At 61.4% G+C, this 57,671-nt stretch carries 44 protein-coding genes and 3 pseudogenes (2 of these 47 cut by a window edge); 13 read left to right on the top strand and 34 right to left on the bottom strand.

Annotated features, from left to right (window positions below; genetic code table 11):
- The 6 genes from aroK to hemE all read left to right on the top strand — a co-directional run.
- Positions 1-478: the 3' portion of a shikimate kinase AroK gene (gene aroK / locus ACA047_RS27295; protein ID WP_497354752.1), read on the top strand. 41 nt of this gene lie to the left of the window's left edge; 478 of the gene's 519 nt are visible here — the last part of the coding sequence; its start codon lies beyond the left edge, outside the window; its stop codon occupies positions 476-478.
- A 148-nt stretch (positions 479-626) separates the two neighbouring features.
- Positions 627-1,727 (top strand): 3-dehydroquinate synthase, encoded by a 1,101-nt coding sequence (aroB, locus tag ACA047_RS27290; RefSeq protein ID WP_497354750.1) that lies wholly within the window; start codon positions 627-629, stop codon positions 1,725-1,727.
- A gap of 10 nt (positions 1,728-1,737) precedes the next feature.
- A complete protein-coding gene (locus tag ACA047_RS27285) occupies positions 1,738-3,300 on the top strand; it encodes an AAA family ATPase (protein ID WP_497354748.1) in 1,563 nt (520 codons plus the stop codon).
- 350 nt (positions 3,301-3,650) lie between these two features.
- Positions 3,651-8,099, top strand: a complete 4,449-nt coding sequence (gene gltB, locus ACA047_RS27280; RefSeq protein ID WP_497354746.1) for a glutamate synthase large subunit — start codon at positions 3,651-3,653, stop codon at positions 8,097-8,099.
- A 33-nt stretch (positions 8,100-8,132) separates the two neighbouring features.
- Positions 8,133-9,551: an FAD-dependent oxidoreductase gene (locus ACA047_RS27275; RefSeq protein ID WP_497354744.1), complete on the top strand. Its 1,419-nt coding sequence runs from the start codon at positions 8,133-8,135 to the stop codon at positions 9,549-9,551.
- Between the two features lie 191 nt (positions 9,552-9,742).
- Positions 9,743-10,810 (top strand): uroporphyrinogen decarboxylase, encoded by a 1,068-nt coding sequence (hemE, locus tag ACA047_RS27270; RefSeq protein ID WP_497354742.1) that lies wholly within the window; start codon positions 9,743-9,745, stop codon positions 10,808-10,810.
- Positions 10,811-10,925: 115 nt separating this feature from the next.
- Here the strand turns inward: hemE and ACA047_RS27265 are convergent, their stop codons facing one another.
- Positions 10,926-12,200, bottom strand: a complete 1,275-nt coding sequence (locus tag ACA047_RS27265) for an MFS transporter (RefSeq protein WP_497354740.1) — start codon at positions 12,198-12,200, stop codon at positions 10,926-10,928.
- A gap of 119 nt (positions 12,201-12,319) precedes the next feature.
- On the opposite strand from ACA047_RS27265, the gene ACA047_RS27260 reads away from it, so the two are divergent.
- From ACA047_RS27260 to ACA047_RS27250, 3 genes and pseudogenes are all read left to right on the top strand, one after another.
- On the top strand, positions 12,320-13,216 hold the full coding sequence (locus ACA047_RS27260) for a LysR family transcriptional regulator (protein ID WP_497354738.1): 897 nt from the start codon (positions 12,320-12,322) through the stop codon (positions 13,214-13,216).
- Positions 13,217-13,288: 72 nt separating this feature from the next.
- Positions 13,289-13,594, top strand: a pseudogene (locus tag ACA047_RS27255) (type II toxin-antitoxin system RelE/ParE family toxin).
- Positions 13,591-13,886, top strand: a pseudogene (locus ACA047_RS27250) (addiction module antidote protein). Before ACA047_RS27255 ends, ACA047_RS27250 begins: the two co-directional pseudogenes overlap by 4 nt.
- A gap of 49 nt (positions 13,887-13,935) precedes the next feature.
- Here ACA047_RS27250 and ACA047_RS27245 read toward each other — a convergent pair.
- From ACA047_RS27245 to ACA047_RS27130, 24 genes are all read right to left on the bottom strand, one after another.
- On the bottom strand, positions 13,936-14,190 hold the full coding sequence (locus tag ACA047_RS27245; RefSeq protein WP_497354736.1) for a hypothetical protein: 255 nt from the start codon (positions 14,188-14,190) through the stop codon (positions 13,936-13,938).
- A gap of 210 nt (positions 14,191-14,400) precedes the next feature.
- Positions 14,401-15,096 carry a 7-cyano-7-deazaguanine synthase QueC gene (queC, locus tag ACA047_RS27240; RefSeq protein WP_497360566.1) on the bottom strand — a complete coding sequence of 232 codons (696 nt, stop codon included), beginning with the start codon at positions 15,094-15,096 and terminating at the stop codon, positions 14,401-14,403.
- Positions 15,097-15,212: 116 nt separating this feature from the next.
- On the bottom strand, positions 15,213-21,263 hold the full coding sequence (locus ACA047_RS27235) for a M3 family metallopeptidase (RefSeq protein WP_497354734.1): 6,051 nt from the start codon (positions 21,261-21,263) through the stop codon (positions 15,213-15,215).
- A gap of 171 nt (positions 21,264-21,434) precedes the next feature.
- Positions 21,435-21,881 (bottom strand): excinuclease, encoded by a 447-nt coding sequence (locus ACA047_RS27230; RefSeq protein ID WP_497354732.1) that lies wholly within the window; start codon positions 21,879-21,881, stop codon positions 21,435-21,437.
- 42 nt (positions 21,882-21,923) lie between these two features.
- Entirely contained in the window at positions 21,924-23,150 is a 1,227-nt protein-coding gene (locus ACA047_RS27225; protein WP_497354730.1) for a beta-ketoacyl-ACP synthase, read from the bottom strand.
- Positions 23,150-23,878, bottom strand: a complete 729-nt coding sequence (fabG, locus tag ACA047_RS27220) for a 3-oxoacyl-ACP reductase FabG (RefSeq protein WP_497354728.1) — start codon at positions 23,876-23,878, stop codon at positions 23,150-23,152. The genes ACA047_RS27225 and fabG overlap by 1 nt, the downstream gene beginning before the upstream one ends.
- Positions 23,875-24,342 (bottom strand): hotdog family protein, encoded by a 468-nt coding sequence (locus ACA047_RS27215; RefSeq protein WP_497354726.1) that lies wholly within the window; start codon positions 24,340-24,342, stop codon positions 23,875-23,877. The genes fabG and ACA047_RS27215 overlap by 4 nt, the downstream gene beginning before the upstream one ends.
- Positions 24,339-25,535, bottom strand: a complete 1,197-nt coding sequence (locus tag ACA047_RS27210; RefSeq protein WP_497354724.1) for a beta-ketoacyl-[acyl-carrier-protein] synthase family protein — start codon at positions 25,533-25,535, stop codon at positions 24,339-24,341. Before ACA047_RS27210 ends, ACA047_RS27215 begins: the two co-directional genes overlap by 4 nt.
- A complete protein-coding gene (locus ACA047_RS27205; protein ID WP_497354722.1) occupies positions 25,532-26,014 on the bottom strand; it encodes a DUF3261 domain-containing protein in 483 nt (160 codons plus the stop codon). The genes ACA047_RS27210 and ACA047_RS27205 overlap by 4 nt, the downstream gene beginning before the upstream one ends.
- Entirely contained in the window at positions 26,011-26,739 is a 729-nt protein-coding gene (locus tag ACA047_RS27200; RefSeq protein ID WP_497354720.1) for a class I SAM-dependent methyltransferase, read from the bottom strand. The genes ACA047_RS27205 and ACA047_RS27200 overlap by 4 nt, the downstream gene beginning before the upstream one ends.
- Positions 26,740-26,749: 10 nt before the next feature.
- Positions 26,750-27,997, bottom strand: coding sequence for an NAD(P)/FAD-dependent oxidoreductase (locus tag ACA047_RS27195; protein WP_497354718.1), 1,248 nt, complete (start codon positions 27,995-27,997; stop codon positions 26,750-26,752).
- On the bottom strand, positions 27,984-29,141 hold the full coding sequence (locus ACA047_RS27190) for a cation:proton antiporter (protein ID WP_497354716.1): 1,158 nt from the start codon (positions 29,139-29,141) through the stop codon (positions 27,984-27,986). Before ACA047_RS27190 ends, ACA047_RS27195 begins: the two co-directional genes overlap by 14 nt.
- Positions 29,138-31,477 carry an MMPL family transporter gene (locus tag ACA047_RS27185; RefSeq protein WP_497354714.1) on the bottom strand — a complete coding sequence of 780 codons (2,340 nt, stop codon included), beginning with the start codon at positions 31,475-31,477 and terminating at the stop codon, positions 29,138-29,140. The genes ACA047_RS27190 and ACA047_RS27185 overlap by 4 nt, the downstream gene beginning before the upstream one ends.
- On the bottom strand, positions 31,461-32,054 hold the full coding sequence (locus ACA047_RS27180) for a LolA family protein (RefSeq protein ID WP_497354712.1): 594 nt from the start codon (positions 32,052-32,054) through the stop codon (positions 31,461-31,463). The genes ACA047_RS27185 and ACA047_RS27180 overlap by 17 nt, the downstream gene beginning before the upstream one ends.
- Positions 32,051-32,476, bottom strand: coding sequence for an acyl-CoA thioesterase (locus tag ACA047_RS27175; protein WP_497354710.1), 426 nt, complete (start codon positions 32,474-32,476; stop codon positions 32,051-32,053). Before ACA047_RS27175 ends, ACA047_RS27180 begins: the two co-directional genes overlap by 4 nt.
- Positions 32,469-34,013, bottom strand: coding sequence for an HAL/PAL/TAL family ammonia-lyase (locus tag ACA047_RS27170; RefSeq protein WP_497354708.1), 1,545 nt, complete (start codon positions 34,011-34,013; stop codon positions 32,469-32,471). Before ACA047_RS27170 ends, ACA047_RS27175 begins: the two co-directional genes overlap by 8 nt.
- Positions 33,994-34,935 (bottom strand): lysophospholipid acyltransferase family protein, encoded by a 942-nt coding sequence (locus tag ACA047_RS27165; protein ID WP_497354706.1) that lies wholly within the window; start codon positions 34,933-34,935, stop codon positions 33,994-33,996. Before ACA047_RS27165 ends, ACA047_RS27170 begins: the two co-directional genes overlap by 20 nt.
- The gene (locus ACA047_RS27160) at positions 34,932-35,666 is read right to left on the bottom strand and encodes a glycosyltransferase family 2 protein (protein ID WP_497354704.1); all 735 of its coding nucleotides are present in this window, start codon (positions 35,664-35,666) and stop codon (positions 34,932-34,934) included. Before ACA047_RS27160 ends, ACA047_RS27165 begins: the two co-directional genes overlap by 4 nt.
- Before the next feature lie 39 nt (positions 35,667-35,705).
- Positions 35,706-37,385 (bottom strand): ApeI family dehydratase, encoded by a 1,680-nt coding sequence (locus tag ACA047_RS27155; protein ID WP_497354702.1) that lies wholly within the window; start codon positions 37,383-37,385, stop codon positions 35,706-35,708.
- Complete coding sequence (locus ACA047_RS27150; RefSeq protein WP_497354700.1) at positions 37,382-37,927, bottom strand: COG4648 family protein; 546 nt, start codon at positions 37,925-37,927, stop codon at positions 37,382-37,384. Before ACA047_RS27150 ends, ACA047_RS27155 begins: the two co-directional genes overlap by 4 nt.
- Positions 37,924-38,178, bottom strand: coding sequence for an acyl carrier protein (locus tag ACA047_RS27145; protein WP_497354698.1), 255 nt, complete (start codon positions 38,176-38,178; stop codon positions 37,924-37,926). Before ACA047_RS27145 ends, ACA047_RS27150 begins: the two co-directional genes overlap by 4 nt.
- A 9-nt stretch (positions 38,179-38,187) precedes the next feature.
- Positions 38,188-38,445 (bottom strand): phosphopantetheine-binding protein, encoded by a 258-nt coding sequence (locus ACA047_RS27140; RefSeq protein ID WP_058543719.1) that lies wholly within the window; start codon positions 38,443-38,445, stop codon positions 38,188-38,190.
- A complete protein-coding gene (locus tag ACA047_RS27135; protein ID WP_497354696.1) occupies positions 38,426-39,235 on the bottom strand; it encodes a lysophospholipid acyltransferase family protein in 810 nt (269 codons plus the stop codon). Before ACA047_RS27135 ends, ACA047_RS27140 begins: the two co-directional genes overlap by 20 nt.
- Entirely contained in the window at positions 39,211-39,930 is a 720-nt protein-coding gene (locus ACA047_RS27130) for a beta-ketoacyl synthase chain length factor (RefSeq protein WP_497354694.1), read from the bottom strand. The genes ACA047_RS27135 and ACA047_RS27130 overlap by 25 nt, the downstream gene beginning before the upstream one ends.
- Before the next feature lie 358 nt (positions 39,931-40,288).
- Between ACA047_RS27130 and ACA047_RS27125 the strand changes: the two genes are divergently transcribed.
- The gene (locus ACA047_RS27125) at positions 40,289-41,059 is read left to right on the top strand and encodes a ParA family protein (RefSeq protein ID WP_497354692.1); all 771 of its coding nucleotides are present in this window, start codon (positions 40,289-40,291) and stop codon (positions 41,057-41,059) included.
- Between the two features lie 117 nt (positions 41,060-41,176).
- Here ACA047_RS27125 and trxC read toward each other — a convergent pair whose 3' ends face one another.
- Together trxC and ycaC are read right to left on the bottom strand one after the other, a co-directional pair.
- Positions 41,177-41,599 carry a thioredoxin TrxC gene (trxC, locus tag ACA047_RS27120; protein WP_497354690.1) on the bottom strand — a complete coding sequence of 141 codons (423 nt, stop codon included), beginning with the start codon at positions 41,597-41,599 and terminating at the stop codon, positions 41,177-41,179.
- Positions 41,600-41,711: 112 nt separating this feature from the next.
- Positions 41,712-42,338, bottom strand: coding sequence for an isochorismate family cysteine hydrolase YcaC (gene ycaC / locus ACA047_RS27115; RefSeq protein ID WP_497354688.1), 627 nt, complete (start codon positions 42,336-42,338; stop codon positions 41,712-41,714).
- A 337-nt stretch (positions 42,339-42,675) separates the two neighbouring features.
- Here ycaC and ACA047_RS27110 point away from each other — a divergent pair, with 337 nt between their 5' ends.
- A complete protein-coding gene (locus ACA047_RS27110) occupies positions 42,676-43,077 on the top strand; it encodes a helix-turn-helix domain-containing protein (RefSeq protein ID WP_497354686.1) in 402 nt (133 codons plus the stop codon).
- Between the two features lie 54 nt (positions 43,078-43,131).
- Here the strand turns inward: ACA047_RS27110 and selO are convergent, their stop codons facing one another.
- From selO to ACA047_RS27085, 5 genes and pseudogenes are all read right to left on the bottom strand, one after another.
- Positions 43,132-44,595 carry a protein adenylyltransferase SelO gene (gene selO / locus ACA047_RS27105; RefSeq protein WP_497354684.1) on the bottom strand — a complete coding sequence of 488 codons (1,464 nt, stop codon included), beginning with the start codon at positions 44,593-44,595 and terminating at the stop codon, positions 43,132-43,134.
- Positions 44,596-44,632: 37 nt separating this feature from the next.
- Entirely contained in the window at positions 44,633-47,995 is a 3,363-nt protein-coding gene (gene mscK / locus ACA047_RS27100) for a mechanosensitive channel MscK (protein ID WP_497354682.1), read from the bottom strand.
- Positions 47,996-48,029: 34 nt separating this feature from the next.
- Complete coding sequence (locus ACA047_RS27095; RefSeq protein WP_497354680.1) at positions 48,030-49,772, bottom strand: potassium/proton antiporter; 1,743 nt, start codon at positions 49,770-49,772, stop codon at positions 48,030-48,032.
- A gap of 226 nt (positions 49,773-49,998) precedes the next feature.
- Positions 49,999-50,703: a methyl-accepting chemotaxis protein gene (locus ACA047_RS27090; protein WP_497360564.1), complete on the bottom strand. Its 705-nt coding sequence runs from the start codon at positions 50,701-50,703 to the stop codon at positions 49,999-50,001.
- A gap of 198 nt (positions 50,704-50,901) precedes the next feature.
- Positions 50,902-51,609 (bottom strand): annotated as a pseudogene (locus ACA047_RS27085) (MCP four helix bundle domain-containing protein); the annotation flags it as partial.
- A 271-nt stretch (positions 51,610-51,880) separates the two neighbouring features.
- On the opposite strand from ACA047_RS27085, the gene ACA047_RS27080 reads away from it, so the two are divergent.
- Positions 51,881-52,111, top strand: coding sequence for a hypothetical protein (locus ACA047_RS27080; protein ID WP_497354678.1), 231 nt, complete (start codon positions 51,881-51,883; stop codon positions 52,109-52,111).
- Positions 52,108-52,410, top strand: coding sequence for a cell division protein ZapA (locus tag ACA047_RS27075; protein WP_497354676.1), 303 nt, complete (start codon positions 52,108-52,110; stop codon positions 52,408-52,410). Before ACA047_RS27080 ends, ACA047_RS27075 begins: the two co-directional genes overlap by 4 nt.
- 114 nt (positions 52,411-52,524) lie before the next feature.
- On the opposite strand, the gene ACA047_RS27070 is transcribed toward ACA047_RS27075, so the two are convergent.
- Together ACA047_RS27070 and putA are read right to left on the bottom strand one after the other, a co-directional pair.
- A complete protein-coding gene (locus ACA047_RS27070; protein WP_497354674.1) occupies positions 52,525-54,327 on the bottom strand; it encodes an acyl-CoA dehydrogenase in 1,803 nt (600 codons plus the stop codon).
- Positions 54,328-54,532: 205 nt separating this feature from the next.
- Positions 54,533-57,671: the 3' portion of a trifunctional transcriptional regulator/proline dehydrogenase/L-glutamate gamma-semialdehyde dehydrogenase gene (putA, locus tag ACA047_RS27065; protein WP_497354672.1), read on the bottom strand. 815 nt of this gene lie beyond the right edge of the window; the window shows 3,139 of its 3,954 coding nt (coding positions 816-3,954); its start codon lies off the right edge, out of view — the gene reads right to left on this strand; it ends in the stop codon at positions 54,533-54,535.

Genomic DNA, 57,671 nt, shown 5'->3' with positions numbered 1-57,671 from the left:
AAGCACCATCGGCCGTTTGCTGGCCAAAGAGCTGCGCCTGCCATTCAAAGATTCCGACAAGGAAATTGAATTGCGCACGGGCGCCAATATCCCATGGATTTTCGATAAGGAAGGCGAACCGGGCTTTCGTGAGCGTGAGCAGGCGATGATCGCCGAGCTATGCGCATTCGAAGGCGTGGTGCTGGCCACTGGCGGCGGTGCGGTGATGCGCGAAGCCAATCGTCGGGCGCTGCATGCGGGCGGACGGGTGGTCTATCTGCATGCTTCCGTCGAACAGCAAGTCGGCCGGACAGCCCGGGATCGCAACCGGCCGCTGTTGCGCACCGCCGACCCGGCCAAGACCTTGCGGGACCTGCTGGAACTGCGGGATCCGCTGTACCGGGAGATCGCCGATCTGGTGGTGGAGACCGACGAACGGCCGCCACGGATGGTGGTGCTGGAAATACTTGATCGCCTGCAGCAACTGCCTCCCCGTTAATGCGCCGCGCGAAATGCGCTATCCTCGGCGTCCTGTCGTGGCCCGCCTGGGGCATGGCGGATGGCCATCGAATGGCGTCACAGCAAGCTCCGTGGACTTTCGTTAATTGCAGGCAGGACGCCTGATTCCATCTTCACTGTGGGGACACATGCAGACACTTAAGGTCGACCTGGGCGAGCGCAGCTACCCGATTCACATTGGCGAAGGCTTGCTGGACCAGCCCGAATTGTTGGCGCCGCATATCGCCGGGCGGCAAGTGGCGATCATCTCCAACGAAACCGTCGCGCCTTTGTATCTGGAACGTCTGACCCGCAGCCTCTCGGCCTTCTCGGTCATTTCAGTGGTGTTGCCCGACGGTGAAGCGTTCAAAAACTGGGAAACCCTGCAGCTTATTTTCGACGGCCTGCTGACCGCACGGCATGATCGGCGCACCACGGTGGTGGCCCTGGGCGGCGGCGTGATCGGTGACATGGCCGGTTTTGCCGCGGCCTGCTATCAGCGTGGCGTCGACTTCATCCAGATCCCTACTACGCTGCTGTCGCAGGTCGACTCTTCGGTGGGCGGCAAGACCGGGATCAACCATCCGTTGGGCAAGAACATGGTTGGCGCGTTCTACCAGCCCAATGTGGTGCTGATCGATACCGCTACCCTCAATACCCTGCCGGCCCGCGAACTGTCTGCGGGGCTGGCGGAAGTCATCAAGTACGGGCTGATCTGCGATGAGCCGTTTCTGGGTTGGCTCGAAGAAAACGTCGACCGCCTGCGGGCACTGGATCAGACGGCCCTGACCTACGCCATCGAACGTTCCTGCGCCGCCAAGGCCGCGGTGGTCGGCGCCGATGAGCGTGAATCGGGCGTACGCGCCACGCTCAACCTGGGCCACACCTTTGGCCATGCCATCGAAACCCACATGGGCTATGGTGTCTGGCTGCATGGGGAAGCGGTTGCAGCCGGTACGGTCATGGCCCTGGAGATGTCTGCGCGCCTGGGCTGGATCAGCAAGCAGGAGCGCGATCGCGGCATTCGTTTGTTTCAGCGCGCCGGGCTGCCGGTGGTTCCGCCTGAGGAAATGAGCGAGGCGGATTTTCTTGAACACATGGCAATCGACAAAAAAGTGATCGACGGTCGTCTGCGTCTGGTGCTGCTGCGCCGCATGGGCGAAGCAGTGGTGACCGACGATTATCCGAAAGAGGTTCTACAGGCCACGCTGGGAGCGGATTACCGCGCCCTGGCTCAGCTTAAAGGTTAATAAGATTCCGATGACTAGTTTGCATGCCGACGAGGCTTTCCTCGGCCATTTCCAGTTGAGTCATGACCCTTTCGCTCCGCGGGTCCCGGGCTTCAAATTCTTTCCCGCCCAGCGCAAGCCGGTTCTGGGCCAGTTGCACCACTTGGCGCGCTACAGCCAGTTGCTACTGGTTGTCACCGGCCCTCAGGGCAGCGGCAAGACCTTGCTGCGCCAGGCCTTGGTGGCCAGCACCAACAAGCAGTCGGTACAAAGCGTGGTGGTGTCCGCCCGCGGTGCCGGTGATGCAGCCGGTGTCTTGCGTCAGGTGGCTCAGGCGCTGAATGTTGCCCGGGCCGAAATCGGCGCGATTCTCGATCAGATCGTGCAACTGGCACTGACCGGGCAGGAAGTCTATCTGCTGGTGGACGATGCCGAGCAACTCGACGAGTCGGCCCTGGAAGCGCTGCTGGCCCTGGCTGCCGGTGCACCGGAAGGTCGCCCCCATGTGTTCCTGTTCGGCGAGTCGTCGCTGATTGCCGAGCTGGATCAACTGAGCCTTGAAGAAGAGCGCTTCCACGTCATCGAACTGGCACCCTACACCGAAGAAGAGACACGCGAATATCTGGCCCAGCGTCTTGAAGGCGCTGGCCGGGGTATCGAACTTTTCACCGCCGATCAGATCTCTGAGATTCACGAGAGCTCCGACGGTTGGCCTGGCAACATCAACCAGGTCGCTCGCGATGCTCTGATCGAAGTCATGATCGCCAGCCGCTCCGCGGTGAAGCGTCCAAGTATGGGGTTCAACATGCCGAAGAAACACGTATTGGCGATTTCCGCCGTGGTCGTGGTCGCGGTTGCCGCCGCCTGGCTGATGCCGGGTCGCACCAAGGCACCGACCACGGGCGCACCTGCCAACGAACAGGCGCAACTGCCCCTCGGTCAGGGTACGCCGCAACCCAACGGTGGTGCACCGGCGGTGGAATTTGCCGGTAACACCCAGCCGATGCCGCTGCCGCTTGTCGGCCAGTCGCAACCGGTCATGCGCGGTCCGCTGGCCGAAGCCGCCGGCGGCATCACCGAAGGCGATGACGGCGCGGCGCCACCGATCGACGACAGCAGCGACACGCCGCCGACCGTGACCACCACTGCGCCGCCCGTGGGTGTGCCGGCGGGTCCGGCACCAACGCCAGCGCCAGTGCCTGCTCACGCCGCCAAGCCGACCCCGGCGCCTACCCAGGTAGCCACCGCCAAGCCAGCTCCGGCTCCAGCGCCTGCTGCCAAACCTGCCACCACGGCCAAGGTCGCGGGCGGTAGCTGGTATGCCGCTCAGGCACCGGGCAATTACGTGGTGCAGATCCTCGGCACCAGCTCCGAAGCCACTGCGCAAAACTTCGTCAAGGAGCAGGGCGGCGAGTACCGTTATTTCAAGAAAGTGCTCAATGGCAAGCCGCTTTATGTCATCACCTACGGCAGCTTTGCCAATCGTGATGCAGCCGTTTCCGCCATCAAAGCCTTGCCAGCGAAGGTTCAGGCTGGTAAACCTTGGCCTCGTACTGTCGCCAGTGTCCAACAGGAACTGGCAGCAACTCGCTGAAGATTCGGCGGCCTTACCCAGGCCGCCTCTCCCGGCAACCTCAACATTTCCGTAAGGGCGAGCGACCATTCAGGCCGCGCGCCTTGTGGTGTCTGCGTCACAGTAGCGTTTGAGTCGTAGCGGTCGAACCCAAAAAAGTTTTGACTAGCACAGCATATAGCTTTAAACCTTTCACAAATGCGACATGGATTTGCGACAGTTCGTCGTCAAATTTGTGAGCCTCTGTGTCGGTGTGTACAATGACCTCCCTTTTGCCCCCGCAAAGCTGGCGTACGTTCGGCGCGGCATGCAACTGGTTGAATTGAAAAGAAATTTGCCTCGATAAGGGGCAGCCTGGTGAGAAAGTGTCTATGAAAGCAGGTCTGTACCAACCAGATGAATTCAAGGATAACTGCGGTTTCGGCCTGATAGCCCATATGCAGGGCGAGCCCAGCCATACCCTTTTGCAAACGGCCATTGAGGCCCTGACCTGCATGACCCACCGTGGTGGGATCAACGCCGACGGCAAGACCGGTGACGGTTGTGGCTTGCTGATCCAAAAGCCAGACGAGTTCCTGCGTGCCGTTGCCCAGGAAACGTTTGGCGTGACCCTGCCCAAGCAGTACGCCGTGGGCATGGTGTTCTTCAATCAGGACCCGGTGAAGGCACAAGCGGCTCGCGAGAACATGAACCGCGAGATCCTGGCCGCGGGCCTGCAACTGGTTGGCTGGCGCAAAGTGCCGATCGATACCAGCGTCCTCGGCCGCCTGGCCCTGGAGCGCCTGCCGCAGATCGAACAAGTGTTCATCGCCGGTGAAGGCCTGAGCGACCAGGACATGTCGATCAAGCTGTTCAGCTCCCGTCGTCGTTCGTCCGTGGCCAACGCTGCCGACACCGATCACTACATTTGCAGCTTTTCCCACAAGACGATCATTTATAAAGGCCTGATGATGCCGGCGGACCTCACCGCCTTCTATCCGGACCTGAGCGACGAGCGCCTGAAAACCGCGATCTGCGTGTTCCACCAGCGTTTCTCCACCAACACCCTGCCGAAATGGCCGCTGGCCCAGCCATTCCGCTTCCTCGCCCACAACGGCGAGATCAACACCATTACCGGCAACCGCAACTGGGCCTTGGCCCGTCGCACCAAGTTCGCCAACGATTTGATGCCGGACCTCGAAGATCTGGGGCCGTTGGTCAACCGCGTGGGTTCGGACTCCTCGAGCATGGACAACATGCTGGAACTGATGGTGACCGGTGGCATCGACCTGTTCCGTGGCGTGCGCATGCTGGTTCCGCCAGCCTGGCAGAACGTCGAGACCATGGACCCGGACCTGCGGGCATTCTACGAATACAACTCCATGCACATGGAGCCGTGGGATGGCCCGGCCGGTATCGTCATGACCGACGGTCGCTACGCCGTGTGCCTGCTGGACCGTAACGGTCTGCGCCCGGCGCGCTGGGTTACTACCACCAACGGTTTTATCACCCTGGCTTCGGAAATCGGCGTCTGGAACTACCAGCCCGAAGACGTCATCGCCAAGGGCCGTGTAGGCCCGGGCCAGATCTTTGCCGTGGACACCGAAACCGGTCAGATCCTCGACACCGACGCCATCGACAACCGCCTCAAGTCGCGTCATCCCTACAAGCAATGGTTGCGCAAGAATGCCCTGCGCATCCAGGCGACCATGGAAGACAACGACCACGGTTCGGCTTTCTACGACGTCGATCAGCTCAAGCAGTACATGAAGATGTACCAGGTGACGTTCGAGGAGCGTGACCAAGTGCTGCGTCCGCTGGGCGAGCAGGGCTACGAAGCGGTCGGCTCTATGGGCGACGACACGCCGATGGCCGTGCTTTCGCAACGCGTGCGCACGCCGTACGACTATTTCCGCCAGCAGTTCGCTCAGGTGACCAACCCGCCGATCGACCCGCTGCGCGAAGCGATCGTGATGTCCCTGGAAATCTGCCTGGGCGCCGAGCGCAACATCTTCCAGGAGTCGCCGGAGCACGCCTCGCGTGTGATCCTCAGCTCGCCGGTCATTTCCCCGGCCAAGTGGCGCTCGCTGACCAACCTCGACCGCCCGGGCTTCGCCCGCCAGGTCATCGACCTGAACTACGACGAAAGCGTTGGCCTGGAAGCCGCCATCCGCAACGTCGCCGATCAGGCTGAAGAAGCCGCACGCGCCGGTCGTACCCAGATCGTGCTGAGCGACCGTCACATTGCGCCGGGCAAGTTGCCGATCCACGCCTCGCTGGCCACCGGTGCGGTGCACCATCGCCTGACCGAAAAAGGCCTGCGCTGCGACTCCAACATCCTGGTGGAAACCGCCACTGCCCGCGACCCGCATCACTTTGCGGTGCTGATCGGCTTCGGTGCCTCGGCGGTGTATCCGTTCCTGGCCTACGAAGTGCTGGGCGACCTGATCCGTACTGGTGAAGTGCTGGGCGACCTCTATGAGGTGTTCAAGAACTACCGCAAGGGCATCACCAAGGGCCTGCTCAAGATCCTGTCGAAGATGGGCATCTCGACCATTGCTTCGTACCGTGGCGCGCAACTGTTCGAGGCCATCGGCCTGTCCGAAGAAGTTTGCGAACTGAGCTTCCGTGGTGTGCCTAGCCGCATCAAGGGTGCGCGCTTCGTCGACATCGAAGCCGAACAGAAAGCCCTGGCGGCCGAAGCCTGGAGCCCGCGCAAGCCGATCCAGCAGGGCGGCCTGCTGAAGTTCGTCCACGGTGGCGAATACCACGCCTACAACCCGGATGTGGTCAACACCCTGCAGGCCGCTGTGCAGCAGGGCGACTACAGCAAGTTCAAGGAATACACGTCGCTGGTGGACAACCGTCCGGTGTCGATGATCCGCGACCTGCTCAAGGTCAAGACCCTGGACACGCCGCTGGACATCAGCGAAGTGGAACCGCTGGAGTCGGTGCTCAAGCGCTTCGATTCCGCCGGTATTTCCCTGGGTGCGCTTTCCCCGGAAGCCCACGAAGCCCTGGCCGAAGCCATGAACCGCCTCGGTGCGCGTTCCAACTCCGGCGAAGGCGGCGAAGACCCGGCGCGCTACGGCACCATCAAGAGTTCAAAAATCAAGCAGGTTGCCACCGGCCGCTTCGGTGTGACGCCGGAGTACCTGGTCAACGCTGAAGTGTTGCAGATCAAGGTTGCCCAAGGCGCCAAGCCCGGCGAAGGCGGCCAGTTGCCCGGCGGCAAGGTCAACGGCCTGATCGCCAAGCTACGTTACGCAGTGCCCGGCGTGACCCTGATCTCGCCACCACCGCACCACGACATCTACTCGATCGAAGACTTGTCGCAACTGATCTTCGACCTCAAGCAGGTGAACCCGAAGGCGTTGGTCTCGGTGAAACTGGTAGCAGAAGCTGGCGTCGGTACCATCGCCGCTGGTGTGGCCAAGGCCTATGCCGACCTGATCACCATCTCTGGCTACGACGGTGGTACCGGTGCGTCGCCGCTGACCTCGATCAAGTACGCCGGTGCGCCGTGGGAACTGGGCCTGGCCGAAACTCACCAGACCCTGCGCGGCAACGACTTGCGCGGCAAGGTTCGGGTGCAGACCGACGGCGGCCTGAAAACCGGCCTGGACGTGATCAAGGCGGCCATCCTCGGCGCCGAGAGCTTCGGCTTCGGCACCGCGCCGATGATCGCCCTGGGCTGCAAATACCTGCGCATCTGCCACTTGAACAACTGCGCCACCGGCGTGGCGACCCAGAACGACAAGCTGCGCAAGGATCACTACATCGGTACCGTCGACATGGTGGTGAATTTCTTCACCTACGTGGCCGAAGAGACCCGTGAGTGGCTGGCGAAGCTGGGCGTGCGTTCGCTCGAAGAACTGATCGGTCGTACCGATCTGCTGGAAGTGCTCCAAGGCCAGACCGCCAAACAGCATCACCTGGACCTGACCCCGTTGCTGGGTAGCGATCTCATTCCGGCGGACAAGCCGCAGTTCTGCCAGGTAGAGCGCAACCCGCCGTTCGACAAGGGTGAGCTGGCCGAGAAGATGGTCGAAATGGCCGCTTCGGCGATCAACGACCTGAGCGGTGCCGAGTTCGAACTGGATATCTGCAACTGCGACCGTTCCATCGGCGCGCGGATCTCCGGCGAAATCGCCCGCAAGCACGGCAACCAGGGCATGGCCAAGGCGCCGGTCACCTTCCGCTTCAAGGGCACCGCTGGCCAGAGCTTCGGCGTCTGGAACGCCGGCGGCCTGGACATGTACCTGGAAGGCGACGCCAACGACTACGTGGGCAAGGGCATGACCGGTGGCAAACTGGTCATCGTTCCGCCCAAGGGCAGCGTCTACAAGACTCAGGACAGTGCCATTATCGGCAACACCTGCCTGTACGGCGCCACCGGCGGCAAGTTGTTCGCCGCGGGCACCGCGGGCGAGCGTTTCGCCGTGCGTAACTCCGGGGCCCACACTGTGGTGGAAGGCACCGGTGATCACTGCTGCGAGTACATGACCGGTGGTTTCGTCTGTGTATTGGGCAAGACCGGTTACAACTTCGGCTCTGGCATGACCGGCGGTTTCGCCTACGTGCTCGACCAGGACAACACCTTCGTTGACCGGGTCAACCACGAACTGGTGGAAATCCAGCGGATCAGCGGCGAGGCGATGGAAGCCTACCGCAGCCACCTGCAACGCGTACTGGATGAATACGTCGAGGAAACCAACAGCGAGTGGGGGCGTAACCTCGCCGAAAACCTCGATGACTATCTGCGTCGTTTCTGGCTGGTCAAGCCCAAGGCTGCCAATCTGAAGTCGTTGCTTTCCAGCACTCGTGCCAACCCGCAGTGATATGCGCCTGAAGAGTTTGATGAGGTTTTAACAATGGCTGAACGTCTGAATAACGACTTCCAGTTCATCGATGTCGGGCGCAAGGATCCGAAGAAGAAACTGTTGCGTCAACGCAAGAAAGAGTTCGTGGAGATCTACGAGCCTTTCAAACCCCAGCAGTCGGCCGACCAGGCCCACCGCTGCTTGGGTTGCGGTAACCCGTACTGCGAATGGAAGTGCCCGGTGCACAACTTCATTCCCAACTGGCTGAAACTGGTGGCCGAGGGCAACATCCTCCAGGCCGCCGAGTTGTCCCACCAGACCAACACCCTGCCGGAAGTCTGCGGTCGGGTGTGTCCGCAGGATCGTCTGTGTGAAGGTGCGTGCACCCTCAACGACGGTTTCGGCGCGGTGACCATCGGTTCGGTGGAGAAGTACATCACCGACACTGCGTTTGCCATGGGCTGGCGCCCGGACATGTCCAAGGTCAAGCCGACCGGCAAGCGCGTGGCGATTATCGGTGCGGGCCCGGCGGGCCTGGGCTGTGCCGACGTGCTGGTGCGTGGTGGCGTGACCCCGGTGGTGTTTGACCGCAACCCGGAAATCGGTGGTCTGCTGACCTTTGGTATCCCTGAGTTCAAGTTGGAAAAGACCGTGCTGAGCAATCGTCGCGAAGTCTTCACCGGCATGGGCATCGAGTTTCGCCTGAACACCGAAGTGGGCAAGGACGTGACCATGGAGCAACTGCTCGCAGAATACGATGCCGTATTCATGGGCATGGGCACCTACACCTACATGAAGGGCGGCTTTGCCGGCGAGGACCTGCCGGGCGTCTATGACGCGCTGGACTTCCTGATCGCCAACGTCAACCGCAACCTGGGCTTTGAAAAGTCGCCGGAAGACTTCGTCGACATGAAAGGCAAGAAGGTGGTGGTGCTCGGCGGTGGCGACACGGCGATGGACTGTAACCGTACCTCGATTCGCCAGGGTGCCAAGTCGGTCACGTGCGCTTACCGTCGTGACGAAGCCAACATGCCCGGCTCGCGCAAAGAGGTGAAGAACGCCAAGGAAGAAGGCGTGAAGTTCCTCTACAACCGCCAGCCGATTGCCATTGTCGGTGAAGACAAGGTCGAAGGCGTGAAAGTGGTCGAGACCCGTCTCGGCGAGCCGGACGCCCGTGGCCGCCGCAGCCCCGAGCCGATCCCGGGTTCCGAAGAAATCATCCCGGCCGATGCCGTGGTGATCGCGTTCGGCTTCCGCCCAAGCCCGGCGCCGTGGTTCGAGCAGTTCAGCATCCAGACCGACAGCCAGGGCCGCGTCGTGGCCCCGGAACAGGGCCAGTACAAGCACCAGACCAGCAACCCGAAGATCTTCGCCGGTGGCGACATGGTGCGCGGGTCTGACCTGGTGGTGACGGCGATCTTCGAAGGCCGCAATGCCGCCGAAGGGATTCTGGATTACCTGGGGGTCTGACCAAGCGACACAAAACCCTGTGGGGGCGAGCTTTGCTCCCACAAGAAACTGTTCCCACAGGTGTTTTGTGGTGTTGCGAAGACTGCTTTCCACCGCGACAAATTGCCCCGATAGATAAAAGGCACGGCTCTTGCCGTGCCTTTTGCGTCGCGCTCTGAGAAAATGCCCGCACTTTTTTTCCGGATGCCGACATGACTGCCCTGAAGAACGACCGTTTCCTTCGCGCCCTGCTCAAGCAACCCGTAGACGTCACCCCGGTGTGGATGATGCGTCAGGCCGGTCGCTACCTGCCGGAGTACCGCGCCAGTCGCGCCAAGGCCGGTGACTTCATGAGCCTGTGCATGAATCCCCAGTTCGCTTGCGAAGTCACGATGCAACCACTGGATCGCTACCCGCAGCTGGATGCGGCGATTCTGTTCTCCGACATCCTCACCATTCCCGACGCCATGGGTCAGGGCCTCTACTTCGAGACCGGCGAAGGCCCACGCTTCAAGAAAGTCGTCAGCACCCTGGCCGACATTGAAGCCTTGCCGATTCCCGACCCGCAGAAAGACCTGGGCTATGTCATGGACGCGGTCAGCACCATCCGCCGCGAGCTCAACGGGCGCGTGCCGTTGATCGGTTTCTCCGGCAGCCCTTGGACCCTGGCCACTTACATGGTCGAAGGCGGCTCGTCGAAAGATTTCCGCAAGACCAAGGCGATGCTCTACGACAACCCGCAAGCCATGCACCTGCTGCTGGACAAGCTGGCCCAGTCGGTCACGTCCTACCTCAACGGCCAGATCATGGCCGGTGCGCAAGCGGTACAGATTTTCGACACCTGGGGCGGCAACCTATCGGCGGCGGCGTATCAGGAGTTCTCCCTGGCCTACATGCGCAAGATCGTCAGCGGCCTGATCCGCGAACATGAAGGCCGCAAAGTGCCGGTCATCCTGTTCACCAAGAACGGCGGCCTGTGGCTGGAAAGCATCGCCGAGGCCGGCGCCGACGCCCTGGGCCTGGACTGGACCTGCGACATCGGCAACGCCCGCGAGCGTGTCGGCCATAAAGTCGCCTTGCAAGGCAACATGGACCCGACCGTCCTCTACGCAAAACCCGAAGCCATCCGCACCGAAGTCGGGCGCATCCTCGCCAGCTACGGCAAGGGCAGCGGCCACGTGTTCAACCTCGGCCATGGCATCACCCCGGAAGTCGATCCGGAACACGCCGGTGCGTTCCTGCGGGCGGTGCATGAGTTGTCGGCGCAATATCACGAGTAACTCTTTGCTTTTGTGGGAGCGAGCCTGCTCGCGATAGCGGTAGATCAGTCAGCAGACATGTTGAATGTGAAACCCTCATCGCGAGCTGGCTCGCCCCCACAGTTCAGCGCAGCCGTCAGGCTTTTACGCCCTCCAGCGGCTGCAACTTCGCCAGCTTCAATGCCACCATTAGCGCAATCATCAGCAATGCGCCAATGAACAGCCCAACGCCGTTCCATCCACCCAGGTGCCAGGCTACGCCGCCCGCGGTACCGGCAACACTCGATCCGACGTAATAGCTGAACAGATAAAGCGATGAAGCCTGGGCCTTGGCCTGGGTGGCACGGCGGCCAATCCAGCTGCTGGCGACCGAATGGGCGCCGAAGAAGCCGAAGGTGAACGCCAGCATGCCCAGGATCACCAGAGGCAGCGGCGTAGCCATGGTCAGGGCGAGGCCGGCCAGCATCAATGCGATGGTCGCCCACAGCACTTTGCGGCGCCCGAGTTTGTCGGCCAGTGCGCCGATTTTTGCCGAGCTGTAGATGCCCGACAGGTACACCACCGACAGCAACCCGACGAATGCCTGGTCCAGGTGATAGGGCGCGGCCAGCAGGCGATAGCCGATGTAATTGAACAGCGTCACAAACGCGCCCATCAACACAAAGGCTTCGAGAAACAGCAGCGGCAATCCGGCGTCGCGAAAGTGTATGGTGAAACCGTCCAGCAGGCTGCGCGGATGCAGCGAGCGGGGGCGGAAGTTGCGCGATTCGGGAAGGATTCTCCAGAACACCGCCGCTGCGATCAGGGCCAGGCCGCCGATCACCAGCATTGCCGTGTGCCAGCTGACAAAGTCGATCAAGACACCGGTGATCAGGCGCCCACACATACCGCCGATGGCATTGCCTGCGATGTACAAACCCATCGCCAGGCCAATGTGTCTGGGATGGATCTCTTCACCCAGGTAGGTCATCGCGACCGCCGCCACGCCGCTCAACGACAGCCCCACCAAGGCGCGCAGCACCAGCACGCTTTGCCAGGTCGGCATCATCGCGCTGGCAATCGTGCAGATCGCCGCCGCGAACAACGCCGCGACCATCACCGACTTGCGGCCGATACGGTCGGAAATCGGGCCGGTGATCAACAGGCCGATGGCGAGCAGGCCGGTCGCCACGGACAGGATCAAGCTGCTCTGGGCAGCGTTGATGGAAAACTCTTTGGACAGCAGCGGCATCATCGGCTGCACGCAGTACAGCAAGGCGAAGGTCGCGAAGCCACCGCTGAACAGCGCCAGCACCGTGCGCATGAACATCGGCGTGCCTTTTTCGATGTAGATGTCTTTCAGTTCGGCGATGGCATCATCTTGCGCACGAGACGGGATTTCATGGGCCAGTGGAGCGACAGCGGTTTTCACGATGGACCTCGCAGGAGCACGGCCAGGCAGGCAATGAAAAAAGCATATAGCCGGCCAATGTTTCTATCCAATATATTATTCGACCTGTTTAAGACGTTTTACGACCTATTGGATTACCCATGGAATTGCGTCACCTGCGTTACTTCATTGCCGTGGCCGAAGAACTGCATTTTGGCCGCGCCGCGTTGGCGCTGGGCATCTCTCAGCCGCCGTTGAGCCAGCAAATCCAGGCGCTGGAGCAAGAGATCGGCGCGCGGCTGTTCGAGCGTACCAATCGTCGGGTCGAACTGAGTGAGGCCGGACGCTTGTTCCTTGAAGAGGCGCGGCGGGTATTGGCCCAGGTCGACAAGGCCGCCGACGTGGCCCGCCGCGCCCAGTTGGGTGAACTGGGCGAGCTGAAAATTGGTTTCACTTCGTCGGCGCCCTTCAATTCCACCATCCCCCAGGCGATCTTCTCGTTCCGCCAACGCTTTCCCGCCGTGCACCTGAACCTGCGGGAAATGAGCAGCACCCAAGTGGCCGGAGCGCTGGTGGACGAGGCCATCGAGGTGGGCATCATGCGGCCGTTACCGCTGCCCGACTCCCTGATCGAAATCGAACTCAGCCGCGAACCGCTAGTGGCCGTGCTCAGCTCCAAACATCCACTGGCCCAGGACAGTGAAGAGGGTCTGTTTCTCTCGGCGTTGGCCCAGGAGCCGTTCGTGTTCTTCCCCCGCAGCTACGGCAGCGGCCTCTATGCACAACTCCTGAGCCTGGCCCGCGACGCCGGTTTCAGCCCGCACTTCGCCCAAGAAGCCGGCGAAGCCATGACCATCATCGGTTTGGTCGCGGCGGGGCTGGGCGTCTCGGTGCTGCCGGCGTCTTACCAGCGGATGCGTATTGATGGCGTGGTCTATCGACCACTGCTCGACCCCGCGGCGGTGTCGGCGGTGTGGCTGGTGCTGCGCAAGGACCAGCGCTCGCCGATGGCGAAGGCTTTTGTAGAGTTGTTGAACAGCAATACCGGAAATATTTGAGATCATCTCGCATCAATGGGGCCGACTTGATGTTGCTTGAGCAGGTGTAGCGCAAAGGCTACACCGTGCCGCATGACGGAGATTATTCGAAGCTCTACCTTTTCCGGCTGGCTCTCAAAGCTGGCTGATAGCCGTGCCAGGATGCGTATTCAGGTTTGAGTCGATCGTATGGCCGATGGGAATCTGGGAGACGTCAAAGCCATTGGGGAAGGATTGAGCGAAGCTCGTATCGATTACGGTCCGGGGTATCGAATTTACTTCATGCAGCAGGGCCGACAATTGATCATCCTTCTGTGTGGTGGTGATAAAAGCAGTCAAACTCGCGACATCAAACAAGCCAGGCTCATTGCGAAATCCTGGCAGGAGCAAAACCCATGACCGAACAATTCACTCGCTGGGACTCTGCCGAGTACCTCAAGACCGAAGAGGACATGGCTAATTATCTGGATGCATGCATGCATGCATGGAGGAGGCAGGAGACGATCCCGCATTCATCGCAAAAGCTCTGGGGACCATTGCACGCGCTCGCGGAATGACCCAGGTAGCTCGTGATGCCGGGCTATCCCGGGAAAATCTCTATCGCGCCTTGTCGGGGGAAGGAAATCCTGAGTTCGGCACTATTTTAAAAGTGGTCAAAGCGCTGGGGCTGAAACTGCATGCCAGTACCTGAACAGGTCAGCATTTTTGTGAAGGGGCGCCGAAAGGCGCCCTTTTCTTTTTCACGTTGCAAGCTGCGTCTGTAATCGTCGGCCGACGACATCCAGCAAATCGCAGCCCTCGCGTAATGAAATGACCAGCACGCGAGCCAGTTCACTGTAAGCCCCTTCCTCGAAGGCCAGGCTCTCCAGGAGCTGGGTGGTCGCGCGTATGCGCGAAGCGGCGCTTTCGTGCAGTACGTCCAGTGGCGCTTGAGTGTCGATCAGTAACGATGCGATGGTGCAGTCGTTGTCGGTGACAGGCATGTATCGATCCATGAAAAAAAGATCTCCGTGACTGAGAGCGCTCATACATTTTGTGTCTGTTGCTAAGCGCCAGCAGTTGGCTTCCAGGGTTATCTGGTTGGAAGCTGGATATACCTTATAATGAGGTCATTATTTAAGAAGTATATCGTTAAAGTACAGGTTGCGTGAGGTAGAGCGGATGAGCTACTGGTTAGTAGTTCATTTCACTCGATTCTATTATTTTTATAGGGCCAATTTGGCTTTTAAGTTGATGGTGATTTCAGTTCTATTTTCAAGGAATTCATTCAGCCCCCTAGCCCGAAGACTACAAGCATCACAACCCCCGCATCCACTCCCCTGTATGCCGTTGTAGCACGTCAGTGTTTGACTATTAATAAAATCTAACTGCTGATGATGATCGGCCAGTGCCCACGTTTCCGCTTTATTCAGCCACATAAGCGGCGTTTCAATGCGTAACTTATAATCCATGCCAGACTCAATGGCATTATTCATGGCTTTGACAAACTCATCACGGCAATCCGGATAGCCAGAAAAATCCGTTTCGCACACGCCGGTAATAACCGCTTCAGCGCGCACTTGATAAGCATAAATAGAGGCCAAGGTTAAAAACAGAATATTGCGGCCGGGTACGAAGGTATTTGGCAAACCGTTGCCTGCACTGCTTGCCAATGGAGCTGGAATGTTATCCCGAGTCAAACTGCTGACGGCTAATTCATTGAGCAGCGATGCATCCCAAACCTTATGCGCCGTCACCCCCAGCTTTTTGGCGAGTTGCCGCGCTACGTCGATTTCCGCACGATGGCGCTGGCCGTAATCAAAGGTAATGCAGTGAATTTCATCGTATTGCGGCAGCGCATGAATCAGGCAGGTGGTCGAATCCTGGCCGCCGCTGAACACGATCACGGCTTTTTTTGGCATTTCAGTCATATTGGAATGGTCCCGATGGGTCTTGAAAGACTGACCCTAGCTCGAAGTTCAAGCTCCGGTTGTGGGACATTTCCGAAATGATTGTCACCGTGTTCCTTTCCTCTCAGTCAACCTCCCCAGACAATCGTGCCTTGAGTGTGATAGTCATAAAAACCCTGGAGTGCCCAGGTATCACCCCGGCGTTCAAACGCGGCGCGCCATGCCCCCCTGCCACTGCCTGGGGTGAGTTGGGCCATGTCGTACCAGTAATATTTGTTGATTCTTTTTGTGGTGGTCCTGCCGGCGCGAATGTCCGCCATGATTTCGGTGATTTTCGTTCTGGCCACCTCGGGGAAGTTGTCGTATGACATCTGCATTTCAGCAAGCGGGGTGGTACTTACCGTAAATGTGTCTGTTGCGGTGGACGTGACGGGTGGAGCGCTTGGGTCAGTGGCCACGGGGGGGGCACCGGTCACCTTTTTAGATGGGAGTTTTGTAACGACGTCAATATCGGGCGCGTTATAGTTGGATAGATTTTTGCTGAAGTCTTTCACTGCGTCTTCGGTGATCAATATTGTGTTGCGCTGAGATTTGCCCTTGTTGACGATAATGTAGGGGATTTTATGGTTTCTGATTTCCGTCAATAATCCGGGTTTTCTTCTGCGTTCCATCTCATTTCTGAGTGCCGCCAGTATTTTCTTTTTACATTCATCACGGTGCTCGGGTGATTTTACATACGCTTCCTTGGCGGCGCGCCCTTGTCCCGGTAATAAAAATTCCAACTCGTCCAGGACGACGTTTTCGGCAATGTTTATCATCTCGATAAGGTCGTTCTGTATTTTGTCCAAGGCGACGTGTTTTCTCCCTTGTCCAGGCGCTGTCGCGATGAATACTGCGCCGGTAAAGTTATCGACTATCGACGCCATGTTGAGCTTGAAGTTGCCCGCGCCATCATAAAGCTCTGTTTTAAGTATCATAACTTTGTCGAATATGTTTATTCGTTGGTGGGGGGTGAGATGTATGTCGTCCACATTGGCCTCGATATCTTTCGTACAAGCGTCGACGGCTTCCCATACATTGTATTTATGCAGTAATTTTTGGTGCGGCGTTTGATCGTTGGATGAAGTGTTTCGTGGCGGGTACAGCGTCTTTATTCTCGAGCGATAAGTGTTCATATCGCTAATGCCTACGTCGTCCATGCTCTCACGCAGTATGCGTTCGGCCAGCACATTGGGCATCGAGTTGATAACGTCCGTTGCCTTCCCAGTCGTATTCGCAGAGGACCATCGCAGCACGCCTTCCAGCAAAGCATGCTTGTGCGGCGTTTCCAGGGCCCGACTGTATCGACCTAACCAAGAACCGCCCCCCAGTAGCCGTCTACGTTCTTCAAGCTGCCACTTGCCATTTTCCCAGGTCATCATTCGGTGGCTCGCACGGTCATTGGGCAGATAAATAATCCGTTCGCCGTCTTGTATCGTCGTTTTGTAGTAGTCCTTTTCCAACTTCAAATATTGGTAGCCACCGGCGTCCCTGTACAGGCCGCGGCCCTCGGGCACGAGCCCTTTACTGTCGAATTCTTTGAGGCGAAAAGGCTTGAGCTCCGGATCCGGCATGCGGGGAAGGCCCGCCAGCATCGGGCTTTGTTTGCTTCGATGCCGTCCAGCGCGAGTCATGATCAGGTCTTGCCCGGCCTCCGCCAGTACCTCACCCAACCCGCTGATGAAATCACCGATCCACTGGCTGCCGCTGCCGCCCTCATCCTTTATTGCCGACACCGCAACGCCGCCGGCCATCACGGGCAGGACCGCGCGCCCCAAGATCCCACCCAATCGGCCCACGGGGAATATCGACAGGGCACCCGTCAGCAGCGAGACCCCACGCCTGCGCCCTTCCTGCGCTGCCCCGCTGTCGCGCTCGGCGTTGGACACGGTCAGCGATTGCGCCGTGCTGATCCCATGGGTTATCTGGGTTTCATGCAGCGCTTGCAGCAAGTTGTCCTTGACGACAGGGGAGGCGATTTTCAACGCGAAATCATTCCGGGCCCGGTCCTTCGCCCACGCGAAGAAGGATTGCGTCACTCTTTTTATTTTCTGATCGCGTGTCAGGTCGTCCGGCGTCGGTGCCAGGCTATCGAGCTGCGCGGCTTGTTCGGTTAATGGCAGGTGTGAGATCAGCCAGCGGATCATCTGCGGCGTGGCCGTGAGCGCTTGGACCAAGGCAGGTTTGAGCCCCCGGACGCTTTGCGCATCCACGTCCCTGAACGTCTTGCCGTCCGGTGCCCCCGGCGTGTACAGCGTCAGCGAAGGCCGGCTCGCGAGTGCCCTCACCCCGAACGCCAATAGCTCTTTGAGCACGCTGTCGCCCCAGCGCAGTTGACGGACCACCACCTCGTGCCCGTTGACCTTGCGACGCCCCTGCGGCTCGGGGCTGTCCAGCGCCGCCAGTACCAGGTTCAGTCCGGTATCGAGCCGGTCGTGCCTGAAGTCGCCCGAAATATGGGCGGCCCATGCCTGTGCCCGTATCTGTTTGTCCTTAAGGAGCATCCATTCGGCCTGTCGTTTGCGGGCGGTGATTTGCAGCGCGGTCGGCAGCTTTGCACCCACGTCTGCCGTTTCAATGACGTCCTTGAATTGCTCATAGCTCATAGGCCCTTCCAGAAGAGGGTTGCGAACATTGCGTTCGTCCGGCGTCAGGTTGGACATCGCCCATTGCGTCATGGATTGGCGGTAGACCGCTGTCCCCTTCACCCCGCCTTGGGAGAGCCCTGAGTCAAACGGCGATGAGCCCGTCGGGGCGTGCGGGTCGATGATTTCCCGTTCGATACTCAGAAAGACCTGGTCTGGATCGGCCCGCAGGTGTTTGTGTTCAAGCTGGCGGGCAAGCAGCAGGCGGGTCCATTCCAGAAGGGCGTCGGGGGTAGCCAGCATGACCGGGTCCTGCGGCGGTGGCGACGCATCCGCCATGGCTTTGTGCAAGTCCTGCACTACGTTCCACCAAGTCAGGCGGTCGCCACGGGTGACGTGCGGATTGCCGCGCAGCCACTGGTCCAGTTTTTCCCGACTCAGCCGTAACTCGCGCTCGTCCATGACGCCCGCCAGGTCCAGCCGTTCGCCGACGTCCGCCGCCGCGTCCATCCTGGCCACCCAGGTGGTGATGTCCTCTTCACCTGCCGAGCCATTGAGTAAGACGTTTCTCACCGCTGTTTTTTGCGCCGTGCGCAGGTCGGCGACCAGGCCGGCCAGGAAGTTCTGCGCTATTGGCGCAGTGTTGACCTCATCTTCAGCGCTGCCGTCCTCCTTAAGGCCCGCTGTCAGCGCCGTCAGGTCGTCGTATATCTGCAGTGGATGACCCGGGCGGTACAGCACCGCGTCCCCCGGGCTGTGGATGTTGTCATGTCGCGTCAAGGCAACCACGCCCGACAGCGGCACGTTGAAGCCCCACCCTTGGGGGGTGAGACTCAGGCCATAAACCCCCGGACGGACATGCTCCGCCAACCCGACGCGGGACGCCGCGTCCGGTGCCGACAGCGCATAGTCTGTCACCGCCTTGTGCAGCCGCGGGCTCAACGTGGTGTCCAGCCTATGAAGATCGGCTTGCGTCTTGAGTTGTGTACTGAATTCATGGGCCAGCCAGTCGCTGACGTTGCGGTCCTGGCTGAAGCCGGCGGGTCTATCCCAGAAGTTGTCCAGGGCCTGTACCAGCATCGGTTCATATTGCATGGACGTGGTGTGCAGCAGCCATTTGATTTCGTTCTTCGCGTCTTGGCTATTCAGGGCCGCCGGTGCGGTCTCGACGTTGTCCTTATGACTGACGATGACAATGCTGCTCAAATCTCGAAAGAGTTCGCGGGTATTGATCTTGCCGGCGATGGCGCGCCAGAACAGCGCCTGCAGGGTGGTGGTATCGGCCCGCGTGGTGCGCTGCGAGGGGGGCATGGGTGCATTTCGTAGCATGCGCACTGACAGCGCTTCTACCATCATGTTGCCGGCCAACGCGGGAAAGGTTCTTCGGAACCAATAGTGCAGATGCAGCCTGGCGACTTCCGAGGGGCGTGCAAGGGCGTCGTTGAGCCGGATCATCTGTTGCTGTGAAGCCAGCAACCGGTTTGTCAGCAGGGCGCTTGGGGTAGTGGTGCTGTCGGCCGGCAGTGGCTCGTCGGCGTCAGGGGGCGACGCCAACCCGCCGGTGTAGACGGTGCCCAGAAATACTTCGAGCGATTCCACCAACGGGCGAGCGTCACCGTGAGTCAAAAACGCCTCACGAAAAGCCCGTCCGGTATCAGGGTCGAAAACGCCATTGCTGATAAATCTTTCAAACACGATGGTCGCCAGTACACCCGACCATTTTTGTGAATAGCCCCTGGCCGCATAACGTGAAGCCATACACTCACGGCTGTTGAACGGTCGTACAGTTTCCGGCCACTGCTGGTGTCCCACTTCAGCACTCAAGGTGTCAAAAACCTCCTGAACGCTACGCCCGTCGCCATGGGTGCGATGCACCTCAAAATCGAAAAGCATGGTGAGCAGTTCGTTTGCCGTCGCCCAACTGGGTTGGGTCTGACTATCAGTCATTAACTGCCCGAGCCCGTCGGTGGGGATCGTCTCGCCGGTTTGAAAGTGGCTCGACATCCAGATCAGGAATTGCTTGCTTGAACACCACTGTTCCAGCACCTGGCCGATGAACTCACGCGTGTCGTGCGCCAGCCCGTTGAGCCCGGAAATGTCTCGGTACGGCACTTGCGTTAAAAGCTGCTGTAAACAATGTCCAAATTCGCCCAGCAGCGTGCGCAATTGCTCATGGTCGAGCAGGCAGGGGCTGTTGCCGGTGCCAGGGCGGAGCTTGCCGCGAAGCACGGCGATCGGTAGCCGGGGTCGGCCTTCGGCGGTTACCCGGCGGTTGCGCAGCCCGAACGCCTCGGCCGTTGTGTCGTCCCCCTCACGTCGATACGGATCGATAAACAGATAACCGGTGGTTTGGTCATGTTCTCTGACCTCGAAGAGACGCACGTCTTCGTGCCAGCGATCAAAATTTGAACGCTCAAGCAGTTCGACGCCGAACAGCCGTTGGGTGAAGTGGCATAGGCGGCTCAGCACCGTATCCAACGGAAAATACGCACTCAGCTCTTTTTGGGAAAAACCTGTGTGTTGGCGGGCCTTTTCGGCCAGATATTCATAATCCCACGGCTCCATAGGGGTGACGCCTTGCTGCGCCGCCAGCTCCTTGAGTTGCTGTGCCTCCCGTGCAAAACCGCTGCGTTGTTCTGCGAGCACATTGCGTAAAAAGGCCAATACTTGTTCGCTGGACTCCGCCATCTGCTCCTCGAGGGCCAATTGGGCGAAGTTTTCGTAGCCCAGTAACCTGGCTTTTTGATGGCGAGCCTCCAGCAGCGACTTCAATACATCATCGTTATTGAATGGATCGGCGATCAGTCCCTGACCCGACGCTCGGGAGTAGTAGGCCACCCACATTTCTTTGCGCAAAGGACGGTGTTCGGCATGGCGCATCACGGCGCGAAACGGCTCTTCACTCAAGGTGAATAACCAGCCTTGCAGGTTTTTTGCCCGGGCCTGGTTCGCCATGGACCGTTTTACCGAGTCGGGAAGGCCCGCCAGCAGCGCCTCTTTTTCGATGTGTTTGCTCCAGGCGCGACCGGCTCGCTGCACACGTAACTTGAACTCGCGCTCCTGTCGATGGATGTCGCTGTTCAACCCAGCCAAGCGTTGTTGTTCGTTTTGAGGGAGCTGTATCCCGGACACTCGAAACTCACGCAGTATTTTTTCCAGGACCCTTCGACGAGGCTCATCAAACAGTGCCGCAATCTGGCTATTGGCAAGTTTCTGATACAACTCAAATAACTCATTGCTCCGTGCGAGCTGCGCCTTGTAAGCCGTTATCAGGCTGGTGCAGTGTTTCGCCGCGTTCGCCCACGCTTGCTGAGTCATCACGGGGCTGATGATGTCGATTACCTGGAGGGTGTCATCGAGCCGCGCCTTCACTTCGTCCATGCCCAGCACCAGGTCGTCCCACGTTGGGTCGGTTGTCTGGCTGGTGATGATCCCGGCGACTTTGAGGCGGCTGTCGGTGATGATTTTCTCAATGGCCGGCAGCAGATGCTCGGCGCGGATGGCCGAGAATGGCGGTAGGTCGTAAGGGGATATTAATGGGTTGGTCTCTAGCATGTTCTCTTCCTGAGAAAGCCTTCGGAAGAGACAACCTATTAAAGAAGAGCGAAGAGAGGGTGGTACATAGATACCGCACGCAGCGGTGGCAGGCGATGTATGAAAAGGACTCTGTCGTTAGGACTCCACAAACCCTGCGGGAGCGCGCTCGCTCCCACAGTTTTTTCGAGCCTATTGCACCTTCGCCAAATCCCCTTTCAACGCAACACCCGCCATGATCGCGCCGGCGTGGCATTCGTAGGTGGTGGGGTCCTTGCGTTCGTTGCTCTTGTAGAAGCTGACGATGTTGGTGACGGCGTTGGCGCCGGCGTTTTTGGCGGCCTGGTGCAGGCTGATCAGGGCCGATTGCAGCACCCATTCGCAGGCCACTTCATCGGACTTGTTGAAGGCATTGGTTTTCTTGTTGGTCACGGCACCGGGGCTGAGCACGGTGACGTTGCCGGCCGGTTTATTGCCTGCCAGGTAGAACTTCACACTGCCGTCGATTTTTCCGCTACGGATGGCTTCGGCGACGACTTTGTCGAAAGGCAGGAACAATGCGGTATCACGGGCCTGGCTGATGCTCGGTAGGGCGCTGAGCAGCAGGGCGGCGGTAACGGCGATTTTCTTCAACGGCATCATGGTCTCCTTGACCAGGGGTTATGGGTGTCTGGAATCAGCTCAGTGCCAGCGGCGGAAAATCAACGAGGTGTTGACCCCGCCGAAGGCAAAGTTGTTGTTCATCACGTATTCGTTACTCATGGAGCGGAATTCGTTGCGCAGGTAATCCAGCTGGCCGCACTGGGGGTCAACCTCGTCGAGGTTGAAGGTGTGCACATACAGGTCGCGGTTCATCATTTCGATGCTGAACCAGGACTCCAGCGCGCCGCAGGCACCCAGGGTGTGTCCAAGGAAGCTCTTCTGCGAACTGATGGGCATGCGTTCGCCAAACAGGCTGCTGGTGGCCAGGGTTTCGGCGATGTCGCCCTGTTCGGTGGCGGTGCCGTGGCCGTTGACGTAGCCGATGGCGGCAGGCGTGAGGCCTGCGTCTTCCAGGGCCAGTTCCATGGCCCGGCGCATGGTGAGTTGTTCGGGGCGGGTGGTGTGCTGGCCGTCGGCGTTGCTGCCAAAGCCTACAATCTCCGCATAAATCCGCGCGCCGCGAGCCAGGGCGTGCTCCAGTTCTTCGAGTACCAGCATGCCGGCGCCTTCACCGATCACCAGGCCATCGCGGTCTTTGTCGTAGGGGCGCGGGCTGGTCTGCGGCGCATCGTTTTTCAGGCTGGTGGCGTAGAGCGCGTCGAAGACCATTGCCTCGGTCGGGCACAGCTCTTCCGCACCACCGGCCAGCATCAGCGGCAGGCGACCGAATTTGATCGCCTCGTAGGCATAGCCGATGCCATGGCTGCCGCTGGTACAGGCGCTGGAGGTGGGAATCAGCCGCCCGGTAAGCCCGAAGAAAATGCTGATGTTGGCCGCCGTGGTGTGGGGCATCATTCGCACATAGGAGTTGGCGTTCAAGCCTTCGGCCACGCTGTTGAGCAGCATGTTGCCGAACGCCTTGATCTCGTCGGTGCTGCCGGTGGATGAACCGCAGGCCACGCCCATGCGTCCGTCCTTGATCGATTCGTCGCCCAACAGGCCCGCGTCGGTCAGGGCCTGCTCCGCCGCGCCCACCGCCAGGCGCGAGACCCGGCCCATGCTGCGCAGTTGCTTGCGCGTCCAGTGGGCCGGGACCAGGAAGTCATCGATAGGCCCAGCCAGACGGGTGTTCAGTTCGGTGAAACGGTCCCACTCAGCCATGCGTCGGATGCCGCTGCGGTTGGCGGCGAAGTTGGCGGCGATGGTGTCCCAGTCGCTGCCCAGTGAGGTGATGCCGGCCATGCCGGTGACGACAACGCGCTTCATCAGCACAGGCCTCCGTTGACGGCCAGGACCTGCCGAGTGATGTAGCCGGCTTCGGCGGACATCAGGAAATTCACCGCGCTGGCCACTTCTTCCGGGGTGCCCATGCGCTGGGCGGGGATCATTTTCATCAGTTCTTCCACGGGCACGTTTTCATCGAGCATGGCGGTGTCGATCAGGCCTGGCGCGACGCAATTGACGGTGATCTTGCGCTTGCCCAACTCGATTGCCAACGCTTTGGCCGCGCCGATCAAACCGGCCTTCGACGCGCTGTAATTGACCTGGCCACGGTTGCCGATCAGCCCCGAAACCGAGGTGATGCAGACGATCCGTCCGGCGGCGCGACGACGAATCATCGGCATCATCACTGGGTGCAGCACGTTGTAGAACCCGTCGAGGTTGGTGCGCATCACCTCATCCCAGTCGTCCTCGCTCAGGGCCGGGAAGGCGCCATCGCGGGTCAGGCCGGCATTGAGCACCACGCCGTAATAGGCACCGTGGGTTTCGACATCGGCTTCGAGAATGGCTTTGCACGCAGCGCGATCGGCCACGTCGAATTGCAACACCCGGGCATTGCGGCCCAGGGCCTGGATGTCGACCTGGACGGCTTCGGCCTCGGCACGGCCGCTGCGGCAGTGCAGCACGATGTCGTGCCCGGCCTGGGCCAGGCGCAGGGCGATGGCGCGGCCGATGCCACGGCTGGAGCCGGTGACCAGTACGGATTCAGTCATGGCTGGTTTCCTGTTGCGGACGGTTCATGGAGGTAATGGGCGGCCTGGGGCGGACGGAATACGTTCAGCCGGGCCGTGGCATGGATGCCGGGGGCATGGATGTGGCATTCGAACACGCCCATGCCGTTGTCGTCTTCCAGGGAACGCACGCCATGGATGGTCAGCTCGGCGCCGGCTGGAAAATATTCGACATTGCATTCGAACTTGCGGGTGCCGAGCAGGAAACCCAGTTCCACGGCATCGCCACGTCGGCGTGCATGACAACCGGCAAACGCCGCCACGCTCTGGGCCATCAGCTCGATGCCGACCCAGGCCGGCAGCGCGCCATCGTCGCGGCTGAACAAACCGCCGGGTTTGACGGTGGTGTGGGTTTGGATCTGTTCGTCATCGAAGGCCAGGATCCGGTCGATGAGAATCATGTCGCCTGCGTGGGGCAGCAGTTCGGCGAGCGGCCAGTCAATCATGGTGCGTCTCCGATAATCAGGCTGACGTTGTTGCCGCCGAAGGCAAACGAATTGCTCATCAGGCGGCGAGGTGATGTTGGGTTCAGACGGGTGCTGGCGTTTACCCAGTTCAGCGCCGGCAGTTCAGGATCGGCCTGGCCGTCCCAGACATGAGGTGGCAGGGCCTGGGCGGCGTTTTCGGCGCTCAGGCTCAACCAGCAGAACGCCGCTTCCAGCGCCCCGGCGGCCCCGAGGGTATGGCCGGTCATTGGTTTGGTAGACGAGCAGGGCACCCCTGCCGGAAACAGCCCGGCCACCGCGTGGCTTTCCATGGCATCGTTGTGTTGCGTGGCAGTGCCGTGCAGGTTCAGGTAGTCGATCTGGCTGGCTTGCAGGCCTGCGCAGTGCAAGGCTTTTTCCATGGCCTGGCGAGCGCCGCGACCGCTGGGCTCCGGGGCGGAAATATGGTGGGCATCGGAACTGGCGCCGTCGCCAAGCAGGGCAATCTGTGCGCCCTCTCCTGGCGTCTTGCTCATGAGAAACAGCACCGCCGCCTCGCCGATATTGATGCCGCTGCGGTTCACCGAAAACGGATTGCAGCGTTCGGTCGATACCGCTTCCAGCGCCGAAAAGCCATTGAGGGTCAGCTTGCACAGGCTGTCCACACCGCCACACAGCACCGCGTCGCACAGGCCCAGCTCCAGCAGGCGCCGGGCGCTCATCAAGGCGCGGGCGCTGGATGTGCAGGCAGTGGAAATCACATAGGAGGGGCCGCTCAGGTCGAGCCAGTCGGAGAGAAAATTGGCCGGCGCGCTGAGTTCCTGTTGCTGGTAGTCGTAACCGTCGGGGAAGTGCTGTTCGCGCAGGTAATGGGCAATGCCATGGCTGGCCTCATCGATGCCCGAGGTACTGGTGCCCAGTACGATGCCAATGCGCGTGCGCCCGTAGGCCTGAATGGCCCGGTCGATCTCGACGCGGATCTGCAACCCGGCCTCCAGCAGCAATTGATTGTTGCGGCTGCGTTGCGCCGCCAGGGCTTCGGGAATGGGGGCCAGTTCACCCGACACCGAGGCCACCGGCAACGCACGCTCAGCCACCCAGCCATTCTCCACGCGCAGGCCCGAGCAATCGCCGGCAAAAAGGTTGCGCGCAACGATGTGTTTGTCGCGGCCCAAGGCGCAGATTACCCCGAGGGCATTCAAATAGGCGGTCATGGAGCGCTCTCGGTTAACGGTGTGATGCGGTAGTGCGGGCCTTGGGGCAGGCTCAGTTCAAAATCCAGCGGCCGCTGGTAGCGCACCTGCCATCGAGCATCGAACGTTCGTTGCGCCTCCTGTTGCCGGGCGGCCGGGTAATTGCCGCGCAGTTCGGCGTCGGGTGTCAGGGCGAACAACAGCGCGGCGAACAACTCCCGGGCTTCGGCATTGGGGGGCAGCAGGCCGTCGGCCTGCCACTGGCCGTCAACCAGGCGTTGACGGGCCACGGGAATGCCCAGCGGGTCCATCATCGACCAACGGATGCCGGCGTCCTCGCGTTGGATCACCAGCAGCCAATCCTGGCGTTGCCCGGCCAATTGCCGCTCGATGTGCAATTGCAGCGGCAGTGCCAGGGTCGGTGTGCGCTCGGGCAGCGGCGCGTGACTGGCGCAGGCACTGAGCAGCAACAGGCAGCCGAGAAGCAGGGCACGAATCATCCGGCTGCTCCTTCGACGGGTTTGCGGGCCACCACATTGACCAGGGTTTCCTCTCGCTCGCCGAATGGCTTGGGGCGGCGCAGGCCAAAGCGCTCCAGCAGGCCGAAATCCTTGGCGCGGCTCCACCACAGGTACGGATAGGACACGTTGCCGGCCTCGAACTGGAACCCCTGGTTGCCGATCATCTGCAGGTACTGCGCGGCGCTTTTCTGCACGTGCATGGGATGACGGAACAGCCAGCGGATCACCCAGGTATCGATGTAGGCCTCGGTGGATTCGGCAAACATCAGGTAACCGCCGGGCTTGAGTACGCGATAAAACTCGGCAAGGGCTTTTTCCTGCTCCACCAGGTGATGGAAGGTCTGGTGGCAGAACAACAGATCGACGCTGGCATCCGGCACCGCCAACGTCGCGCAGTCGCTGCCGATCAGTTCCACGGTCATGCCCTGGCGTGCGGCTTCATCCAAGCTCAGGTTCAAGCTGTGGGGATCTGCGTCCACCCCGATCAGGTGTTGCGGCGCGAACACCTGGCGCAGGTACTGGAACGACTTGCCCTGGCCGCAACCGGCGTCCAGCAACACCGGGTTGGCCGGCAGCGGGTCGCTGAACAGGCTGCGCAGGTCATTGATCGCCACCCGCAACACATGGTGCTGCCAGGTATGACTGCGCAGGAACCAGAAGCCGAAGCGGGTTTCTTCGACGTAGTTGTCGCTCAGGTAGCTCATGGCTGCTTACTCATGGCGCCGGGCTCGCACAGATTTCCGAGAGCATGCGCAGGCGTCGCTTGGGTTCGCTGACGAACGGGTTGCGTTGATCCCAGGCATAGCCGGCCAGGATCGAGCTGATCATGCGGCGGATGTCGGCCGAGCCTTCGGTGTAGAAAATCACGTCCTGGAAGGTGCCGGCGTACCAGCCCTCGACGTAGCAACGGAAAGTATCGACGCCGCGCTTGAGGGGTTCGGCGAACTCGCTTTGCCAGTCCACGCTTTCGCCTTGCAGCTGACGATGCAGCACCCCAGCCGCCATGCTCGCTGAGCGCATGGCGATGGTCACGCCGGAGGAGAACACCGGGTCGAGGAATTCCGCAGCGTTGCCCAGCAGGGCGAAGCCTGGACCGTGCAGGGTTTTGACATTGGCCGAGTAGCCGCCGATGGTCCGCGCCGGGGTGTCCCATACCGCGCTTTTCAGGACACCGGCCAGGCTTGGGGCTTCGTCGATGAAGCCGCGCAGGCAGGCGTCCAGGTCGTCGGTGCGGCCGGCGAAATGTTCCGCTGCCGCGACCACACCCACCGAGCAACGCCCGCCGCTGAACGGAATGGTCCAGAACCACACGTCACGATTGTCGGGGTGAGTGGTGATGAGGATTTTCTCCCGGTCAAAAGCCGGGGCGTCGATGCGATCTTCGACGTGGGTGAACACCGCCTGGCGCACCGGGAAATTCGACGGCGCCTCAAGGTCCAGCAGGCGCGGCAAGACCCGACCGTAGCCGCTGGCATCGAGCACGAAATCGGCCTCGACCCGGTACTCGCTGCCGTCTTCACGCTGCACGCCCAGTTGCGGTTTGGCGAGGGTGAAGTCGGCATTGGTAATGGCTTGGCCATAACGGATTTCCACGCCTTGCAGCGCCGCCTGATCAGCCAGCAGCTTGTCGAAGTCGGCGCGTTGTACCTGGAAGGTGGTGGGCTTGCCGTTGCTGAAGGTGTCGCCGAAATCGAAGGCGCTGTAGCGCTCGCCCCAGGCGAAGGCCGCGCCGTTCTTGCGCTGGAACCCGGCGGCATTCACCGCTTCGAGCATGCCGGCCTCTTCGACGAAGTCCAGGCAATGGGACAACAGGCTCTCGCCGATGGAGAACCGTGGGAAATGCTGGCGTTCGATGACCAGCACATCGTGACCCTTGCGCTTGAGCAGCGCGGCCGCGATGGCGCCGGAAGGGCCTGCGCCGATGATGACGACCTGGCGACGTTCCATTTCAACTCTTGGCACTGGAGCTCCTGGCCGGGACGGCAATCGAGGGAATACGGTGGAAGCCGGCCATGGCCGGCAGCAATGTCGCGATCAGGCCCATCAGCATCAGCGCAAAGTACAGCGCCGGGCTGATGAGTTGTTGTTGCAATAGCAGGTTGAGAAATACGATTTCGCTCAAGCCGCGAATGTTCAGCAAAACACTTTCCCGCCAGCGACTGGCGCCGGTGAATGACGCTCCGGCCCAACCCAGGCCCAGCCAGTTGCCCAGCAGTTTGCTGGCAATGGGCAACAGCAGCAACGCGCCCAGCTGCACCCAGTCGAGGCTATTCATGGCGCTGTGGACGTTGATCTGCACAATGCCGAAGGTGAGGATCAGCGGGATCGCCAGGTAGGTCTGCAAGCCTTGCATCCAGCGGGCGTTGAGCGGCAACACCAGCGGCACTTTGAGCGCGGCCATGCACAGCAGATAACCGATGCCGACAATCAGTGCGTTGAGCCGGTAGTGTTCAGCCACGACCAGCAGCGCAAAGAAGAGGCCGCTGTGCAACAACGGCTGGCGCAGGCCCGCCAGTCGCAACAGCAGCGGCACGCAGGCGCCGGCCAACGGCAGTAACAGGCTGCTCAGGTGCAGGCTGCCCTGGGCCAGGCCAAACAGGCTCCAGCAGATCAGGTCGATGAGAATCGCGGTCTGCACCAGGCGCCGGGTGGCGGCGGGCGGGTAGTCAATGTGCCGCAAGTACAGGTACAGCACCGGTATCGCGGTAATTGCAAACAGCAGCCCCACGGCCAGGGAACTGATCCAGGGCTGGGGCGGCAGCAGCCAGAGCGCCGTCGCCAAACCGCAGGCGAACGGAACGCCGAAGCTTGGCAGGGCGATCTTCACGCTTTGGCGGTCCAGGTGCAGGTCGATCACATCGCTGAGGATGTGTCCCAGCAACAGGGCGAAGGCGATGCTGTAGAGATTCTTCAGCCACACCGGCGACACCAGTTGCGCGCCGCTGAGCTGCCAGCCGGGCTCGATCCAGGCATACATCAGCAGCGGCAGGCCGATCGTCGCCAGCAGCAACTGGCTGACAATCGGGATCAGCCCGAAGCGACGGCCCATGAGCGTCGCGGCCGCGAACAGCCCCAGGGCCATGAGCCAGAACGCCAGAATCATCATTGGGCGGGTTCCGGGACGGTAGCAGCGTGGGCCTGACGCCCGGCCCACGGCGCCAGCATGAAGCTGAACGCCAGACCCAGGCTCACCGCCAGGCCGAAATTACTCACCGCTGGCGTGCTGGAAAGCGCCAGCAAGCCGAACGACAGCCAGGTGGTGATCGCCGCCAGCAAGGTGCCCAGCAGGCTCACCGCCGCGCCGCCGATCTGTTCGCGCATCAGGATCGCGTAATCGACGCCAATAGCTGTTACCAGCAACAGGCCGAACAGGCTGAACAGCGTCAGCGGCTGTCCCAGCCAGCCGAGGCTTGCCAGGCTGCACAGCGCGGCGAGCAGCGGCAGGGCGACGATGCGCAAGGCGCCACCGACGCCAAACGGCCAGATCAACACCAGCACGATCAGCACGCAGGAGGCCAATTTCAACTCGGCGGCGCTGATCTGCGTGGCGGCAAACACCCGGTTCAGGTCCCCCAGGCGATCCACCAGTTGTACGCCGGGCAGATCCACCGCCTGCACCTGCAGCAGCGCGGCATCGCCCAAACCTTGCAGGCTGACCACGGCGGCCACGCCTTGCGACGTCGGGCCGAGCCAGAGCGTGCGATACGGTTCGGCCAACGGACCGATCAGCGCGGCGTCGATGTCTTCCACGGGCAGCGCCTGTAATTGCGCCAGCTCTGCTTGCAGCGCGGCGACCGGTACGCCCAGATCCAGCAGCGGCTGCCAGAACGCCGGCAACCGCGCCAGGGCCTCGCGCACTTGCTGCTGTTCGGCGGGAGGGCTGAGCAGTTGGTTCAGCGACAGGTAGCCCTGGAGTTTTTCCAGGCCGATCAACTGGTCCAGCCGCTCGTTGAGGGCTGTCTGGCGCTCCAGCAGTTGTGGCTGATTATCGGCGCTGATCAGGAAGAACTGGCTGGTGGGCTGGTAACCGGTGATGCGGGCGATGGCCCGGGCTTCGTCGGTCAGGTGTTGGGGCGTGCCGATCCACTGGCGGATGTCGTTTTTCGTGGTCAGTTGCCAGAGGCCGCCAGCACAGAAGATCAGCAACAGCGCCAACAGGGCCGGCGTGCACACCCGCGCCAGCAGCGCTTCGCGGGCCTTGAGCAGGTGCTCGCAGAGCCGCAGCGGCCACTGGGCCGGACGCAAGTCGGCGCCCTTGAGCAGCGCCGGTAGCAGGCAGACCGCCGTCAGGTAGGCGCCGATCAGCCCGGCGGCAGAAAATATCGCGATCTGGGTCAGGGCCGGGAAGGGTGTCCAGGCCAAGGCCAGGTAGCCGATGCAGGTGGTCACCAGGCTCAGACTCAGCCCCGGCAGGGTCAGGCGCAGGGCCGGCCAGCTGCGCCATGGCTTGAGACTCCAGCTCTTGGACAGGTAGTGCAGCGGGTAATCCACCGCCACGCCGATCAGGCTGGAACCCAGCACCAGGGTCATGACATGCATGCGTCCGAACAGCGCCACGCAGGCCACTGCGCCGAACAGCATGCCCACCAGCACCGGTACGAACGCCAGCCACACCCGCAAGCGCCGGAAGGCCAGCAACAGCAGCAACAAAATGCCGACCGTTGCGCCGCCGCCCACCCAAGTGATTTCCCGCGAGGCCTGCTGCTGGCCGCTGGCGGCGTACAGCAGGCCGCTGGCCGCGAGCATTTGCCCTTGGGCCTGGTCCACCTGATCACGGCTGTGTTGCAGCAGGTCGGCGACTTTCAGTGGCAGGTTCATGTCGAAAGCGTTGCCATGGGTGCGGGCCCGCAGCATCACCCAGTTTTTACCATCGGCTTGGGCGATCAACGCGCCGCTGCCCACATCCAGTTGTATCGCGCCGCGCTGAGGTTGGCTGTTCTGGATGCGCCCGGTCAAGCCCAGCCAATCGTCCTGGCTCGGCACCAGGCTGTAGCCGTTGAACGGGTCGAACAGGGCCTGCACCCGTTGTTGGATGAACGCTTGAGGCTGGTCGATCAGTTGCCGCCGGTCTGCCGCCGAGAGCATCGCTAGCCGTCCGTTAAGCAATTGCATGCGCAATGCCGGCAAGTCGGCTTGCAGCGTCGACCGAACCTTGTCGAATAGGCCACTGGCCTGCCACTGCTCGCCAAGGGTTTGCGCCAGGGCGATGGCTTGCTGGCGGTCGGTGTGACCGACCAGCACCAGCACCTCGCGGTTCAGCGGCTCCTGCATGCGCTGTTCGGCGATGAGTTCCAGCGCATCGGGGGCAGTGCCCGGCACCAGCTCCATGAGATTGGCCGACAGCGGTGCGCCGTTACGCCATTGCCAACCGGCGAGCGCCATCACCGCCAGCAATAGGATCAGGAACAGCCGTGGCAACATTCGTTCACTGGGCAAAGTCATGTTGCTCCGTGTCGCTCAAAGGTTGCGTGCTGGTGCTGTCCTGCATGCGCAGCACCGTGCTGTCACCCTGGGTTTCCAGCAGTTCGATGCGTTGCACCAGCTCGCCGCCGTCAATGTTGATTTGGTTGAAGATCTGTTTGAGCAGCACCGAGCGTGGGGTCAGGGTGAGCTTCCACTGTTGCGGTTCACCCGACAGGCTCAGCTCGAAATCCCGTTGCAGGCCACTGCTGTCGCCCTGCAGTACTGCCAGGAACAACTGATTCTGTTGGGCGCCAGCGCTCTTGTTCGGCAGCATCTGCCAGGCATTGCCGTCCCGCCGGGCAATGCCTTGGGCGGTGATGCGGTAGTCCTGTTGCAGTGGGGCTTGCAGCAGCCACAGCAGGCCTTGGTTTTTTGCCAGTACGAAACGGCCCTTGCTGGTGAGGGGCTGGGGCAGGGCGCGCAGGTGTTTTTCCTGGATGAACTGCCCATGGATCACCTCCGGGCGGGCCAGTTGTTCGCTTAACTGTTGCAAGTCGAACGCCTGGGCCAGGGGCGACAGGCAGCACAGCAATAGCCAGGTGGACAGGCGCTTCATGGCAGTTTCCTTTCAACGGCTTCGACAAAGACCCGGGGCGAGGCCAGCAGCATTTCGCGACTGGTGACCTCCACGGCCACTTGCACCGAACTGGCGCGGGTCAGGCGTTCGCCGGTTGCTGAGTCACTGATCAGGTAATTGATCTTCAACCGGTTTTCCCACTCCACCAGGCTGGCGCGCACGGTCAGGGTTTGGCCGAACACGGCGCTGCGCACGTAGCGCAGTTGCAGGTCGATCACCGGCCACGCATGGCCGGATTCGAGCATGTCGTTGTAGTTGTGGCCGATCAGGTCGAGCAAGGCGCAGCGGGCCACTTCCAGGTATTTGATGTAGTGGCCGTGCCAGACCACGTTCATCGAATCGACGTCAAAAAACGGCACCACGATCTGCGTGTCGACGTGCAGCACTCCCTGACTACGCATGCAGCCTCCAGTGTTGCTCGGCGATGCGTTGCAGGCACAGGCGCAGTTCGCCTTCCAGGGCGCGGTCTTCGATGACGGGCGCGAAATCTTCGGCCAGTTGTTCATGCATGGCGGCCAGGGCCGGTGGCAGTGGTCGCGCGTCTTCGGCACGGCTGCGCAGCCACACGCCCTGGTTGGCGGCCAGCAGCGTTGCGGCGGCCACTTGTTCGGTCAGCTCCAGCACGCGGATCGCATCCCGGGCGGCGATGGTGCCCATGCTCACCTTGTCCTGGTTGTGGCACTCGGTGGAGCGCGAAAACACGCTGGCCGGCATGGTGTTTTTCAGGGCTTCGGCGGTCCAGGCGCTGGTGCCGATCTGCACGGCCTTGAAGCCATGGTTGAGCATCGCCCGCTCGGCGCTGGCGCCGGACAGGTTGCTGGGCAGGCCATGGTTGTAGCGCTCGTCCACCAACAGCGCGAGCTGGCGATCCAGCAGGTCGGCGACGTTGGCCACCAGGTTCTTGAGGCTGTCCATGGCGAAGGCGATATGCCCGCCGTAGAAATGCCCGCCGTGCAACACCCGCTCGGCTTCGGCATCGATGATCGGGTTGTCGTTGGCGCTATTGAGTTCAATTTCGATGAACGAACGCAGCCAGTTCAGGCTGTCAGCCAGCACGCCGAGCACATGGGGGGCGCAGCGCAGGGAATAGCGATCCTGCAGGCGATGCAATGGCGCGGTCGGGGCGTCGATTGCCAAGTCCTTGCGCAGCCACGCGGCGACCTGCATCTGCCCAGGGTGCGGCTTGGCGGCAAACAGACGCTCGTCGAAGTGCTCCGGGTTGCCTTGCAGCGCGACGACGTTCAGCGCGGTGATGCGGGTCGCCAGTTGCAGCAGGTAATCGGCCCGGGCGAAGGCCAGGCAGGCCAGACCGGTCATCACGGCGGTGCCGTTCATCAACGCCAGCGCTTCCTTGGGCCGCAGCACCAGCGGGGTCCAGCCCAGTTCGCGATGGACATCGGCGGCCAAGCGGCGCTCGCCACGCCACATCACTTCCCGTTCACCGGACAGGGTGGCGGCGACATAGGACAGCGGCGTCAGGTCACCGCTGGCGCCCACCGAACCTTCTTCCGGAATCAGCGGCAGGATGTCGTGTTCGAGAAAGGCCTGGAGCCGTTCCAGCAGTTCTACCCGCACCCCGGACACGCCGTGGCACAGCGACTGCAAACGCGCGGCCAATACAGCGCGAGTGGCCTGGGCGTCCAGCAGTTTGCCCAGGCCGCAACCGTGAAACGTATACAAGTGACGCGGCAGGGCCTCGACGTGGTGCAACGGCACCGCCACCACGCAGGAGTCGCCGTAACCGGTGGTCACGCCGTAGATCACCCCTTCCTTGTCCAGCAAAGAGTCAAGGAATTGCGCACCCTTGGCGATGCGCTGGCGGAACGCCGGGTCATCCTGCAACTGCGTTGGCGCGTGACGGTTGGCCAGGGCCAGCACGTCCTCGATGCGCAAGGGGCGTTCGCCGAAGGTTACCGGCTCAAGAGTGGGCATCGTCATCGGTCTTCCAGAAAGGGTAAAAGTTGAACCACTGCTGCGGTGCCTGGAGGCAATACTGCGCCAGGCGCTCGGCGTAGCGGCCGGCCCAATGGGCGATCACGTGTTCGCGGTCGCTGCGTTTCCAGACCACGGCATCGGCGAAGGGTTCGAGGGTGACTCGATAGCGCCCTTCGTGCTTGAGGCACATCAGCAGGTTGACCGGGCATTTCAAAAGGCCGGCCAGCAGCCAGGGCCCTTGGGGGAAGGCGGCCGGGTGCTCCATGAAGTCCACGGTCACGCTGCGCCCGCCGTGCAGCGGCACGCGGTCGCCGGCGATCGCCAGCCACTCGCCGCGCTCCAGGCGCTCGCTCAGTTGCAGCATGATCACCGGGTTCAGCTCGCTCACCTGGATCAGCCGCAGGTGCGTGGCGCCGGCTTCGCCCAGCAAGCGATTGAACTGCTCGGCGTGCTTGGTGTGTACCAGCACGTTCATGGTCACTTTTTCGCCCAGCTCGGCCAGGGCCCGGCACATTTCCAGGTTGCCCAGGTGTGCGCCCACCAGCATCTGCCCGCGCGTGTCACGCAGGTGATTGCGCAGCAACGCGGTGTCGACGATTTCGATCTGTTCGATGCTCAGCTTGCCGTTCCATACGTCGAGCTTGTCCAGCAGGGAGTCGGCAAACGCCATGAACTGCCCGAACACCCGCCGGTGGGTCGGGCGCAGCTCGGGGCGAGCACTCCAGTCGGCCAGGCGCTGCTGGTATTGCCAGGCCGCGTGCCGGGCGCTGCGGCCGAAAATGAAGAAATACAGGACGATGCCGTACAGCACCGGGCTCAGTAAGCGGCGGCCCAACACCTTGGCGGCGAACGCCGTGAGTTTCATCAGCCAGAAGCTGCCGCGTTCCTGGCGGTCGGCCCAGTGCTTGTCTGCCTGAGGGTTCATGCCCGCCACCGTCGCCAGAGAATCAAGGGAGAACGCACCAGCATGCCGAAGAACAACCGCGTGTGCATGCTGGAAATCAGGACGTTGTCGTGGAATAGGCGAAAGTGCGAGACCCCGTCGAGGGGGTAATGGACCCGGGTGTGCACCCAGCGCATCGGCAGATTGCGCCAGGCCAGGCGCACCAGGATGTCCGAATCGAAATCCATGCGCTTACCGATGTTCGCCGAGTTGATCAGTGCCAGGGTCGGTGGCAAGGGATAGACCCGAAAGCCGCACATGGAGTCGCGGATTTGCAGGGACAGGGTGTTGATCCAGACCATGGCGTGAGTCAGGTAGCGCGCGTACAGGCGGCCTTTGGGCACGCTGGCGTCGTACTGCGGATAACCGCAGATCACCGCGTCTGGGTAGGCGCGCGATTGCTCGATGAAGGTTTTCACGTCGCCCAGATCGTGCTGCCCATCGGCGTCCACCTGCAATACGTGGCTGAAGCCCAGGCGCGAGGCCTCCCGCAGACCTGCCATCACTGCGCTGCCCTTGCCCTGGTTGACGGCCAGCCTGACCAGATGAACCCGCTCATTTTCGGCCAGACGCTCCAGCACGGCCGCGCAGGCCGGGCTGCTGGCGTCGTCCACCAGTACGCAGGGCAAGTCGTTGGCGAGCAATGCCTGGACCACCGTCGAGATGGCGGCTTCGTGGTTGTAGACCGGGATGACGGCGCAGGGGTTATGCATGCTTACCTACCCCCTCGCCACAGTGTTTTTTGCAGATATCTAGGCATTGTTTTCCCCCAGCACAATTCTGCCGCTTGAACAGGCCGCCGTATCGTTGCGGTAGGCGAAGTACAGCTTGCCGCGCTCGCGGTCGAAGCGCAGGTGCAGCTGGATTTCATCGCCGGGGCGGACCAGTTGCTGGAATTTCAGCACTTCCATGCCGACGAACCGCGGCGGCAGGTCCAGCCGTTGTCGGCCCAGGCTCAGGGCCCAGTCGACCTGCACCACGCCGGGCAGTACCGGCGCATTGGGAAAGTGGCCACTGAAGTACGCGAGGTCTGGAGGCACGACCAGTTGCAGGTTCCATTCACCGTCGGTTTCGACCTGGCTCAGTACTTCAGGCGCTTTTGGCCGCGATGCCATCAGCAGGCCTTCGACCTCGGCCTGGGGCAGCTTGCCTTGGGCGTTGAGCGGCAACTGTCGCACCCAGCGCCAGCGCCGTGGCAGGGCCAACGTTTCGCAGTGCCCGCTCAGGTGCTGACGCAGGGCCTCGGTCACGGCGCGCCGGCCCAGGTTGCGCAGGGCGTGCAGACCGGCTTCGCTCAGCACCAGCAGCGCCCCGAGGGAGGCGCGGTTTTCCTGCACCACCCCCAGCCGCGCTTCGCTGACCCAGTCGTGGGCCACCAGCGCCTGTTCCAGCATTGGCAGGGAAATGCGTTTTTCTTCGAGCTTGACGATGCGGTCCAGCCGGCCGAGCAATTCGAACCGCCCGTCGGCGGCGATCCGCGCCGAGTCGGCGGTATGTTCCACATGGCCAGGCGGCAGATAGGGCGAAGCAATCAGCAAGGCGCCGTCGCTGTCCTGACTCAGTTCGACACCGGCAAAGGGCTGCCACCAACCATCGCCCTGGCGCCAGGCAATGCCGCCGGTTTCCGAACTGCCGAGTATTTCCGTCGGCCATTGCCCCAGGCGTTGTTGCAGGCTTTGGGCGGCCTCGGCCGGCAAGGCGCCACCGGAAGAGAACACCCGGCGCACGCTGCTCAGGGCTGGCCAGTCGAGGTTATCGCCCATGCGCTTGAGCAACGCCGGGCTGGCGACCCAGGCAAAGGCCGGGTACTGGCGGCTGGCGCGTTGCAGGTCTTCCGGGAAAGCCAGTTGCCGTCGCACGAACGTACGCCCGGCGCACAGTGGCCACAGCACCCGGAACAGCAGGCCGTAGATGTGTTGGGTGGCGACGCTGCCGATCATGCAGGCCGGGCCCAGGTCTGCGCCCCACAATTGCTCCAGGGCCTGGACTTCATTACTCAACTGCCGCAGGTTTTTCTCGATGCGCTTGGGCTCGCCACTGGAGCCGGAGGTGCACAGGCTCAGCCAGCAGTGATCGAGGTCCAGTTCGGCAGGGGCCAGTGGGGCCTGTCGCAAGTCGCCAAGACGGGTGTCGGCGGGGTGATCGGTCAGCCACAGGTCAACGTCCGTCGACCAGCGCTGGCGGGTCTGCGCTTGCAGGTCGGCCGGGAGCAAGACGCTGACTCCGGCGCGCCAGGCGCCAAGCAGGGCGATTGTCAGGTCAGCCGCGTCTTCCAGGTGCACGGCCACACGCCGCACGCCCCGGGCTTGAAGGCCGGCGGCCAGGCACAACGCCTCGTCTCGCAGCTGCGAGTGACCCAACGCCGGATCGACGGCAACAGCGCGTTCCGGCTGGGCCCCGAGCAACATCTGCTCAAGTTTTATCCAATTCATGGGCGGCCTCTTACCCGTTGTCGTATGAGCCATTCAATGGCAAACAGCAGCCCCATCAATCCGTAGGAAATGAGGCCGGTGTACAACATCCACCAACTCAGCGGCGCCCAGAGGGTCAGGACGGCGGCGAGCAAACCGTTACACAGGAAGAACACACTCCAGACCACCGTGACCTGGCGGGTATACACCACCGCGTTGGCCGGCAGCTGCGGTTCGCGCAGGCGGGCCAGGCGTTCGACCATCGGCGGGCCGTATTTCAGGCTCAGGGCGAACAGCCCGAGCATGAAGGTGCTGATCAGCACCGGATACCAGCGCAGCAGGAGCGGGCTGTCGAACAGTGCAAGCAATACACAAAACACGATCGCCGTGCCCGCCATCCAGTGGCTGCCGGGCCCACCCTTGCCGAGCAGTGCCCGTGCCAGCCACAGGCTACCCAGCAGCAGGCCGAACTGCCACGGGGCGAAGTGCTCCATGCCGAAATACACCGCAAAGGGGTACAGCAGGCCTGCCAGCAGCAGGCCGAGGCCAATCAGCCGGCTCATGCGGCCGGTTGGACCAGTCGATAGACCGCCTCGACCACGTCATTGACGGTGCGCACCGACTTGAATTCTTCGGCAGCGATTTTCTTGCCGGTCTGGCGCTTGATGTGATCGATCAGGTCGACCGCGTCGATGCTGTCGATTTCCAGATCCTGGTACAGGTTCGATTCCAGTGTCACGCGCTCGGGGTCCAGCTCGAAGAGCTCTACCAGAGCATCGCGCAGGGTATTGTAAATGTCGTCACGAGTTTGCATGGTCCGGTCTCAGGGGCGTTTTGCAGTGACGAAGGCCGCAAGGCTTGCCACATTGCTGAAATGGTTACGGGTGTCCTTGGCGTCGGCATCTATTTTGATGCCGTACTGTTTCTGGATCGCCAGGCCGAGTTCCAGGGCATCTACCGAATCCAGGCCCAGGCCTTCGCCGAACAGGGTCTGGTCGTCGCCGATGTCGTCGATGCCAATGTCTTCCAGGCCGAGGGCGTCGATGATCAGCTGTTTGATGTCACGGTGCAGATCGCTCATCTTCGGCGAGCTCCTTGATGAAGTAGTGATGCAGAAAATCGTTGAGCCTGCGCGAAGCCTGGGGCGGAGGCCCGAGCGCAGCGAACGCTTGTGGGTCTATATCGGCCCCCACACAAAAACTGAAGTGCACGCGGCGTTGAGGAATGCGATACCAGGGTTCGGCCTTGGTCAGGGTGGTGGGGCTGACCTTGATCGTTACGGGCGTGAGGACTTTCGCACCCCGCAGGGCGATGGCCGCGGCACCCCGATGAAAAGCCGGCGCGTGGCCGGGCTGGGTGCGCGTACCTTCGGGGAACACGATCAGGGTCTGGCCGTCTTGCAGGGCATTGCTGGCGGCATCGAGCATGTCCATGCTGCCGTCGTTGCTGATGTATTGGGTCGAGCGCAGCGGGCCACGGATGAAAGGGTTGTTCCACAGGCTTTGCTTGACCACGCAGTTGGTGTCGCGCACCAGCCCGATCAGGAACACCACGTCGATCAGCGACGGGTGATTGGCGATGATCATCTGCCCGGGGCGGCCGAGTTTTTCAGCGCCGTCGATTTGATAGGTGAGCACGCCGGTGCGGGCCATGAACCGGATCAAGAACCAGAACAGGCGCCCGACCGTGCGGCGGGCCCGTTGGCGATGGGCCTGGGCATCGCCGGGCAACCAGGCGAGCAACGGGAACACCAGCAATCGCAGGCACAGCCCGCCCAGCCCGAACAGGGCGAAGCTTGCGGCGGTCGCGAACAGGCGCCAGTAATAGGCGTCGCGATGTTTACCGGTCACCGGCTGCGTTGCCAGGTCCATACACGATTCTTCCAGGTATGTTGGCAGGTGGTTTTATTGTCCAGCAGCGTACGTAACAGATCCAGGGCATGGGGCCAGTCGCTGCCTGGCATTTGACCGGTCCGCGCGGACAAGTCCAGTTGCCATTCGTCGCCCGGGGTCAGCAGCAGGCCCATCGCATAGGGAAACGGCACGTCATTGACCCACGGTGCGTAGACCTGGGGCGGCTGTTCTTCGGTGATCACCAGCAATACCGCCGGTGCCCCTTCATTCAATAGCGCGGCGGCTTCCAGCACGCCGTGTTCCAAACCATCGCCGGTGGCGGCCAGGGCGGTCATCTCGCTGGTTTCGCCGCGCATGATCGACCACAGGCCGATCACTGCGTTATGCACTGACAGGCTGAACTGGGTGGGCGACAAAGGTTGGTCGGCCGCCAGGTCCTTGAGAATCTCGAAAGTGCGCGGGGTTTCGCCGTGACGGGAAATAAAGACCAACGGTAGGTTGGGCCGGCCCTCGGCCAGTGGCCAGCCGACACCGAAGGCCATCCGTGCCAGGCGACTGAGGCGTCGGCGCTGCATGGCCGGCAGAAACGATACGTCAGGGGCGGCATCGCTGGCGGGGAGCACGACCGGCTGTCGGTTCCACGCCTGCCAATCGTCCACGCTTTCGAGCCCAGGGGCCCATGCGCGCCATTGGGCGATGTTGAAATTGATCACGAATTCATCCCACCCCTGCGGGCTTTTATTGTCACGGTTCAGTGGTTTGACCCGCGTCCAACCCTGCATGGTCTTGCAACCCAAGTGGCGCGTATTATCCCGGTGCGATTGGCTTGTAGCAAACACTGGTTACATTTTGCGCGGCAAAATGTACTGATTGGTCCGTCCAGGCTCGGATAGGGGGCATTGTCGCGATTATGACGGGCATGTCTGTCGGCTACTTCTGTCATTCTCAGGCTGAGTTGACGCTTCATTGTTCGAAAAGGCCGCCGACGCTGTAGTCCATCGACTCCGAAGGTAGCTAAGCGGTGTCGTGGCCTACTACACTCGGGAATCTTTGATGTACGGAGGTTTTGACATGCGGCGTGTGGTCTTCAATCAGAAAGGTGGCGTGGGCAAGTCCAGCATCGCCTGCAATCTGGCGGCGGTCAGTGCCAGCGAGGGTTATCGCACGCTATTGGTGGACCTGGATGCCCAGGCCAACTCCACTCAGTACCTGACCGGCCTTACCGGCGATGACATTCCCATGGGAATCGCCGATTTCTTCAAGCAGACCCTGTCATCCGGGCCGTTCTCGAAAAAGAACAAGGTGGATATCTACGAAACGCCGTTCGACAACCTGCATGTCATCACCGCCACGGCGGAACTGACGGATTTGCAGCCCAAGCTCGAGGCGAAACACAAGATCAACAAGCTGCGCAAATTGCTTGAGGAGTTGGAGGAGGATTACGACCGGATTTATCTGGACACGCCGCCGGCCCTGAACTTTTATGCGGTTTCTGCGCTGATCGCCGCCGACCGGGTGCTGATTCCCTTCGACTGTGACAGCTTCTCCCGGCAAGCGCTGTACGGCGTGCTCGCGGAAATCGAAGAACTCAAGGACGACCATAACGAAGGCCTGGAAGTTGAAGGCATCGTGGTCAACCAGTTCCAGGCGCGTGCCAGCCTACCGCAGCAGATCCTCGACGAACTGATTGCCGAAGGCTTGCCGGTATTGCCGGTGTACCTGGGCAGTTCGGTGCGTATGCGTGAGTCCCACCAGGCGAGCTTGCCGCTGATCTATCTGGACCCGCGGCACAAACTGACCCAGCAGTTCGTGGAGTTGCATGGCCTGCTGGAAGGCGCTTGACTGGCTTACACACCCAATGTGGGAGCGAGCCTGCTCGCGATGACGGTTGAACATTCAACATGGAAGTTGTCTGTCACTCCGCTATCGCGAGCAGGCTCGCTCCCACAATGATGTGACTCAAATCCCCTGACTACGCAGCCAGCTCATCAACTGCGGCATGGGCAGCGCGCCGCTCTGACGCGCCACTTCCCGGCCGTTCCTGAACAGAATCAGGCTGGGAATAGAACGGATCCCCAACTGCGCCGATAGCTGCTGATTGGCTTCGCTGTCGAGCTTGGCCAGCCGGCATTTGCCCGCCAGTTGCGCGGCAGCCTGTTCGAACACGGGCGCGAAGGACTTGCACGGCCCGCACCAATCGGCCCACACATCCACCAGCAGCGGCAGGTCGCCCTTGATCTGGCTGGCGTAGTCACCCTGTTTGAGTTCGAACGGTTTACTCAATAACACCGGGGCCTTGCATCGCCCGCACTTGGGCTGGTCGCCCAGGCGCTCGGTGGGTATGCGATTGAGGCCGTTGCAATGGGGGCAGGGAATCAGCATTGGGACAGGCTCCAGGAAGATCGTTGGCGAAGATTTGAACACCGTGTAAAGAACACTGCAAACCTCTGTGGGAGCGAGCAGGCTCGCTCCCACAGAGGTTACTCGTTGCCGGTTATTTCCCGCCGGTCAGGGTGTTGTAGCTGGTCATCAGGTTGCGGTAGTCCGGGATGTGGTTGGAGAACAGTGTCGCCAACCCTTCCACGTCGTTGCGCCAGTCGCGGTGCAGTTCGCAGGCCAGGCCGAACCAGGTCATCAACTGTGCACCCGAGGAGGACATGCGGTCCCAGGCCGATTGACGGGTCAGTTCGTTGAACGTACCGGACGCGTCGGTGACCACGAACACCTCGAAGCCTTCAGCCAGGGCCGACAGCGCCGGGAAGGCCACGCAGACTTCAGTGACGACGCCCGCAATGATCAGCTGTTTCTTGCCGGTGGCCTTGATCGCCTTGACGAAATCTTCGTTGTCCCAAGCGTTGATCTGGCCAGGACGAGCGACGTACGGGGCGTCCGGGAACAGTGTTTTGAGCTCGGGCATCAGCGGGCCGTTGGGGCCGGTTTCAAAACTGGTGGTGAGGATGGTCGGCAACTTGAAGTACTTGGCCAGGTCGGCCAGGGCCAGCACGTTGTTCTTGAAGCGGTCCGGGTCGATGTCGCGCACCAGAGACAGCAGGCCAGCCTGGTGGTCCACCAGCAGAACGGCGGCGTTATCTTTGTCGAGACGTTTGTAGGAAGTGGTCATGGTGCAGTCCTCATAAGTTTTGGCTGCCGAACGGTTCGGCACAGTTAAAGGTTTGAATGGCGGTACAGCGATAAATCAGTCGTCCATCCGGCTGAAGCGCCTGGCTTCGATCGGTGTTGCTAAGCGATGGATACAGATTAAAACCGACACCTTTGATGCGCTAGACTGCGAAAATTAGCCTTAGCGTTCTATTTAAAGAACGACTATCTAACCCGAATGCCGCCCCGGCCTACGCCATCGACCGCTGCCATGAACGTGATGAACTGACCCCCGAAGATGCCCGCGGCGTGCCCGGCTGTCCCGAGAAAAAACCGCCGGCCAAACCCGCTGAAAAGGGATGAGTGCACTGATAGAACAAGTCGCTGCCCATTGGGAGTTTGTATCGCCCCTGCTGCGTAAACCCAGGAATGAAGCGGATTATGACCGGCTGGCCGGCGCCCTTGATGAGCTGTTGGAGTTGGTTGGCGAAGACGAGGCCCATCCCCTGATGAGCCTGGTGGACATCATCGGCGAATGGATAGAGCTATGGGATCATCAGCACCGGCCAATGACCAAGGCCAGTGGCGTTGAGGCGCTTCGTTATCTGATACGAGAACATGGCTTGAGCCAAAGCGACCTGCCAGGCGTGGGCGCCCAGTCGGTGGTATCGGAAGTATTGAGTGGCAAGCGCCAACTCAACCTGCGGCAGATTCGCTGGCTGGCTGAGCGCTTCGGGGTGTCGGTTGAAACCTTCATTTAGCGGCTTGGCGTGCTGGTTGTGGCAAGGGGCAAGCGCCTCGCCACAGGGGCAGCGTCACGAAGAACAGCTGATTTCCAAATGCTTACCCCATTCCGGCGGTCGCTGCGCGTAGCTGTCCATGCCCGGTTGTTCTTCGAACGGGCGGCTCAGCACGGTGTGCAGGCGGCGGACTTCTTCGTAGTCGCCGGACTCGGCAGCATCGATGGCTTTTTGCGCCAGGTAGTTGCGCAGCACATACAGCGGGTTGACCGCGTGCATGCGGGCTCGGCGCTGGTCTTGCCTCACAGCGCTTTCACGGCTGACGCGGCCGATATAAAGCTCGCCCCAGGCGTCGAAGCCCTTGAGGTCGACGAAGTCATCCCGCAGGCTGGCGATGGCTTGCTCGGGGGCCTGATCGCCCAACCGACGGAAGAACAGGCTGTAGTCGACGCCGCTGTTCTGCATCAGTTGCAGCAGGCGTTCAACCAGTTTCTGGTCTTCGTCTTCGGCGATGGTCAGGCCGAGGCGGCGGCGCATCAGGTCCAGGTAGTGGGCCTGGAAAATCGGCAAGTACAAGCCAAGGGTTTCGCGCAGGGCTTCGACGCTGATGAAGGGCGTCAGGGCCTGGGCCAGGGCGCTGAGGTTCCACTGACCAATGGGGACCTGGTTGCTGAACGAGTACCGGCCCTGGTCATCGGAGTGGTTGCAGATGAAATTGGCATCGAAGTCGTCAAGGAAGGCGAACGGCCCGAAGTCGAAGGTGATGCCCAGGATCGACATGTTGTCGGTGTTCATCACGCCGTGGCAGAAACCGTAGGCTTGCCACTTCGCAATCAGTTCGGCGTTGCGCTCAACGATTTCGCGGAACATCGCCAGGTATGGCTCCGGCTGTTCGCGACATTCGGGAAAGTGCATGGCCAGCACCTGTTCGGCGAGGGCGGCATGCAGCTCGGGCTTCTTGGTGTAGTAGAAATATTCGAAATGTCCGAAACGCACATGGCTTGGCGCCAGGCGCAGCACCATGGCGGCGCGCTCCTGTTTTTCACGCCACACAGGGGTGTCCGAACCGATCACGCACAAGGCGCGCGTGGTGGGGATGCCCAGGGCGTGCAGCGCTTCGGACGCCAGGAATTCGCGGATCGAGGAGCGCAATACTGCCCGTCCGTCGCCCATCCGTGAGAACGGTGTCTGGCCGGCGCCCTTGAGGTGCAAGTCCCAGTGTTCGCCGGCCTCGTTATACACCTCTCCCAGCAGTAACCCACGACCATCGCCCAATTGCGGGTTGTAATGGCCGAACTGATGCCCCGAATACACCATCGCCCTAGGCTCGGTTTCGGCCCACAACTTGTGACCGCCGAACAGTTCGGCAAACAATGGTGCCTGAGCCTCGGCGGGGTCCAGATCCAGCAAGGCCATGGCGGCCGGGCTGGCCACGACCAGCCGTGGGTTGTCGATGGGCTCGGGCAGCACATGGGTCGAGAAACCGTCGCCCAGACGGGCGAAGCGGTTATCGAAGGTCAACGTTTCCAGCGTTTTCATGGCCGTCTCCGGCGCGATGCCTGCTGGCACCCCGCGATCAGTCGAGTGTCTCTTGTGGCGGCTCTTGCACCGGTTTGATGCCGGCTACGGTTGCGGGCTCAGGCGTGACGCTCTTTTTATCGGACTCGACGGGCACCAGTTTGTATTCCTGGCCCTGGAGGTTCTTCAGGTAAATTTCCATCTGCCGGAAGGAGATGTTGATGTGCTCCTTCTTGAACTCACGGTTGATGAAACGGTTGATCTCGTCCAGCACCGGGTTGCGGTCCCCGAGGTCGCGCACATGCATGCGCAACTCGTGGTCCAGGGTACTTTCACCGAAGTTCAGGAAGTACACGATCGGTTCTGGTTCCTTCAACACCCGTGGGTTCTCGCGGGCGGCCTTGAGCAGCAGTTCGCGGACCAGGTCCAGGTCCGAGCCGTAGTCCACGCCCAGTTTCAGGGTCACCCGGGTGACGGTGTCGGTCAGCGACCAGTTGATCAGTTGCCCGGTGATGAACGTCTTGTTCGGGACGATGATGTCCTTGCGGTCGAAGTCAGTAATGGTGGTCGCACGAATGCGGATCTTGCTGACCGTGCCCGACAGGTTGCCGATGGTGATGGTGTCGCCGATCCGCACCGGGCGCTCGAACAGGATCATGATCCCCGAGATGAAGTTGGCGAAAATCTCCTGCATGCCGAAGCCCAGGCCCACCGAGAGCGCGGCCACCAGCCATTGCAGTTTGTCCCAACTCACGCCGAGGGTGGACAGTGTAGTGACGAAGCCGAAGCCGGCGATCACATAGGACAGCAGCGTGGTGGCGGCATAGGCACTGCCCTGGGCCAGGTTCAGCTTGGACAGCACGAACACTTCCAGCAGGCCCGGCAGGTTGCGCGCCAGGGCGAAGGTGATGCCGATGATGATCAGCGCGCCGAGCATGTCGCCGATGCTGATGGGCACCATGCTCATGCTGGTGCCGGTGCCACTGGTGTATTCGTAGAGGGTGATGTTGTCCAGGTATGAGAACACGCTGATCAGGTCCGACCAGACCCAATACAGCGCGGCGATAAAGCCGCCCAGCAGCGCCAGGCGGATCAGGCGCAGGGACTGTTCGTTGACCTTTTCGATGTCCAGCGTCGGTTCCTCAACCACCGCTTCACCGTCGCCGGCCTCCTTGGCCGCCTGACGCTTGGCCAGGGCGCGCTGATAGGCCAGGCGCCGCGCCGCGACCGACAGGCCGCGCACGAAGGTGGCTTCGATCACCAGCCAGAACATCAGCAGGTATAGGGTGTTGATCAGCCGGTCGCTGAGCTTCAATGCGGTGTAGTAGTAGCCAAAGCACACGGCCACGAACAGCGCGATAGGCAGCGCGGTGAACATCACCCCGACGGCCTTGCGGAACATCGAGGTGTTCCGGTGCGTCGGGCTGTTGAGCAGCAGCCGACTGAGCAGCCACGCCATCAGGGCGTAACAGGTCAGCACCACCGGCATGCCAAGCACGTCGTCGGCCAGGGCCGAGGGTTGCAGTTCGGCCACGGCCACGACGGCCACCAGCGCCAATACCACCAGCCCGAGACGGCGGATCCAGCGTTGCAGGAATTCGACCTGGGGTTTTTCCCAACGGAAATGCAACTCGGCCACGCCACCGGGAGCCAGCACGCGATAGGCGGTGTAGAACACCAGCCAGGCCTGGCCAATCTGCAGCAGCGCCGCGCCGAGGTTGGCATTCTGGCCGCGGGCGTCGATCTGCAAGGCATAGCCGCACAGTGCCAGTGCCAGGGCCAGCGGCATCGCCAGCAGGATATTGATCAGGATCGCCTGGGGCGTGTGCCACTGGCTGTCGCGTTTGAAATGGCCAACGTCCTGGTGGACCTTGTTCAATCGAGCATAGAGGCTCTTGCGCCGCCACAGCAGTGCACCGATCACTAACGCCAGGGGCAGGAACAGCAGCGGCCGCTGTGTCAGGCCTTCGGCCAGTTCACTGAGGCTCGAGGCCCAGGGCAGCGAGTCGACCTGCTTTTCCAGGCGCATCGGCACGCTACGCATCCATTCGAAATCCAGGGGTATGTTGCTGGGAATCCAGAACATCTGCTCTTCGAGGGTCGCCCGCAGGTTCTGGGCCGTGCTGAGCAGTTGCTTCTGATTAAGCTGCAAGGTGATGGATTCGTTGAGCACCGCACTCAATTCGCGGTTCAGGCGTTCCAGCAGGTCGACGCGGGTCAGCGCCAGCTCCAGCAAGGTCTTGCGCAGCTGCGGGGTGACTTGTTCCGGCGGCTGGGATGCCAGCAGGTTGTCGACATAGGCGCTCGGATTGTTCAGCAACTCGCGCTGTTGGCTGACTTCGAACTGGTACAGACGGATGTCGGCGATCTGGTCGGCCAGGTTCTTGTCCAGCTTCAGGCGCGGTAAGGTCTGGCGCTGCTTATAGAGAATCTTGGAGAGCAGCAGGCTGCCTTTGAGTACGCTGATCTGCTCGTCCAGTGCGGCGTCGATCTGGGTGACGCTGTCCAGCTGCTGCTTGGTCTGCAGGTTCTGCTGAGTGACTTCGTTGAGGCGGTCGGTGCTTTTGAGCAGGTAATCGGAGAGCTTCAGGTTGGCCGAGCTTTCGGTCGCCAGCAGGCTGCTGCCGCCGGCCTTCTGGGCTTCGATGGATTGCTGGGTCACCGTTTCCTGGGACTGGGCCAGGCGCTTCTGGTTGATCAGGGTCTGCAGGTCCTGGATTTCCTGCTCCGCTCGCGCGACTTTTTCCGTCAGCAGGTCGTGCTGGCCGGTGCCCAGGTCCAGCAACTGGCCGTTGCCAGCCAGCTCCTGGCGGCGCAGCGGAATCAGCGCATTGAGTGCTGCCAGCTCGGCGGTGAGCAAATCGCGTTGTTCACTGCTCAGGGTCTTGCCGGCGTCCTTGCCTGCCTTGAGGATGGCGTTGATCTGCTGAATGCGAACCTGGCTGCTGGCGATTTCGCCCTGGGCGCGCTCGGGGCGGGTCTGGGCGGTGATGATCAGGCTGTTGGCGTCGGCCAGGGCTTTTTGCAGATCACTTTGCTGGGTGGAGCGGTCCGTCAGCATCTGCTCGAGCTGGGGAATCGGCAGGTTGGCGTAGCGTTGCGCCACCGGCACGACATTGGTGCCATTGAGCCGCCCCAGTTCGCGCTGGTTCTCGATGTTTTCTCTGGGCGCACTGGCCAATTGTTGCTTGAGGGCAAGCAGCTTTTGCTCGTACTCGGCCTTGTTGTTGAGTTGGGTCAGGGTGTTTTGCAACACCGCCTGTAAGGCTTTCTGGTCGGCTTCCGGCAGTTTGCGGTCGGCGATTTTGTCCAGGCTGGCCTGCACCGAATCGCTGGTGAGCGGTTCGGCGGCTTGCAGCGTGCAGACGGAAAGACTCAGGCCCAGCAGGGCGATGGAAAAAAAAGAGCGCAGGGTAGGCATAGAGACCGGTCAAGCAAGTGAGAGTGGGAGCAGTTTAGAGGAACAAGCCGGGACCCGGGCGACTTCCTTCGGGGAATCTGACGCCCACTTTGCCGATCTTGTTCCCGTCCATGGCCGCGACGGTCCACAGGGTGTTGTTCCAATCCACCTGGTCGCCGACCACCGGGGCGCCGCCCACTTTCTGCGCGATGAAGCGGCCCAGGGACATGTCTGGGTCGATGCCGTCCAGTTGCAGTCCGTACAGCGCAGCAACCGCGGCCAGCTGGGCGTCGCCTTCGAGTACGAAGTCGCCGAAGAAGCGCAGATCCAGGCCCCGTTGCGGCGCCTGGCTGAACAGTTTTCCCAGGGCCGACAAATCGTGTTCATGGCCGATAACACACAGCAAATCATCGACTTCCAGCACCGTACTACCCGACGGATGGAGCAGTTGCTGGCCACGAAACAGTGCCGCGATGCGTGTGCCCTCGGGCATTTTCAGGTCCCGCAGGGGCGAGCCGATGCACCATTTTTCTGCGCCAAGACGATAGATGAACAGCTCCCACTCGCTGGTGACATGGACTTCCAGCGCCGCCCGGGAAATGGGCAAGGGTTCCGGCGGGACGGTGACATGCAGCAGCTTGGCAACCCACGGCAGGCTCGTGCCCTGCACCAGCAGCGACACCAGCACGATAAAGAACGCCAGGTTGAAATAGAGCTGTGCGTGGGACAGGCCGGCCATCAGCGGGAACACCGCCAGGATGATCGGCACGGCGCCGCGCAGGCCGACCCAGGAAATGAACGCTTTCTCGCGACCATGGAAAGCCTTGAACGGCAGCAGGCCCACCATGACGGACAGGGGGCGTGCAAACAGAATCATCCACAACGCCAGGCCCAGGGCGGGCAGCGCGATTGGCAGCAGGTCATGGGGGGTGACCAGCAGCCCCAGCACCAGGAACATGCCGATCTGCGCCAGCCAGGCCATGCCATCGAGCATGTGCAGAATGCCGTGACGGCTGCGCACCGGACGGTTGCCCAGCACCAGGCCGCACAGGTACACCGCCAGGAAGCCGCTGCCGTGCAGGGCGTTGGTCAGGGCGAACACGGCCAGGCCGCCGCTGATGACCAGGATCGGGTAGAGGCCGTTGGCCAGGTTGATGCGGTTGACCAATTGCAACATCAACCAGCCACCGCCCAGGCCGAGTACCGAGCCGATGCCGAACTCGCGCACCAGGTGCCCCAACAGGCTCCAGTGCAGGCCGGTTTCACCGCTGGCGAGCATGCCGATCAGGGTGACGGTCAGGAACACCGCCATGGGGTCGTTACTGCCGGATTCGATCTCGAGGGTCGCGCTGACCCGCTCGTTCAGCCCCTTGCCACCCAACAGCGAGAACACCGCCGCGGCATCGGTCGAGCCGACGATGGCGCCGATCAGCAGCCCCTGGATCAGGTTCAGATTGAACAGCCACGCTGCCGCCAGGCCGGTCAGTCCAGTGGTGATCAGCACGCCAACCGTGGCCAGCGAAAGTGCCGGCCACAGCGCCACGCGAAAACTCGAAACCCGCGTTCGCAAGCCGCCGTCCAGCAGGATGACTGCCAGGGCGAGGTTGCCCACCAGATAGGCCGTTGCGTAGTTATCGAAAAGAATACCGGCGCCGTCGACACCGGCGACCATGCCCACAGCCAGGATGATCACCAGAATCGGGATACCCAGGCGGGACGAAAGAGAACTGACCAGAATGCTCGCACCCACCAGCAACGCGCCGATCAAGAACAGGCTGTTGATGGTTGTCGCAGTCAAAGGCAGTACTCCGGAGAAAGCTTGAGGGCGGGCACACACTGACCATGCAGTCTGCGTGCCAGCGATTCTAACCTGTTGAAATGTGATGCTGTCAAAAAAGGTTGGGCATGATCATTCCCAAGCTCTGCGTGGGAATGCAGCCAGGGACGCTCCGCGTCCCAAAAAGCCGAACGCGGAGCGTCCGTAGAGGCATTCCCACGCAGAGCGCGGGAACGATCGGGCCGTGTTAAAGGCTGAACCGCCCAACCATGCTGTTCAAATCCACGGCCAGGCGCGACAGTTCGGCGCTGGCGGCGCTGGTCTGGTTGGCGCCGGTCGCCGATTGCACCGAAAGGTCGCGGATGTTCACCAGGTTGCGATCCACTTCACGGGCCACTTGGGCCTGTTCTTCGGCGGCGCTGGCGATCACCAGGTTGCGTTCGTTGATCTCGACGATGGCCGTGTTGATCGTGTCCAGGGACATTCCGGCACCGCGGGCGATGTTCAGGGTCGACTCGGCACGTTCGGTGCTGTTGCGCATCGAATCCACGGCGTGTGCGGTACCGCTCTGAATGCTGCCGATCATGCGCTCGATCTCGCTGGTCGACTGCTGGGTGCGATGGGCCAGGGCGCGCACTTCGTCCGCCACCACCGCAAAACCACGACCGGCCTCACCGGCACGGGCTGCTTCGATGGCAGCGTTCAGGGCCAGCAGGTTGGTCTGGTCGGCCAGGCCACGGATCACATCCAGTACTTTGCCGATGTCGCGGGACTCATCGGCCAGGTTGCCGATCAATGTGGCGGTGCTTTGCACATCGGCGCTCATGCGTTCGATGGCGCTGACGGTTTCCTGCACCAGGTCCCGGCCGTCGCCAGCGGACGTGGTGGCATTTTTCGAAGCTTCGGAGGTGCTGACCGCGTTGCGCGCCACTTCTTCCACGGCGCTGGTCATCTCGTTGACCGCAGTAGCGGCCTGTTCGATTTCATTGTTCTGTCGGGTCAGGCCGCGGGCGCTTTCGTCGGTGACGCTGTTGAGTTCTTCGGCGGCGGAGGCCAGTTGCGTGGCCGAGCCGGAGATCCGCTGCAGGGTGTCGCGCAGTTTTTCCTGCATGGTCGACATCGCCCGCAGCAGGCGACCCGCTTCGTCGCTACCATCAACGGTAATTGGCCGGGTCAGGTTGCCCTTGGCGATTTCCTCGGCGGCGGTCAGGGCATTGCCAATCGGCCGTGTGATGCTGTTGGTCAGCAGCCAGGCGAACAGCAGGGTCAGGCCGGTGGCAATGACCAGCAGCGTGATCACCAAGTTGAAGGCTTTTGAATATTGCTGCGCCGCGTCCTTATTGAGGTCTTCGGCTTGCTGGTTGTTGATGGCCAGCAGGCGGCCGATTACCGCGTTGATGGCATCGGAGTTGCTCAGCAGTTCAGTGTTGAGCAGCGCTTGCAATTCATTGAGTTGATTGTTGCGCGAGAGGTTTTTCATCCGCTCTTCGAGTTGATGGTACTGACCCAGCAATTGCACGTATTGATCGTAGGCGGCCTGCTCATCCGGGGCGCTGATGAGTTTTTCATACGCCTTCTGGGCGTCGCGGATCTGCTGGTTGCGTTGTTCGAACAGAGCGTAGGTTTTCTGCTGGATGTCCGGTTCGCGGTTGGTCAGCAAACGATAGGACAACACGCGCAGACGCAGGGTGAGTTGGGTGAACTCATCCAGGGTCTTGATGCTGGGCACGCTGTTGTCGACGATGTTTTCGCCCGACTCGCGGATTGTGCTCATCTGGTTCAGGGAAAACACCCCAAGGGCCAGCATCAGGGCGCCAATCAGGGCAAACCCCAGAAACGCCCGCGGTGCGATATTCATATTACGTAGGGACATGGAAAGTACCGTGAAGAGGCGTCCGTGCGGGACTGTGGCTAAGATCACTGACTTATCGGTCATACGACTAAAGTCTTGAGGGCGCTGCGTGCTTTTGTTGCCGCGCAACATCTTTGGCGCGACGAAGGGCAGGAACCAGATCGCCCATCCACAGTCTCTACAACTCGCCAGCGAAGCACCGCCACCCGGTAAAACGTGGCATCGGCGGTGACTTTTCTTTATCGTACGCGCCCCTTGAAAAAGTCTGGAAATCAATATGTTGGAAACATCCCTCAGCCAACTGGAGCAACTGGTCAACGACTTGGTGCAACAGAACCGTCACCTCACCGGCCTGAATGAAACCCTGAGCGTGGAACTTGCCAGGGCCAAGGATGAAAACGAAAGCCTGCAACTGAGCCTGATGGAACAGGAAGAACTGCACGGCACCACCGCCGCCCGCATCCAGGCCCTGATCGAGCGCGCCAGCGCCGGTCCTGTCAGCGCATGAAGCACGGCGCCGATGGGGTGACAGTCGTCTCGATCCTGGGAGAAGACTATTCAATCAAAGCGCCGGCCGGGCAGGAGCAGGCCCTGCTGGACGCCGCCTCGATGCTCAAGGCCGCCCTGGCCGACACCAAAAGGAAATACCCGACGCTGATTGGCGATCGTTTGCTGGTGCTGGCCGCAATGAATTTGTGTTCGCAACAGATCGAAATGCAAAAGCACCATCAAGCGGAACTCGACCGTTACCAAGAGCAAGTCAACGCCACGGTCGATGTCATTTCCAAGACTATTCAGCAGGCCTGAAGTCTTTAATCAAGGCCAAAGGTTGGCGGTGAACGCAGATTTTGTGTTCACCTGCAATCCATGTGGGAGCAAGCCTGCTCGCGATTGGTTTTCAGCCGCGCAACAGGACTTGGCTTAGAACCACTCATCCCGCATCTCGAGGCACGTATCATCCCGTGCCTCGAGAAGCGTCAGCTCATGATGGCAACCCGGCACTTCCCACGTCAGGAAATACCGCGCCGCTTGCAGCTTGCCGTTATAAAAGTCGCTGTCCGCTGCATCGCCCTTGGCCAAGCCTTGCTCGGCATGAATCGCCTGTTCCAGCCAGCGCCAGCCGATCACCATATGGCCAAACACCTTGAGGTACAGCGCCGAGTTGGCGAGGCTGCTATTGATCTTGCCCTGGGCCAAGTCCGTCAGCAGGCCCAGGGTGACCGTTTGCAGACGCGCCACCAAGGCTTCCAGTGGCTGACGTAATGGCGTCAGTGATTCGTGCACCTGGGCGCGTTCGGCGGTGTCGGCTACCAGGCGGATCAGTTGCTTGAGCCCGGCACCGCCGTTTTGCGCCAATTTACGCCCCAGCAAGTCCAGGGACTGGATACCGTGGGTGCCTTCGTGGATCGGGTTCAGACGGTTGTCGCGGTAATACTGCTCGACCGGGTATTCACGGGTGTAGCCGTGGCCGCCAAGAATCTGGATCGCCAACTCGTTGGCTTTCAGGCAAAACTCCGAGGGCCAGGATTTGACGATGGGCGTCAGCAGGTCCAGCAACTCATGGGCGCGCCTGCGTTCGGCTTCGCTTTCAAGGGTTGTGGTGTCGTCGAACAGTCGCGCCGCGTACAGGCCCAAGTCAAATGCCCCTTCAACGTAGGCTTTCTGGGTCAGCAGCATGCGACGCACGTCGGCGTGCTGAATGATCGCCACCGGCGCGGTGGTTGGATCCTTGCTGTCGGGCACCCGGCCCTGCGGGCGCTCGCGGGCGTATTCGAGGGAATACAGGTAACCGGCGTAACCCAGCATCACCGCACCCATGCCGACGCCGATCCGTGCCTCGTTCATCATCTGGAACATGTAGCTCAGGCCGTGGTGCGGTTTTCCTACGAGGTAGCCGACACATTCGCCGTTGTCGCCGAAATTCAGCGCCGTGGAGGTGGTGCCGCGCCAGCCCATCTTGTGGAACAGCCCGGCCAGCAGCACGTCGTTGCGCATGCCGAGGCTGCCGTCATCGTTGACCAGGAACTTGGGCACGATAAACAGCGAAATGCCCTTAACGCCGGGCGGTGCGTCCGGCAGTTTTGCCAGGACCATGTGTACGATGTTTTCCGACAACGGATGATCGCCGCCGGAGATAAAAATCTTGTTGCCTTTGAGCCGGTAAGTGCCGTCGGACGCTGGCTCTGCACGGGTCCGAATATCCGACAACGAAGAGCCCGCGTGGGGTTCGGTCAGGGCCATGGTGCCGAAGAAGCGACCGTCGATCATCGGTTGCAGGAAGCGTTGTTTCTGCTCCTCGCTGCCGAAGCTTTCGATCAGGTTCGCCGCGCCCATGGTCAGGAATGGATAAGAAGTCGAAGCGGCGTTGGCTGATTGAAAATGCGCGAAACAGGCCTGGGACAGCAGCGTCGGCAATTGCATGCCGCCGGCCTCAAAGCTGCGCGCAGCGTTGAGGAAGCCTGCCTCCAGGAAGGCATCCACCGCCGGTTTCACTTCCGGAATCAGAATGGCCTGACCGTTTTCGTAGCGCGGTTCGTTTTCATCATTCTTGCGGTTGTGCGGCGCGAAGTATTTCTCGGCGATGCTGCGGGCCGTACCGATGGCCGCGTCGAAGGTTTCGCGATTGTGCTCGGCGAACCGCTCGCGCTGAGTCAGGCCCTCGGCATCAAGGACTTCATACAGCTCGAAAGCCAGATTGCGGGAACTGAGCAGCGTCTCGGACATGGCGGCCTTACCTTTTTTGGAATGGGCCGAGTCTAAGTGTGCGAATAGGGACTGAACAGGATGATTGATGGCAGTGATAGAGAGGTGAGGGCGACACTAATCAAATGTGGGAGCGAGCCTGCTCGCGACGGCGTTCCAACACTCAACAGGGATGTTGAGTGTCAGGCCGCTATCGCGAGCAGGCTCGCTCCCACAGGGTTTGTTGTTACCCGATGGTCATCAGGCTGGCGTTGCCCCCCGCCGCAGCGGTATTGACGCTCAAGGCCCGCTCGATCACCAGGCGTTCCAGCGCGACTGTGGTTTCGCCTTGGGACAAACCATGCACCCCGACGATGGCGCCGGCACGCTTGGCCACTTGCTGGCAAACACGGCGCAGTTGATCCGAGTCGCCGTGATGCAGGACCGCGTCGAGCGCCACATCGTCCTTGGCCCAGTCGGAAACCCGCTGGATGCGTGACTGAATGTCTTTGGGCAAGCGTGCGAACAAGGCCTTGCTCGTGTCGGTTTCCGGCCACACAGCCGAGCCGCCTACGGCCAGTACCGCCGCCAGTTGCGTCAATAGATCGCCTTCCACCTCGGCCAGGCACAGCACGTGCTCGCGGGGCAGAATGGCGTAGCTGTTGCGTTCACCGGTCGGGCCGGTCAGTTGCCGGGTAATACCGCTTTGCGACTGGGCCGCGAACTGCACGCACAGGGCGCTCAGTTCGGCGAGTTTCTGACTGTCAGCCCAGGCTTGCAGGGCGCTCAGCGGTTTGCTCAGGGTGTCGCGCAGACGTAGATCCGGCGCACTGAGGGCATCGCCACGCGCGAAGGATTGCTGGATCGCGTCGCTAGGACGTGTCGACAGCAGACGGTACAGGTACAGCGGCCCACCGGCCTTGGGGCCTGTGCCCGACAGGCCTTCGCCACCGAACGGCTGCACGCCGACCACGGCACCCACAATGTTGCGGTTCACGTAGACGTTACCGGCATGGACGTTGTCGATCACCTTGGCAATGGTTTCGTCGATGCGGGTGTGCACGCCCAGGGTCAGGCCGTAGCCAGAGGCATTGATCTGGTTGATCAACTGATCCAGTTCCTTGCGCTTGTAGCGCACCACGTGCAGCACTGGACCAAAGATCTCGCGCTGCAGCTCGTCGAAGCTTTCCAGCTCGATCAGGGTTGGCATCACAAACGTGCCGCGCTTGCATTCGTTGTTGTCGGCGATTGCCATCTGGTACACGGTGCGACCTTTGTCGCGCATGGCCTGGATGTGTTTCTCGATGCCGGCCTTGGCTTCGGCGTCGATCACCGGGCCGATGTCTACCGACAGGCGCTCAGGGTTGCCGAGGCGTGATTCAGCCATGGCCCCCTTGAGCATTTCGATGACACGGTCGGCAGAATCTTCCTGCAAGCACAGTACCCGCAGGGCCGAGCAACGCTGACCGGCGCTGTCGAATGCCGAAGACACCACGTCGATGACCACTTGTTCGGTCAGGGCCGAGGAGTCGACGATCATTGCGTTCTGGCCACCGGTTTCGGCGATCAGCGGGATCGGACGACCCTGGTTGTCCAGGCGACCGGCGATGTTGCGTTGCAACAGGCGAGCGACTTCAGTGGAGCCGGTGAACATCACTCCCTTGACCCGATCATCACCCACCAGGCGGGCACCGACGGTCTCGCCACGGCCCGGCAACAGTTGCAACACGCCTTGCGGAATGCCGGCTTCGAGCATCAGGCGCACGGCTTGAGCGGCAACCAATGGCGTCTGCTCGGCGGGCTTGGCCAGCACTGGGTTGCCGGCGGCGAGGGCAGCGGCCACTTGGCCGCTGAAAATGGCCAGCGGGAAGTTCCAGGGGCTGATGCAGACCACCGGACCCAGTGGGCGGTGGGCATCGTTGGTGAAATCGTTGCGTGCCTGCACCGCGTAATAGCGCAGGAAATCTACGGCTTCGCGCACTTCGGCGATGGCGTTGGCGAAGGTCTTGCCAGCTTCACGGGCCAACAGGCCCATCAGCGGCTGGATCTCGGCTTCCATCAGGTCGGCGGCGCGCTCCAGGATCGCGGCGCGCTCGTCCGGCGGCGTGGCTTGCCAGATCGGCCCAGCGTTGAGGGCGCACTGGATGGCGTTGTCGACGTCTGCGACCGTGGCTTCCTGGACATGACCGACCACGTCACGGTGATCGGCCGGGTTCAGCACCGGTGCCGGTGCCTCTTCGCTGGCGGCGCAACCTAGCATCGGCGCGGCTTTCCAGTGGTTATGGGCGGTGGCAAGCAGGGCGCAGGACAGCGAAGCCAGGCGATGTTCGTTGGCCAGGTCGATGCCGCTGGAGTTGGCGCGTTCGCTGCCGTAGAGGTCGCGCGGCAGGGGAATACGCGGGTGCGGCAGACCGAAACCGCCTTCGCGCGTCGCCATCTGCTCGATGTTGGCCACTGGATCGGCCACCAGTTCCTGGATGGAAATGGACTGATCGGCGATGCGGTTGACGAACGAGGTATTGGCGCCGTTTTCCAGCAAGCGGCGAACCAGATAGGCCAGCAGTGTTTCGTGGGTGCCGACCGGGGCGTACACGCGGCACGGACGGTTCAACTTGCCTTCGGACACTTTGCCTACAACTTGTTCGTACAGCGGTTCGCCCATGCCGTGCAGGCACTGGAACTCATACTGGCCCGGGTAATAGTTCTGACCGGCGATGTGGTAAATGGCTGATAGGGTATGGGCGTTGTGCGTGGCGAACTGCGGATAGACGACTTCTGGTACCGACAGCAGTTTGCGTGCGCAAGCAATGTAGGACACGTCGGTGTACACCTTGCGGGTATAGACCGGATAGCCTTCCAGGCCTTCGACCTGGGCGCGCTTGATCTCGCTGTCCCAGTAGGCGCCTTTTACCAGGCGAATCATCAGGCGATGACGGCTGCGGCGGGCCAGGTCGATGACATAGTCGATCACATACGGGCAACGCTTCTGGTACGCCTGGATCACGAAACCGATGCCGTTCCAGCCGGTCAGCTGCGGCTCGAAGCACAGGCGCTCCAGCAGATCCAGCGACAGCTCGAGACGGTCGGCTTCTTCGGCGTCGATGTTCAGGCCGATGTCGTATTGCTTGGCCAGCAGGGTCAGCGACAGCAGGCGCGGGTACAGCTCGTCCATGACGCGTTCGTATTGGGCGCGGCTGTAACGCGGGTGCAGGGCCGAGAGCTTGATGGAAATGCCCGGGCCTTCATAAATCCCACGACCGTGGGACGCTTTGCCGATCGAATGGATGGCTTGTTCGTACGAGGCCAGGTACTTCTGGGCGTCATGTTCGGTGAGCGCGGCTTCACCCAGCATGTCGTAGGAATAGCGGAAACCCTTGGCCTCGAAT

This window comes from Pseudomonas sp. LBUM1664 (assembly GCF_059695895.1).
This window is presented reverse-complemented; position numbering and strand designations above follow the sequence as displayed.

What these genes read in the sequence shown, in the direction of transcription:
- ACA047_RS27090 (WP_497360564.1), bottom strand. Translation starts at nt 50,703, where the DNA reads ATGACCAGCGCCGTGGAAGAAGTGGCGCGCAACGCGGTCAGCACCTCC.
- ACA047_RS27110 (WP_497354686.1), top strand. Translation starts at nt 42,676, where the DNA reads ATGAGTGCACTGATAGAACAAGTCGCTGCCCATTGGGAGTTTGTATCG.
- ACA047_RS27170 (WP_497354708.1), bottom strand. Translation starts at nt 34,013, where the DNA reads ATGACGATGCCCACTCTTGAGCCGGTAACCTTCGGCGAACGCCCCTTG.
- queC (WP_497360566.1), bottom strand. Translation starts at nt 15,096, where the DNA reads ATGCCAAAAAAAGCCGTGATCGTGTTCAGCGGCGGCCAGGATTCGACC.
- ACA047_RS27260 (WP_497354738.1), top strand. Translation starts at nt 12,320, where the DNA reads ATGGAATTGCGTCACCTGCGTTACTTCATTGCCGTGGCCGAAGAACTG.
- ACA047_RS27275 (WP_497354744.1), top strand. Translation starts at nt 8,133, where the DNA reads ATGGCTGAACGTCTGAATAACGACTTCCAGTTCATCGATGTCGGGCGC.
- mscK (WP_497354682.1), bottom strand. Translation starts at nt 47,995, where the DNA reads ATGCCTACCCTGCGCTCTTTTTTTTCCATCGCCCTGCTGGGCCTGAGT.
- ACA047_RS27245 (WP_497354736.1), bottom strand. Translation starts at nt 14,190, where the DNA reads ATGGATCGATACATGCCTGTCACCGACAACGACTGCACCATCGCATCG.
- ACA047_RS27175 (WP_497354710.1), bottom strand. Translation starts at nt 32,476, where the DNA reads ATGCGTAGTCAGGGAGTGCTGCACGTCGACACGCAGATCGTGGTGCCG.
- ACA047_RS27200 (WP_497354720.1), bottom strand. Translation starts at nt 26,739, where the DNA reads ATGAGCTACCTGAGCGACAACTACGTCGAAGAAACCCGCTTCGGCTTC.
- ACA047_RS27215 (WP_497354726.1), bottom strand. Translation starts at nt 24,342, where the DNA reads ATGATTGACTGGCCGCTCGCCGAACTGCTGCCCCACGCAGGCGACATG.
- gltB (WP_497354746.1), top strand. Translation starts at nt 3,651, where the DNA reads ATGAAAGCAGGTCTGTACCAACCAGATGAATTCAAGGATAACTGCGGT.
- ACA047_RS27230 (WP_497354732.1), bottom strand. Translation starts at nt 21,881, where the DNA reads ATGCCGTTGAAGAAAATCGCCGTTACCGCCGCCCTGCTGCTCAGCGCC.
- ACA047_RS27140 (WP_058543719.1), bottom strand. Translation starts at nt 38,445, where the DNA reads ATGAGCGATCTGCACCGTGACATCAAACAGCTGATCATCGACGCCCTC.
- aroB (WP_497354750.1), top strand. Translation starts at nt 627, where the DNA reads ATGCAGACACTTAAGGTCGACCTGGGCGAGCGCAGCTACCCGATTCAC.
- ACA047_RS27070 (WP_497354674.1), bottom strand. Translation starts at nt 54,327, where the DNA reads ATGTCCGAGACGCTGCTCAGTTCCCGCAATCTGGCTTTCGAGCTGTAT.
- selO (WP_497354684.1), bottom strand. Translation starts at nt 44,595, where the DNA reads ATGAAAACGCTGGAAACGTTGACCTTCGATAACCGCTTCGCCCGTCTG.
- ACA047_RS27145 (WP_497354698.1), bottom strand. Translation starts at nt 38,178, where the DNA reads ATGCAAACTCGTGACGACATTTACAATACCCTGCGCGATGCTCTGGTA.
- ACA047_RS27125 (WP_497354692.1), top strand. Translation starts at nt 40,289, where the DNA reads ATGCGGCGTGTGGTCTTCAATCAGAAAGGTGGCGTGGGCAAGTCCAGC.
- ACA047_RS27075 (WP_497354676.1), top strand. Translation starts at nt 52,108, where the DNA reads ATGAAGCACGGCGCCGATGGGGTGACAGTCGTCTCGATCCTGGGAGAA.
- ACA047_RS27185 (WP_497354714.1), bottom strand. Translation starts at nt 31,477, where the DNA reads ATGACTTTGCCCAGTGAACGAATGTTGCCACGGCTGTTCCTGATCCTA.
- ACA047_RS27180 (WP_497354712.1), bottom strand. Translation starts at nt 32,054, where the DNA reads ATGAAGCGCCTGTCCACCTGGCTATTGCTGTGCTGCCTGTCGCCCCTG.
- ACA047_RS27285 (WP_497354748.1), top strand. Translation starts at nt 1,738, where the DNA reads ATGACTAGTTTGCATGCCGACGAGGCTTTCCTCGGCCATTTCCAGTTG.
- ACA047_RS27160 (WP_497354704.1), bottom strand. Translation starts at nt 35,666, where the DNA reads ATGCATAACCCCTGCGCCGTCATCCCGGTCTACAACCACGAAGCCGCC.
- ACA047_RS27080 (WP_497354678.1), top strand. Translation starts at nt 51,881, where the DNA reads ATGTTGGAAACATCCCTCAGCCAACTGGAGCAACTGGTCAACGACTTG.
- ACA047_RS27210 (WP_497354724.1), bottom strand. Translation starts at nt 25,535, where the DNA reads ATGACCGCCTATTTGAATGCCCTCGGGGTAATCTGCGCCTTGGGCCGC.
- ACA047_RS27235 (WP_497354734.1), bottom strand. Translation starts at nt 21,263, where the DNA reads ATGCTAGAGACCAACCCATTAATATCCCCTTACGACCTACCGCCATTC.
- ACA047_RS27165 (WP_497354706.1), bottom strand. Translation starts at nt 34,935, where the DNA reads ATGAACCCTCAGGCAGACAAGCACTGGGCCGACCGCCAGGAACGCGGC.
- trxC (WP_497354690.1), bottom strand. Translation starts at nt 41,599, where the DNA reads ATGCTGATTCCCTGCCCCCATTGCAACGGCCTCAATCGCATACCCACC.
- ACA047_RS27225 (WP_497354730.1), bottom strand. Translation starts at nt 23,150, where the DNA reads ATGAAGCGCGTTGTCGTCACCGGCATGGCCGGCATCACCTCACTGGGC.
- ycaC (WP_497354688.1), bottom strand. Translation starts at nt 42,338, where the DNA reads ATGACCACTTCCTACAAACGTCTCGACAAAGATAACGCCGCCGTTCTG.
- fabG (WP_497354728.1), bottom strand. Translation starts at nt 23,878, where the DNA reads ATGACTGAATCCGTACTGGTCACCGGCTCCAGCCGTGGCATCGGCCGC.
- ACA047_RS27135 (WP_497354696.1), bottom strand. Translation starts at nt 39,235, where the DNA reads ATGGACCTGGCAACGCAGCCGGTGACCGGTAAACATCGCGACGCCTAT.
- ACA047_RS27190 (WP_497354716.1), bottom strand. Translation starts at nt 29,141, where the DNA reads ATGATGATTCTGGCGTTCTGGCTCATGGCCCTGGGGCTGTTCGCGGCC.
- hemE (WP_497354742.1), top strand. Translation starts at nt 9,743, where the DNA reads ATGACTGCCCTGAAGAACGACCGTTTCCTTCGCGCCCTGCTCAAGCAA.
- ACA047_RS27205 (WP_497354722.1), bottom strand. Translation starts at nt 26,014, where the DNA reads ATGATTCGTGCCCTGCTTCTCGGCTGCCTGTTGCTGCTCAGTGCCTGC.
- ACA047_RS27150 (WP_497354700.1), bottom strand. Translation starts at nt 37,927, where the DNA reads ATGAGCCGGCTGATTGGCCTCGGCCTGCTGCTGGCAGGCCTGCTGTAC.
- ACA047_RS27155 (WP_497354702.1), bottom strand. Translation starts at nt 37,385, where the DNA reads ATGAATTGGATAAAACTTGAGCAGATGTTGCTCGGGGCCCAGCCGGAA.